This is a genomic window from Arthrobacter rhamnosi (assembly GCF_054510855.1).
In genome coordinates this window covers 1-55,021 of the sequence record NZ_JBTNDT010000004.1, presented here as the reverse complement: position 1 = coordinate 55,021, position 55,021 = coordinate 1, and the positions used below count along the sequence as shown (strand labels likewise).

Sequence of the window (55,021 nt, the reverse complement as noted above, 5' to 3'; positions counted from 1 at the left end):
GCAGGAGATCCAGGACTCCGGCGTCCTGACCGTGGGCACGGAGGGGACGTACAAGCCCTTCAGCTACCACGAGGAAGGCAGCGGGGAGCTCACCGGGTACGACGTCGAGGTGATCACCGCCGTCGCGGAGAAGATGGGCGTCGAGCCCGAGTTCCAGGAGACGCAGTGGGACGCGATCTTCGCGGGCCTGGAGGCCGGCCGGTTCGACGTGATCGCGAACCAGGTGTCCATCACGGACGAGCGCAAGCAGAGCTACGACTTCTCCGACCCGTACACCGTCAGCTCGGGCGTGATCGTCACGGCCGCCGACAACAACGACATCTCCTCCTTCGAGGACCTCGACGGCAAGACCACGGCCCAGTCGCTGACCAGCAACTGGTACGAGCTCGCGCAGGAAGCGGGCGCGAACGTCGAACCGGTGGAGGGCTGGGCACAATCCATCACCCTCCTCGAGCAGGGCCGCGTGGACGCGACGATCAACGACGAACTGACGTACCTCGACTACCAGAAGACGAACAACAACGAGGGCATCAAGATCGCGGCCACCACCGACGAGACCTCCGAGAGCGCCGTCGCCGTCGCCAAGGGCAGCACGGAGCTCGTGGACGCCATCAACAGCGCCCTCGGTGAGCTGCGCGCGGACGGTACTCTCGCAGAGATCTCCGAGAAGTACTTCGGCTCCGACGTCAGCGAGTGATGCGGCCGCTGGGGGTCGGACCGCGTCCCGGACCGCGGGAGGGCGCCCTGGCCGGAGGAGCTGAGTAGTGGACTGGGAGCTGCTCCGCACATCCTTCTGGCCCATGCTCCACGGCGGCCTGGTCGGCACCATCCCGCTGTCGATCACGTCGTTCGTGCTCGGCCTCGCGCTGGCCCTCGTCGTCGCGCTGATGCGCATCAGCGGGCAGCCGGTCCTCGCGGGCATCGCACGGTTCTACGTCTCGGTGATCCGCGGGACCCCGCTGCTCGTGCAGCTGTTCGTGATCTTCTACGGCCTGCCGTCCGTCGGCCTGACCATCGATCCGTGGCCCAGCGCGATCATCGCCTTCTCGCTGAACGTGGCAGGGTATGCGGCCGAGATCCTGCGTGCCGCCATCCTGTCCGTCCCGAAGGGCCAGTGGGAGGCAGGACACACCATCGGGATGTCCCGCACCCTGACCCTGCGCCGCGTCATCCTCCCCCAGGCGGCACGCGTCTCGGTGCCCCCGCTGTCCAACACCTTCATCAGCCTCGTCAAGGACACCTCCCTGGCGTCGCTGATCCTGGTGACGGAGCTGTTCCGCGAGGCCCAGCAGATCGCCGCGTTCTCGCAGCAGTTCATGCTGCTCTACCTCGAGGCCGCCGCGATCTACTGGGTGTTCTGCCTCGTCCTGTCCAGCGGCCAGTCCGCGCTCGAGAAGAGGTTGGACCGCTATGTCGCCCACTGATCCGCTGCATCCTCCCGTCACCTCCGGTCCCCTGATGACGGCCACGGCACTGCAGAAGTCCTTCGGCGACAACCAGGTGCTGAAGTCCATCGACCTGCACATCGACAGCGGGCAGGTGGTCGCGCTCGTGGGCCCGTCGGGCTCCGGCAAGACCACCGTGCTGCGCTGCCTGAACGGACTCGAGACGCCCGACGGCGGGACGGTCGCCTTCCGCGGCGGCCCCTCGGTGGACTTCGGCGCGAAGGTGACGAAGAAGGAGGCCCTGTCCCTGCGCGACCGCAGCGCCATGGTCTTCCAGAACTACAACCTGTTCCCGCACAGAACGGTCCTCGAGAACATCATCGAGGGTCCGGTGCAGGTGCAGAAGCGGCCCCGGAAGGAGGCCGTCGCGGACGCGGAGCGGCTCCTGGCCCGCGTGGGGCTCGCGGAGAAGCGGGACGACTACCCGTTCAACCTCTCCGGCGGCCAGCAGCAGCGCGTCGGGATCGTCCGCGCACTCGCGCTGCAGCCCGACCTCCTCCTCTTCGACGAGCCGACGTCGGCCCTCGATCCGGAACTGGTCGGCGAGGTCCTCACCGTCATCAAGGAGCTCGCCGAGGAGAAGTGGACCATGGTGATCGTCACCCATGAACTCGCCTTCGCCCGCGAGGTCGCCGACCAGGTGGTATTCATGGACGGCGGCGTCGTCGTCGAGCGCGGTCACCCCGACCAGGTGCTGCGCAATCCACGCGAGGAACGGACCCGCCGGTTCGTCCAGCGCCTGCTCAACCCGTTCTAACGGGCGGTCAGGCTCTGTCGCCTGCGGCTTCGCGCACGGCTTTCACAGCCATACCTCCCGGAACGTCGGGGCGTTGCGCTGCGACACGCCCTCTGGCGACGGACCGCGTGCACGACGCCGCATGCGCCCTGCGCCCCGATGACTCGGGTCCGAGGCCAGCGCCTGCTCAACCCGTTCCAGCGGGCGGTCAGGCCGTGATGCGGTCCGGGTGGGAGTAGCAGTTCAGGGAGGTCCCGCGGCTGAATCCGACGAGCGTGAGCCCGGCGTCGTCCGCGAGATCCGCGGCCAGTGACGACGGGGCGCTGACGGCGGCGAGCACGGGGATGCCGGCGAGCTGCGCCTTCTGCACGAGCTCGAAGGACGCCCTGCCGGAGACCTGCAGCACCGTTCCCCTCAGGGGGAGCATGCCTTCGCGCAGCGCCCAGCCCACCACCTTGTCCACGGCGTTGTGGCGCCCGACGTCCTCCCGGAGGCAGAGCAGCTCCCCCTCGGCGGTGAAGAGGCCCGCGGCGTGGACTCCTCCCGTGCGGTCGAAGAGCTTCTGGCTCTCGCGCAGCCGGTCCGGCAGGGATGCGAGCACGCCGAGGTCCACGGGAGAGGTGTCGGTGCGCAGGTCGAAGCGCGAGGACTTCCGGACCGCGTCGATCGAGGCCGTGCCGCAGATGCCGCACGAGCTCGACGTATAGACGTGGCGCTCCATCGCCGTCTCCGGCAGGACGGTGCCGGGCCGGAGCTGGGCCTCCACCACGTTGAAGGTCTGCTGCCCGTTCTCGTCGACGCCGGCGCAGTAGCGCAGGCTCGGCAACTGGCCCGGCTCCCAGACGACGCCCTCGGAGACGAGGAATCCCGCCACCAGGTCGAAATCGTCACCGGGGGTCCGCATGGTCACGGTGAAGGCGCTGCCTCCGAGCCGGATCTCCAGCGGTTCCTCGCCCGCCAGGACATCCTCCCGGCGCCCGGTCTGCGCTCCGATGCGGAACTTCGTGATGCGGCGTCGCTGTGTAACCCGGTTCATCCGGCACTCCTTAACCTCGGCCCTAGGACGAGGTTAGTTGACTCCAGCCACCTCCCGGCACTGTCGTCCCCCGCACGAGGAGGTGGACAGCGCGGGACCGGCGGGCGCCGGGGCGGAATTCCTCCGACGGAGGGAGCGCCCTGGCCCCGCATGGCTGCCCGGGTCAGCCGACCCAGGGCAGCGGGAGCGACGGGACGTCGTCGCCCGGCTCGCAGCCTGCTGCTGGAACGACCATCACGCCGTCGGCCCCGGCCAGTCCGCGCAGCATGCCCGAGCGCTGGTGGGTGCTCGGGACGGCCCGCCCGGACTCGAGCCGGTAGGGCACCAGCCGGCTCCTGCCGGGCAGGGGCTCGAACGCGTCGGCGCTGGTGACGGCGGCGGGTTCCTCGAGGGCGGTGCCCCTCAGTCCGGCGAGCAGCGGTGCGGTGACGGTGAGCATCGCCATCATGGCCGCCAGGGGGTTGCCGGGGAGTCCCACCAGGAAACGGCCGTCGGGCAGCCGTGCGAGGAGGGTCGGGTGTCCCGGCCGCATGGCGATGCCGTCGATGAGCAGCTCGGCCCCGAGTTCGGCGAGGGCGCGGCGGATGTGGTCGGCCGAGGAGCTCCCCGTACCGCCGGTCGTGATCAGGACGTCACCCGATGCCCGGGCCAGCGAGGACTCGTCGGTCGGCTCCGCGCTGATCGCGGCCACGACGTCGTCGAGGTCGTCCTTCGCCCGGCTGGCGACGTCGACGTGGCCGCCGAGCATCGCGACGAACCCCGGGAGCTGCGGCCCGAAGGTGTCACGGACCTGGCCGGGATGCGGCAGGCCGTGATCGATGACCTCGTCGCCGGTCATGAGCAGGGACACGCGCGGTGCCCGGAGGACAGCGAGCGTGTCGTGGCCGCACACCGCGGCCAGCGCGATCTGCGCCGGGTTGAGGACCACCCCGGCAGGAATGGCCATGGAGCCTTCCTCGGCTTCCTCGCCCGCCGGCCGGACGTGCTCGTGCAGCGAGGGCTCGCCGGGCCGGGCGGCCTCGTTCCGGTCCAGCAGGTCCCCGCGGACCGAGCCGTGCTCCGTACGGAGGATGCCGAGGGTATTCCGGGGAACCACGCCACCCGTGAGGATGAACGTCGCCTCCCCCGGGGCGAGCGAGACCCCGCCCGAGTCGGCGTGGGGTGAGGGCCTGCCCCGGCTCTGGTCCTCCTCGTGGCTCACGAGCTTCCACGGCGGCTCCCCGTTGACCGCCCAGCCGTCCATCGCCGAGGACGCATAGTGCGGGATGGCCTGCAGGGCGTGGACGGGCTCGGCGAGCGTCTGGCCCAGGGCATCCGCGAGGTTCACCGTCTGGAACGGCAGCGGGCGTCCGGCTCCGTGAGCCAGGGCGCGGGCGGTCCTCCAGTCGACATCGCGGGCATCGGTGTTCTCGCTCATTCGGGGCTCGCCTCTCCCGCAGCCCGGGCGCAGAGCGCCTCGGCCACGGCCATCGCCGATCGCATCGCCAGCTGCTCGTCCGCCTGGCCGCTGCCGACGGCGAGGCCGGCGGCGTAACCGACGACGAAGGTGGTCAGGGGGGCCGCCGGGCGGACGACGCCGTGCGCCGCCTTCCCCGCCAGGCCCAGGACGGCGTCGATGTCCACGTCCGTCCCGTCGATCTCGAAGGCGGCGAGCAGTTGCTCGGTCCAGTCGTGCAGCAGCTTGTTCCGATCGTCCATGGGCCCTCCGGGCGTTGCTAGGGGACGTCGACGCCGAGCGCTCGGGCATCGTTCCAGGTGTCGACGTCGTGCGTTGTGCCCGGCGGAACCGGGACTGGTCTTGTCTTCACACTAGCAAGGAGGCTGCGCATGGACAGGTTGTCGGCGGGTCCGCGCGCGAGGACGGCGTCGATGGCGGCCGCGAGGTCGCCGCTCCGGTACAGCGCCGCCAGCGGCTGGTCACGCCCGCCGTCGACCGCGACCAGGGAGACCGGCGCTCCTGCGGCAGCCTCGGCGAGCAGCACCTCGAGAAGGACGGCGACGCGGGGCATGTCACAGGCGACGACGGCGCACCACGGCGCTCTGGGTCCTGGTCCCGCCCGGAATCCGGCGACGACCGCGGACGCCGGTCCGGCGAAAGCGGGTTCCTCCCGCACGAACACGGCCGCCGGGGGAAGCCGCCCGGCGTCGCCGGGCTCCGGTCCCACGACTGTCAGGCGTTCCGCGCGGGCGAGGGCTGCGCAGGTGCGCTGGAGCAGGGTCGCACCCGCCAGGACCAGTCCGGCCTTCGGCACGCCGCCGAGCCGGGAGGACCTGCCACCCGCGAGGACGACGGCGTCGAACCTCGGTACGTCGGGTGTCACGCAGCTGTCTCGCTGAGGAACTCGTTCCACTGCGGCGCCGGCTTCTCGAGCTCGCGGATCTGCCACTGCGGTCCCCGCGGAGGCATCGGCACGGTGCGCAGCTTCCAGCCGAGGCTGCCGAGGGTCTTGTTCCCCTTGGCGTTGTTGCACTTCAGGCAGCAGGCCACGAGGTTCTCCCAGGTGTCCCCTCCGCCCCGGGACCGCGGCAGGACGTGGTCGATGGTCGAGGCGGTCTTGCCGCAGTAGGCGCACAGGTGGTTGTCGCGACGCAGCACCCCCCGCCGCGTGGCTGTCAGGTCGTGGCGGTACGGGATCTTCACGTAGCGGTTGAGCAGGATCACCGAGGGTCTGCCGAGGATCTCGGTGGGGCCGACCACCGGTTCGCCGTCCTCCGCCACGACGCTCGCCTTCCCCGTGAGCACAAGCACCAGTGCCCGGCGGAATGTGATGACCGCAAGTGGTTCATACCCAGCATTCAGAACAAGAGTGCGCATGCGTGGCCTCATTGCTGACCTGTTCCCCGCACCGGTTGCCATCCCGGGGTACGGGAGAAGAGCTTCGGATTGACACTGCAAGGGTAAGCCGGAGACCGGCCTGCGGAGAATCCCGGCCGGGCGGGCTTGACGTACCGCGCCCGGCTCCCTCCTGCGACCGGTTAAACGCAAGGAACCGGCACAGCGTGCCGGTTCCTTGATCCTGATGCGTGCGGTGATCAGCCGCCAACGCGGATGTACACGCCACCCGAGCCGAGCTCGGCCGGTGCGATCACCGTGGTGTTGCCGTTGAATCCACCGTGGACGGCCTGGCCGCCACCGATGTAGACCGCGATGTGGGCTGCACCCATGCCGCCGTCGGCGTAGTAGATGAGGTCACCCGGGATGGCCTGGCCGGCGCTCACGGTGCGGCCCAGGGAGAGGTAGCCTGCCGGCCAGCCGTGGAAGTTGATGCCGGCAGCGGCGAGGGAGTTGCTGACGAGGCGCGTGCAGTCCTGCATGACGCCGAGCTGGCCCTTGGCAGCGGCGGCGATGGTCGCGGCGACACCGGAGGAGACTGCAGGGGCGGGAGCAGGTGCGGGAGCAGGTGCCGGGGCAGCTGCGCGAACCGGGGCGGCTGCGGGAGCCGGCGCGGGAGCGGCGACGGCCTGGACAGCAGCCACGGCCTGGACGGCGGGAGCCGGAGCAGCGGGAGCCTTCACGACGGGAGCCGGAGCGGCCGGAGCCGGAGCAGCGGGAGCCGGAGCAACAGGAGCCGGAGCGACGGGAGCCGGAGCGGCGGGGGCCTCAGCGACAGGAGCCTCGACGACAGGAGCCGGAGCTGCGGGGGCCTTGACGGCCGGGGCCTTCTTGGCGACGACCGGCTTGGCGTGGACCTTCACCGCGGTCCTGTTGAAGGACACGACGGTCTTGGACGACGCCACGACGGCCTGACGGGCCGAGGTGACGGTGATGCTGGAGGATGCGACGTCGCGCTGTGGCTGGAGATCGGCGGCGTTGGCTGCAACTCCGCTGGTCAGCACGAGGCCGGAAGCCGCGGCGATGACGGCGGCCTGGCGGCCGACCGATCCGGCGTTCGACGCTACTGCGGCGGAAAGAGCGGTCAGCGGGTTGGCGTTCTGGGGCGCGCGGTGGCGGGACAGCGAAGAGCTGGTGGACACGTTGGATTACCTCTCCCAACGCCTGCGAGGTGAGCTGTCGGATTCGGATGGGAGTCACCCGGCCGCTGCGCTAACAGCGACTTCACCCCAAGGATTTCTCGAAAGAAACCCGAAACTTGGTTCCCCCGCCTCTGCCATGCGATGGTGCGGACGGACCTCGAGCAATGGCAGAGCTAGGCGATTTGCAGGAGGGTGCCGGATCTAGAGCGAATTTGGCACGAAATGAACCGTACAACACAAATGCAGGTTATGTCACATTCTGGTCACAGAATGGTGTGTTATTGGTGACGGCGATTACGCCGCGACGGATACGAACACGTGGGACGCCACCTCGGGAGGCAGTTCCAGTGCACCCTCGACGCCGGGTACGCGCACGGAGACGTACCCTCCGACGGACTCGAGGTTCAGCTGCGCTCCCGGGCGCAGGCCGCCCTCGTCGAGCTGCGTGAGGAGTTCCGGATCCACCTGGATCGGCTCCGCCAGCCGCACGAGCGTGACCTGCTTCTCCGGCGAGTACGTGCCCATCGCGGAGAGCAGCGTGACGACGCCGTCGGTGAACAGCTCGGACTGGACGCCGCCGATGGCCTCGAGTCCCGGGATCGGGTTGCCGTAGGGGGATTCGGAGGGCTTTCCGAGCAGTTCGTAGAGCCGGCGCTCCACGCGTTCGCTCATCACGTGCTCCCAGCGGCAGGCCTCGTCGTGGACGTAGGCCCAGTCGAGCCCGATCACGTCGCTCAGGAGCCGCTCCGCGAGGCGGTGCTTCCTCATGACGCCGGTGGCCCTGCGGCGACCCAGTTCAGTCAGTTCGAGGTGCCGGTCGCCGGAGACGACCACGAGTCCGTCGCGTTCCATGCGACCGATGGTCTGGGAGACGGTCGGCCCCGAGTGACGAAGCCGCTCGGCGATGCGGGCGCGGAGGGCGACGATGTTCTCTTCCTCGAGCTCAAGGATGGTCCGCAGGTACATCTCGGTGGTGTCGATGAGGTCCGTCATGCGGTTCAGCTCCTTGGTGCGGTGAGGTCGCGCGGCTGGAATGCCTCACGCCGGTGGGGGTGCCACGGCCGGCACAGCCAGCTCCGCCCCACGCCTCCCAAGGTTAACCCATGGCGCGACGCGCCCGGCAATCAACTCCGACGACGCCACCGGCAGGCGCAGGAGGTCTCCCGCTCCGGCGTTCACAAATGGAGGGCCGACCTCCGCTGGGGCAGAATGAGGGCGATACCCGCCGCCGACACAGCTGGAGCGACCATGAACGACCTGCCCCGCATCCCCGACCACCTGCTTCCCGCGGACGGGCGTTTCGGCGCAGGCCCTTCCAAGGTCCGAAGCGGGCAGATCGACGCACTGGTGTCCGCCGGGCAGTCGCTGCTGGGCACCTCGCACCGCCAGGCTCCCGTCCGCAACCTGGTCGGCCGAGTGCGTGAGGGGCTCAGTACCTTCTTCGACGCCCCCGAGGGGTACGAGGTGGTCCTCGGCGTCGGCGGGTCCACCGCGTTCTGGGAGGTGGCGGCGTTCGGGCTCGTCGACCGGAAGGCGCAGCACCTCTCCTTCGGGGAGTTCGGTTCGAAGTTCGCCTCCGCGACCGACAAGGCGCCGTTCCTCGGCGCATCGAGCATCATCACCGCCGAGCCGGGCACCCGCCCTGACCCCGTCGCGGAGGCCGGCGTCGACGCCTACGCGTGGCCGCAGAACGAGACCTCGACGGGCGTCGCGGCTCCCGTGCGGAGAGTCGAGGGGGCGGACGACGGCGCACTGGTCCTCGTCGACGCCACCTCCGCGGCCGGCGGCCTCGACGTCGACGTGTCGCAGGCCGACGTCTACTACTTCGCTCCGCAGAAGAACTTCGCGTCCGACGGCGGCCTATGGCTCGGGCTCTTCTCCCCCGCCGCGCTGGAGCGTGCCGCGCGGATCAGCGCCGGCGACCGGTGGATCCCGGACTTCCTCGACCTCCAGACGGCGATCGACAACTCGCGCCTGAACCAGACCTACAACACCCCGTCGCTGTCCACCCTGGTCACGCTCGACGCGCAGGTCGAATGGCTGAACGCCCAGGGCGGCCTGCCGTTCGCTGCGGCCCGCACCGCGGACTCCGCCGGCCGTATCTACTCGTGGGCGGAGGCCTCTGCGGTGGCGAGCCCCTACGTGGCCCGCACCGAGGATCGCTCCAACGTGATCGTGACGGTGGACTTCGACGACGCGGTGGACGCGGCACGCATCGCCGCCATCCTGCGCGCGAACGGCGTCGTCGACGTCGAGCCGTACCGCAAGCTCGGCCGCAACCAGCTGCGCATCGCGACCTTCGTGGCCATCGAGCCCGACGACGTCTCGGCGCTCATCGCCTGCATCGACCACGTGGTCGAGAACCTCCTCTAGGACGTTCCGTCCGTCGCCTCGTGGTCCAGCCGGAGGCGGCGGGGAGCGGAACGGTCGTAGCGCAACCGCACGTCGTGGTAGCGCCACGCCCAGAAGATGCCCGCCGCGGCCGCGATGAGCCCCGAGGCCGCGGCCACTCCGAGGCTCCACCTCGGACCGAAGGCGTCGGAGACCCAGCCCACGACGGGCGCGCCCAGCGGGGTCCCGCCGAGGAAGATCGCGAAGTAGAGGGCCATGACACGGCCGCGCATCACCGAGTCCGTGGTCGTCTGCACGTAGGCGTTGGCGCTGGTCATCAGCGTCAGCGCGAACAGGCCGACCGGGACCAGGGCCGCTCCGAACAGCCAGAGGTTCGGGGCCACGGAGGCGAGGATGCAGGCGACGCCGAACGCGGCCGATGCCCCGAAGACGAAGCGCAGGCGAGGCCGTTCCCGCCGTGCGGACAGCAGCGCTCCGGCGACCGACCCTACGGCCATCACCGAGGACAGGATGCCGAAGACGCCTGCATCCTGGCCGAACTCGGTGCGCGCCATCGCGGCGATGAAGACGGCGAAGTTGAGTCCGAAGGTGCCCACGATGAAGATCGCGAGCAGGACCATCAGGAGGTCCGGCCGCTGCCGCACGTAGCGGAACCCCTCCCGGATGCGGCCCTTGCCCGGGGCGGACCGCGGCTGCGGGTTCAATTCCGAGCCGCGCATGGCGAGCAGTACGTAGACCATCGCGCCGAAGGTGAGCGCATTGATGAGGAATACCCAGCCCGGACCCACGCCGGCCGTGAGCAGCCCGGCGATGGCGGGCCCCACCAGACGGGCGCCGTTGAACGAGGCACTGTTGAGCGCGACGGCATTGGGGAGGTAGTCGTCGCGCACCAGCTCGGAGACGAACGCCTGGCGGGCCGGTGCGTCGAAGGCCGACACGATCCCGAGCGCCAGGGCGAAGGCATAGACGTGCCACAGCACGGCGGCATCGACGAGGACCATCAGGCCGAGGCCCACTCCGAGCAGGGCCATGGCGACCTGCGTGGTGGCGAGGAGGCGCCGTCGGTCGACCGTGTCCGCGATCAGCCCGGCCCAGGGGGCGATGACGAGCTGCGGCCCGAGCTGGAGCGCCATCACGATCCCGAGGGCGGATGCGTTCTGCGGTGTGAGGATGTCGTAGACGAGCCAGTCCTGGGCAGTGCGCTGCATCCAGGTACCGATGTTGGAGATCAGCGCTCCGATGAACCAGAGCCTGTAGTTGTGGATCCCGAGCGATCGGAAGGTGCTCAAGCCCCTCCTCTTCGGTTCCGGCGCCACTGCTGCATCACCCGGCGTCGGGCTGTCCTTCGGCGTCGCGGCTCGTTCCGTCATCGGTGCGGTCCGCAGAGGTCCCTGCGGCGTCCTCCAGCGGGTCGACGTCGGGGACGACTGCTTCCTCGGGCGCCCCGGCGCCCGGTCCGGCGTTCTCTCCGGCGGATGCGTCCTCCGGCACCTGCTCCTGGTTCCCGTCCTCGCCCGGGTCGGCAGGAATCACGTCCGACGGCGCCTCCTCCGGCTCCGAGTCCGACGGCGCTTCGTCCGGCTCCGAGTCCGACGGCGCTTCGTCCGGCTCCGAGTCCTCGGGGCGGACCCGCTCCGACCACGGCAGCCACTCGGGCGCCAGCAGGGAAGCCGCAGAGGGCAGCAGTCCCACCTCGCAGACCGTCACGTCCTTACTGCGGGCGACACGGGCGACGCTCGCGTACCACTGCCAGCCCCCGTATCCGGGCACGAAGGCCTCGAACCGGTGCGTGACGAGGCGCTCGCCCTCGATCGTGGCGGACACGTGACGGCCCACCTGTGCTTCGGGGGCGACCTCGAGCACTCCGCGGCGAGCCCGTTCCACGGCCGCTTCGAGCACGGCATCGGACTTCGGGATGCGGCGCGACACTTTCCGCGGCGCCTCCGTGGGGGTGGCGTCGGCGGGTGCGGCTCCGGCGTCGGTCGGAGCGGCGCCGTCGGCGGTCTCCAGGTTGCTCGAGGTCATGGTGGAAGCCTACGCGTCGAGGTCGTCGGCAACCGCCCTCAGGACGGCGGCGACCTTCGAAGCGTGGGACTTCTCGGGGTAGCGCCCCTTGCGGAGTCCGTTGGACACGCCGTCGAGGAGTTTGATGAGGTCTTCCGTGATGACGGCCATGTCATCCGCGCTCTTCCGCGTCGCCTTGACCACGGACGGTGCCTGCTCGAGGATGCGCGCCGACAGGGCAGAGGGTCCGCGGCGGCCGTCGGCCACGCCGAACTCGAGCTTGGTGCCGACCTTGACCTCGCTCACGCCCGCGGGGAGCGCGGAGGCGTGCAGGAACACTTCCTTGCCGTCATCCGTGGCAAGGAATCCGAATCCCTTGTCCGCGTCGAACCACTTCACTTTGCCGATGGGCACGTCGTTACCTCTTCTTAGCTGTACCGGGCGGGATGCGCCTGCGGTTCCGGTCCCGGGTGCGGGGACACCGCCGGGTGCCCAGGCGCACTGCCACCGCCGGGGAAGTCTGTGTCTCCTAGGATATAGCTTTTCGGGCGGCCCCCCTGCCGTGGTTCTTGTAGTCTGGGACGGCTATGATCCCGAATGAACCGGCACCGCGCCCCTCCTTCGAGCACCTCCAGCAGGGCACCGGCGGGTCCGGGCGGTCCTCCCGCCTCCGTCGCGCGCTGATGGTGCTTGCGGTCGTGTTCGCCGTCATCGGCCTGGTGTCGCTCGCCGCGATCCTCCTCACCGCTTTCCTCCAGGGGTCGGTATGGCCCGGGTTCGTGCTCGCCACCTACTTCTGCCTGCCGATCGCCTTCCTGCTGATGGGCGCGGTCGTCGTCTCGTCGGCGATCTCCCGCCGGAGATCCTGACAGCTCCCGTCCTGACGGTCTCGCCGGCGGTAGCCCGGCCTCGCCGGCAGTAGCCCGGCTCCGCCGGCAGGACCCTGGCCGAGCAGGGACTCCCCGGTCTGTCGGAGGCGCCGGGTAACCTTGGAGGGATGTCCGCGATCCGAGCACTGGCCGAACAGCTGGCCCTCCGGAGCGATGACGAACTGCGGAGCCTGCTTGCCGTCCGGCCCGACCTCATCCTCCCCCCGGTGCCTGACTTCGCCGCGCTCGCGGCGAGGGCATCCACTCGCGTCAGCCTGCAGCGCGCCCTCGACAACGTATCGCGCCCCCAGCTTCAGGTCCTCGAGGCGATCGTGGTCCTCGGCGAGGACGACGGCACTGCCGTGACCCGGGCGCGCCTGGCGTCCGCCTTCACGACGGCGGAGGTCGAAGCTCTCGATGCGATCCTCGCCGACCTCGGTCAGAGGGCCCTCGTCGTCGGTTCCGCGGAGGAGGGCTTCCTGCCGGTCGGGGCGTTGGCCGATGCGCTGGGGCCCTACCCTGCAGGTCTCGGGCGGCCCTTCCGCACGCTGGCAAGGTCGATCCCGCGCTACGGGCCGGCGCTGGTCCACGCCGTGTCCCTCGTCGAGGCCGAGGCTGCCACCGATGCGATGACGGGCGCGTCCGCCGCGCAGGTGCTCGACGGCGTGGTGGCCGATCCGGAGGCATGGAGCCGCGTCCTGGCCGACGCCCCCGACGGCGCGGCTCCGCTGCTCTCGCGACTGCGCGATGCTCCGGTCGGCTCGACGGCGACGGGAGGAGGGGACGGGGCCTCGCCCGCCGTGCGCTGGCTGGTGGACCGCTGCCTGCTGGCACCGCTGGACGCCCTCCACGTCGAACTCCCGCGGGGAGTGGGCAGGGCGCTCCGCGGTCACGTGGTCTTCGCGGCCCTCGAGACGACCCCGCCCGCCGGAGCGGAACGGACCACGCGCGCGAGCCTGCGGGACAACGCCGCCTTCGGCGCGATCGCGGAGACGCTCCGCCTGGTGACCGCCCTCCTCGGATCCGTCGCCGCCACCCCGGTCTCCACGCTCCGCTCCGGAGGAGTCGGCGTGCGGGAGCTGCGACGCGTCCGTGAGGCGCTGCGCACGGACGACGGCGAGGCCGCCTGGCTGCTGGAACTCGCGGCCGCCGTCGGGCTCCTGACCCTCGACCCCGACGATTCGCGCTGGAAGACCTCCCGCCTCGACGCCTGGGAAGCGCTGGACCGCGAGGCCCAGTGGCTCCTCCTGGTCGAGGGATGGCTGGCCCTGGACCGCGCACCGGCCCTGGTCGGTTCCCGGCTGCCCGACGGGACGGCCGTCAACGCCCTCGCCGCCGAGGCCTCCCGTCCCGATGCACCGATGGTGCGCCAGCGGTTCCTGGCCGTGGCCTCCGATCTCTCCGGTGCCCGCCCCGAGGAGGACGGCGGGCCCGCGGCCGGCCCGGCCGCGGTGCCGGTCCTCACCGAGCAGTCGGTCATCTCGCTCGCCACCTGGCACCAGCCGCGGCTGCACCGGCGCTTCGCCCGCCTGCTGCCGGGCATGCTGACCGAGGCGGCGTTCCTCGGCCTGACGGGGAGCGGTGCGCTCACCGACGCGGGGCGCCTCGTGGCGGAGGGACGCTTCGAGGAGGCCGCCGACGGCATCCGCCGGGCCCTGCCGGCCGCGGTGTCCCACGTCGTCCTGCAGGCCGACCTCACCGCCGTCGCTCCCGGGTACCTGCAGCCCGAGGTGGCGCGGGGGCTGCTGCGCATGGCCACACCGGAAGGACAGGGACCGGCCACCACCTACCGTTTCTCGGCCGACTCCATCCGCTCGGCGCTCGACGGAGGCGAGGACGCGGAGTCGATCCTCGCCTTCCTGCGCACCTCCTCCGCCACGGAGATCCCCCAGCCCCTGACCTACCTCGTCGAGGACACCGCGTCGCGGTACGGCAGCCTCCGGGTCGGGCGCGCCGGGAGCTACCTGCGCACGGACGACGACGCGGTCGCCGCGGCCCTCCTGGCGGACCCGCGTGCGGCGGCGCTCGGGATCCTGCAGGTGGCGCCGACCGTGCTGGTGTCGGCCGTCTCTCCCCAGGAACTGACCGCGCTCCTGCGGGACCTCGGGTTCGCGCCGGCAGCGGACGCCGTGGCTGCCGTCGCGAAGACATCCGCCGAGCCGGCGCCGGCTGCCCGGGTCTCGCCGGATCAGCTACGGTCGCGGCTCAACCCCTGGTCGGTCGCCGAGGAGGAGATCGCGGCACAGGTCGCCGCACTGCGCTCGGCGCGGCCCCGGCCCGCCGACTCCGCGTCCGGTTCGGACAGCGAGATCCTCCTGGGACTGGAGACCCTGCGGGCAGCCATCCGGTCTCGGAGCCGCATCCGCCTCGGCACCGCCGACAGCGAAGGGAATCACGTGCGCCAGGTCCTCGTTCCACTCTCGGTATCGGGAGGCCGCCTGCGGGTGTTCGATCCCGAGAAGCAGGTGGAGAAAGTCGTGTCCGTACACCGCGTCATGGACGTGGAAATCCTCGAAGGGAGCCCCGCAGATGGCTGACGGGCCGCTGATCGTCCAGAGCGACAAGACCATCCTGCTCGAGGTGGACCACGAGCAGGCAACCGAGGCGCGCCACGCGATCGCCGCGTTCGCCGAGCTCGAGCGGGCCCCGGAGCACGTGCACAGCTACCGGCTCACGCCGCTCGGGCTGTGGAACGCACGGGCCGCCGGACTGGATGCCGAGCGGGTCCTCGACACGCTCCTGAAGTATTCGCGCTTCCCCGTGCCGCACGCCCTCCTCATCGACATCGAGGACACGATGTCGCGCTACGGCAGGCTCCGCCTCGAGAAGGACCCCCAGCACGGCCTCGTGCTACGGACCTCTGACTACCCGGTGCTCGAGGAGGTCCTGCACGCCAAGAAGATCCAGCCCCTGCTCGGGCCGAGGATCGACGGCGAGACCGTCGTCGTGCACTCGTCCCAGCGCGGACAGCTGAAGCAACTGCTGCTCAAGCTCGGGTGGCCCGCCGAGGACTTCGCAGGCTACGTCGACGGGACACCGCATCCCATCGCGCTGGACGAGGACGGCTGGACGCTGCGCCCGTACCAGCAGCTCGCCGTCGAGAACTTCTGGTCCGGTGGCTCCGGCGTCGTCGTCCTGCCGTGCGGGGCAGGGAAGACCCTCGTGGGGGCCGCAGCCATGGCCACGAGCCAGACCACGACGCTCATCCTCGTCACCAACACGGTGTCGGCCCGGCAGTGGAAGGACGAACTGCTCAAGCGCACCTCCCTGACCGAGGACGAGATCGGGGAGTACTCGGGGGCCGTGAAGGAGGTGCGGCCGGTGACGATCGCGACCTACCAGGTCCTCACCACGAAGCGCGGCGGGCTGTACCCGCACCTCGAGCTGCTGGACGCGAACGACTGGGGCCTGATCGTGTACGACGAGGTCCATCTCCTCCCGGCACCGATCTTCAAGATGACCGCCGACCTCCAGGCACGCCGGAGGCTCGGGCTCACGGCGACCCTCGTCCGCGAGGACGGCCGGGAGGGGGAGGTGTTCTCGCTCATCGGGCCGAAACGGTACGACGCGCCGTGGAAGGACATCGAGGCGCAGGGTTACATCGCACCTGCCGACTGCGTCGAGGTCCGGGTGGACCTGCCACGGGACGAGCGCGTCGCGTATGCCATGGCCGACGACGCCGACAAGTACCGCCTGTGCGCGACGTCGGACACGAAGTCGGACGTGGTGGAGAAGCTCGTCGCTGCCCACCGGGGCGAGCAGCTGCTCGTGATCGGACAGTACATCGACCAGCTGGACGACCTCGCCGCACGGCTCGCAGCCCCCGTCATCAAGGGCGAGACGACCGTGCGGGAACGCCAGCGGCTCTTCGACGCCTTCCGGGCGGGTGAGATCCACGTGCTCGTGGTCTCCAAGGTCGCCAACTTCTCGATCGACCTCCCCGAGGCATCGGTCGCGATCCAGGTCTCCGGGTCCTTCGGGTCGCGGCAGGAGGAGGCACAGCGCCTCGGCCGGCTCCTCCGGCCGAAGAGCGACGGCAGGGCCGCGCGCTTCTATACCGTCGTCGCCCGGGACACCCTCGACCAGGACTTCGCCGCCAAGCGCCAGCGGTTCCTCGCCGAGCAGGGGTACGCCTACCGCATCCTCGACGCAGCCGCGATCGGCGACAAGGAGCCCAGGGACTCCTGAGCAAGTCTTCAGCAGCGGCTCAGCCAATTCACAGACAACGTGCGGATACTGGTGCCGTGAAGAAAACAGTCCCCGAAGCGAAACTGCTGGTCGTCGACGACGAACCGAACATCCGCGAGCTCCTCTCGACCTCGCTGCGGTTCGCCGGCTTCGACGTCGTCGCCGCCGCGAACGGACGCGACGCCCTTGCGGCCGCCGAGACGCACAACCCCGATCTCGCCGTGCTCGACGTCATGCTCCCCGACATGGACGGATTCACCGTCACCCGGCGCCTGCGGGCCGCCGGCCGCCACTTCCCCGTCGTCTTCCTGACGGCGCGGGACGACACCGAGGACAAGGTCACCGGCCTGACGGTCGGCGGTGACGACTACGTCACCAAGCCGTTCAGCCTCGACGAGGTGGTGGCCCGCATCCGTGCGGTCCTGCGGCGCACGCACCCGCTCGAGGACGACGACGCCGTGATCCGCGTCGATGACCTCGAACTGGACGACGACGCACACGAGGTCCGGCGTGGAGGGGAGACGATCGACCTCTCCCCCACCGAGTTCAAGCTCCTGCGCTACCTCATGATGAATCCCAACCGCGTCCTCTCGAAGGCACAGATCCTCGACCACGTCTGGGAATACGACTTCAACGGGGATGCGTCCATCGTGGAGTCCTACATCTCGTACCTGCGCCGGAAGATCGACCGGAGCTCCGACACCGTCGCCCTGATCCAGACGAAGCGCGGCGTGGGATACCTGCTCCGCTCCGCCGACAAGCGGTAGCGCCCTTCCCTTGATCAAGCGTTGGAACGCGGCGTCCCTCCGCTCGCAGCTGGTCGCGATCATCATGCTCCTCATGATCGTGACCGTCGGCATCACGGGCCTGGCCACCGTGTCCCTGCTGCGGCAGGGACTCGTGGACAGGCTCGACGCCGACATCCTCACCAACGCGAAAGTGGTCTCGGAAACCATCTATTCCGAGGTTCCCGCCGATGACGGGACGGTCCTCCGCTACTACGCGGCGATCCTCGACCGGGGCGCCTCCATCGTCGCCGAGAACCAGTCCTCCGATGCCGCGGACGTGCCGGAGCTGGACGGCCTCACCCCGGAGAGGATCACGGACCTCGAGAGTTCCGGCTTCGACGTCCCGGGGACCGCGCCCTCGAGCCAGGGCTGGCGGGTGCGCGTCTTCCCGTTCGCCAACGGCGAGGGGTACCTCGCCATCGCGTCCCGCCTGAACACCGTCAACGAGTCGGTGCAGGAGTCGACGGAGATCATCTTCACCTCGGGCCTCGTCACGACCGTACTCGCCTCGATCATCGCCTTTCTCGCCGTGACGCGGCAGTTCGCGCCGCTCGCACGGGTGGAGCGGACCGCCGCCGCCATCGCCACCGGGGACCTCTCCCGCCGCGTCGCCATCGAGCGGCCCACCACGGAGATCGGGCGGCTGTCGCGGTCCCTCAATGCGATGCTCGCGCACATCGAGCGTGCCTTCGCCGCCAGGACCGCCTCCGAGACGAAGATGCGCCGCTTCATCGCGGATGCCTCCCATGAACTTCGGACCCCGCTCGTCACCATCCGGGGATACTCGGAGCTCTACCGGCACGGGGCCCTGCAGAAGGACGAGGACATCGCCACCGCGATGGGCAGGATCGAGAGCGAGGCGATCCGCATGGGCCAGCTCGTCGAGGACCTGCTCACGCTCGCCAGGATCGATGAGCAGCGGCCCCTCGAGATGAAACCCCTGGACCTCATGGTGCTCGGCCACGACGCCGCCTTCGACGCTCGCGCCACGGCGCCGGACCGGTCCATCACCATCATCGGCCTCGACGGCGGGAATCCGCGCTCCGCTCCCACACGCGGTGACGAGGCCCGCCTCCGCCAGGTGGTCGCCAACCTGATGACCAACGCGCTCCGCTACACCCCGGAGGGCTCTCCCATCGAGATCGCCGTCGGCGTCGCGCCGGTACTGCACGGCACCAGCGACTCCGTCCTCGAAGTCCGGGACCACGGTCCGGGCATCTCCGAGGACGACGCCGCCAAGGTCTTCGAGCGCTTCTACCGGGCGGACACGTCCCGCCATCGCGAGACGGGCGGCACGGGACTCGGACTCGCCATCGTGGCCGCACTCGTCGCGCAGCACGACGGCACGGTGCGGCTGGAGGAGACACCCGGGGGTGGGGCCACCCTGTCCATCCGGCTCCCCCACGTGCCGGCGGACGAGCAGGACGACGATGCTGCCGGGGAGGACAGCGCGGGCCCCGGCTCCGAGGCCGCATACTCGAGCGGGATCACCCCGCCGCAGGCACCATCGGCGAAGCCGGTTATCCACAAGGGCCGCGACGACCGCTGACCGTTCGCCGCCGTGCCCTACCGTCGGATGCGTCAAGGAAGCGCGAGCACCCGGGAGCACAGCATGGCATTCTTCAACGTAGACACCGACAGCCTGGCTGCCAAGAGCAGCCAGGTGCAGGGCACCATCACGAGGCTGCAGGCGGAGGTGAACTCCATGCAGGCCGGCCTCCGTGAACTGGAGGGGCTGTGGACCGGGCAGGCAGCCACCAATTTCCAGCAGCTGATCCTGCAGTGGCGGGCCACCCAGCAGCAGGTCGAGGAATCCCTCACCGGCATCAATGCCGCCCTCGACGTCGCCGCCCAGCAGTACGCCGACGCCGAGCAGAGCAACGCCCGCATGTTCCTGAGCTGATCCAGCGGAAGGGCGGGCAGTCCTGTCCTGCTGCGGACGACGAAAGGGCGGCACCCCCTTTCGGGAGTGCCGCCCTTCTCGTACTGTGCGCGGGTGGCGCGACCAGCAGGGGGGACTAGAAGCCGCCCATGCCGCCCATGCCGCCCATGTCGTCGCCGCCGCCGGCAGGAGCTGCCTTCTCCGGCTTGTCGGCCACGACGGCCTCAGTGGTGAGGAACAGGCCCGCGATGGACGCCGCGTTCTGCAGCGCCGAACGGGTGACCTTCACGGGGTCGTTGACGCCGGCAGCCAGCAGGTCCTCGTAGACACCGGTAGCGGCGTTCAGGCCGTGACCGGCGGGGAGACCGCGGACCTTGTCGACGACGACGCCCGGCTCGAGGCCGGCGTTGAAGGCGATCTGCTTGAGCGGCGCGTCGATGGCGACGCGGACGATGTTCGCGCCCGTTGCCTCGTCACCCTCGAGCTGCAGGTTGGCGAAGGCCTTGGCGCCGGCCTGGATGAGGGCGACACCGCCACCGGCGACGATGCCCTCTTCGACGGCAGCCTTGGCGTTGCGCACTGCGTCCTCGATGCGGTGCTTGCGCTCCTTGAGTTCGACCTCGGTAGCGGCACCGGCCTTGATGACTGCAACGCCGCCGGCCAGCTTGGCCAGGCGTTCCTGCAGCTTCTCGCGGTCGTAGTCGGAGTCGGAGTTCTCGATCTCGGCGCGGATCTGGGCCACGCGACCGGCGATGGCGTCGGCGTCGCCGGCTCCCTCGACGATGGTGGTCTCGTCCTTGGTCACGACGACCTTGCGGGCGGTGCCGAGCAGGTCGAGGGTGGCGGTCTCGAGCTTGAGGCCGACTTCCTCGGCGATGACCTGGCCGCCGGTGAGGATCGCGATGTCGGCGAGCTGCGCCTTGCGGCGGTCACCGAAGCCCGGGGCCTTGACGGCGACGGACTTGAAGGTGCCGCGGATCTTGTTGACCACGAGGGTTGCGAGGGCTTCGCCTTCGATGTCCTCCGCGATGATCAGCAGCGGCTTGCCGGACTGCATGACCTTCTCGAGGACGGCGACGAGGTCCTTCACGTTGCTGATCTTCGAGTTGACGATCAGGATGTAGGGATCCTCGAGGACCGTCTCCTGGCGCTCGGCGTCGGTGACGAAGTAGCCCGAGATGTAGCCCTTGTCGAAGCGCATGCCCTCGGTGAGTTCGAGCTCGAGGCCGAAGGTGTTCGACTCCTCGACGGTGATGACGCCTTCCTTGCCCACCTTGTCGAGGGCTTCGGCGATCAGGTCACCGATCTGCGTGTCACCCGCGGAGATGGAGGCCGTGGCCGCGATCTCCTCCTTGGTCTCGATTTCCTTCGCGGAGGCGAGCAGCTCGTCGGTGACGGCCTTGACGGCCTTCTCGATGCCGCGCTTCAGGCTCAGGGGGTCCGCTCCGGCCGCGACGTTGCGCAGGCCTTCCTTGACGAGGGCCTGGGCGAGCACGGTGGCGGTGGTGGTTCCGTCGCCGGCGACGTCGTCCGTCTTCTTGGCAACTTCCTTGACGAGTTCTGCGCCGATCTTCTCGAACGGGTCGTCGAGCTCGATCTCCTTGGCGATGGACACGCCGTCGTTCGTGATGGTGGGGGCGCCCCACTTCTTCTCGAGTACGACGTTGCGGCCACGGGGGCCGAGCGTTACCTTGACGGCGTCAGCGAGGATGTTCAGGCCTCGCTCGAGGCCGCGTCGGGCCTCTTCATCAAAAGAAATGATCTTGGCCATAACGGCTTAGGTCCTTTCGGGACGGTTGCATTTCAGCACATCAATGCTTGCCTGCGTGTGGTGCCCGCGACGGCCGGGCGACGCCGGAACGATCTCTTTCACGTTCCTGCTCCACCCTCACCACAGAGGTTTGCCTGCTTCACCCGTCACGCGCTTCTTAGCAGTCTGCGCGCGCGAGTGCTAACTCAATAATTAGCACTCCCACCCCGTGAGTGCAAGCCGATCGGGCGCGTCGGAGTACCCTTGCCGTGCTGTCACACGGTGACTCCGGGACGCCGTTCCGGCTCCCCCTCGACCTGCGGATCACTGGAACTCGGGTCCGAGCACGACCGAGATAGCCGGCGAGACATCCGCGCTGTCGACCAGGTTCGTGATGCCCAGATCTTCAGCCACCGCCTCGGCCCCGGCCCGCTGCGCCTCGCCGTTGTAGAAGACCACCGAGGCGTCCACGGGAGCGCCGGCCCAGTTCCCGGGAAGCGCCGAGGTCCAGCCGGCGGATGCCAGCCGGCCGGCTGCCACGGAGGCCAGACCGGGGGCACCCGTGCCGTTGAGGACGTTCACAGTCTGCGCGCGGTCGGCATCGTCCACCTCGTCCTGGGCCGTGCCGTCCGGGGACGGTTCCCCCGTCGCATCCGTGCCCGCGTCGTCGTTCGCCGTCGGGTCCGAGGCCGGGCCGGAGGCCGTGGACGATCCGGTTGCCGACGCCGCGGCGCCGCCTCCCGCGAGGCCCAGCCGGGGAAGGATGAAGTAGGAGCCCAGGCCGATCAGGAGCGCGAGGACCCCCACGGTGATCTTCAGGGCGAGGCCGCTCGATCCGGCCGGGATGAGCCGCTCCCGGTGGACGCCCTGACGCACGGGAGCCTCCGGGACCCTGTCGAACTCGTCCCGCGGGTGCTCGGTCATGGGTGAGGATGGTCCTTCGCTCGTCGGGCTGGCGGGCAGTTCTAGATGTCCGCGCCGAGACGGCGTGCCGAGCGTGCCTTCTGGCGGGTGGACCTCAACCGCCTCAGCCGCTTCACGAGCATGGGATCGTGCGCGAGCGCCGCCTCGGTGTCGATCAGCGCGTTGAGCACCTGGTAGTAGTGCGTGGCGGACATGTTGAACAGGTCCCGGATGGCCTGCTCCTTCGCACCGGAGTACTTCCACCACTCGCGTTCGAGGGCGAGCATGCGCTGCTCGCGGTCACCCAGGGCCGCCTTCTTGTCCTGTCCGGAGGGCGCATCGGCAGGCTGCCGCATCGGCTCAGCCATCTCCATTACCGCCTTCCTTCAATGGGCACAACTACTACTCAATGGTAGTGGGGAATTACAGGCATGTCATTCGAGCGGACGGCGCCCCGGCGCCGCGGAAGAATAGTGCCATGACCGACGACGGCGCCCTCTTCGACCTCCCTCCCTCCTCGACGACGGGCACGGCACGAAAGACCGGTGGCGGGAGGCCGCCGACCTCCGCCCCGCCCTCGCCCAACGAGTCGGTCTTCCCGTTCGCTGCTCCCGCGGGCATCGAGGAGCTGGTCTCCCAGGACTGGGCGGCCGCGCTCAAGCCCGTCGAACCGGTACTGCACCAGCTCGCAGCATCGCTCGCGGCGGATCTGGACAAGGGGCTGCGGATCCTTCCGGACGCGCCGCACATCCTGCGGGCGTTCACCACCCCGCTGGACAGGGTGCGCGTGGTCATCGTGGGGCAGGACCCGTACCCGACCGTGGGGCACGCCGTCGGGCTCAGCTTCGCCGTCGATCCCGCCACCCGGCCCCTTCCCCGCAGCCTCGCGAACATCTACCGGGAGCTGGCCGCAGACACGGGGGCGGCCCCGCCTGCCACGGGTGACCTGTCCGGCTGGACGGAGCAGGGGGTCCTGCTGCTCAACCGGGTGCTGACGGTCCGCGCCGGCGATCCGGCCTCGCACCGCGGGCTGGGCTGGGAGCTGGTGACCGACGCCGCCATCCGCGCGCTCGTGGCCCGGGGCGGTCCGCTCGTCGCCATCCTCTGGGGCAAGGACGCACTCCGCCTCAAACCCCTGCTCGGCGCGACGCCGACCGTGGAGTCCGCGCACCCCAGTCCCCTGTCGGCCTCCCGCGGATTCTTCGGCTCCCGGCCCTTCAGCCGCGTCAACGACCTGCTGGCACAGCAGGGCGCGGAGCCCATCGACTGGTCGCGGACCACCGCCGGCGGCAGGGAAGGCTAGTCAGGGCGGGCAGCACCGGCCGCGCCCCGGCTATCGCCGCCGGTTGCGCTGCCGCTCGTTCGAGCTGAGTTTGCGCGTGAACGGTCGTGCCAGGTTGTCGCCGAGAACGACTCCGGCGGCGATGGCCAGCACCACGGTCAGGGCGTTGAAGAGGCCGAGGGCGCCGTCGGACACCAATGCCGAGTCGAGGGTGAGCATGTACATCGAACGAAAGATGGTCAGCCCGGGATAGAGGAAGAGGACCGCGGGAACAGCGACGACGAGCTGGGGCGCACCGAGCCGGAGGGCGACGACGCGAGACAGCGCTCCGATCAGGATCGCGGCCAGCGCCGGCGCGAGGCGGTAGCCGACGCCTGCGGTCATCACGGTGATCAGGAAGAGGTACCCGGCCACCGCGACGAGCGACGTGGGGATCACCAGCTTCACGTCGGTCTGCTCGGCGATGCAGATCATCGCGACGGAGATGAAGACCAGCACCGCCACCACGGGCCACGGGTACTGGCTGCCTGAGGAGTCGAGGACCTCGAGTTCGGGTATGCCGAGCGCCGTTCCTGCGACGAGCGCGACGGCGATACCGGCGACCAGCGCCGCGAAGATGAGGATCGCCGAGAGGAACCGCCCCGCGGCCGTGACCGGGAAGCCGTTGATGGCGTCCTGCGTCGCGGAGACCAGCCTGCCGGTCGGCAGGAGCAGGAGGATGCCGCCCACCACGACGAGGGCCGGGGCGATCGGCACCTGCAGCCACCAGAACAGCATGGCGATCAAGGTGACGAGCGCCGACGAGGTCGCGACCGAGAAGAACTCGGGTACGCGCCACTCTCCGAGCTTCCGGCTCACCAGATCCACGAGGATGCAGCTGACGAAGCCGATGAGGGACGCCAGCACCGTGCCGCCGGTGAAGGCGACGATGGCCGCCGCGAAGATGCCGAACGCGGCCGTGACCATCCAGCGTGGGAAGGGCTTGGGCCGGTGGGTGATCTCGTCGAGCCGCTGGACCGCTTCGGTACGCGAGACGCCGCCGTCCGCGATATCGGAGACGAGGCGGTGGATGGCCGTGAGGCCCGCGTAGTTGTTCGTCCACGACCGGACCACCCGCAGCACCGTCGTCGGCGTCTGGTCCTTGGCCGAGTAGTTGAGCACCACCGACTGGTTGGTGATGTCCACCTCGATGTTGTCCAGGCCGAACGCCGCGGTCACGGCGATGATGCTCGTCTCGACCTCGAGCGCTCCCGCGCCGTACCGGAACATGGTCTCGGCGAGGCTGAGGGCGAAGTCCAGGGCCTTGCGGGCGCTGGCGTCGGGCCCGGCGACCTGGACCATCGGATTCGCGTAGGGACTGCCCGCCAGCCGCTCGACGATGCTCATGGCCTGGGTGGGGGGAGACTCCCCCTGCACCAGGCGGCGGAGCATGCTGCGGGCCGCGGCGTTGGGACGGCTCGACGACGGTACGCGCTCCGGTGTGGTGGGCAGGGCGTCCGCGGGCCGCGGAGCCGACTGGCGCTGGCGGCCCTGCCGAGGGGTCCTCGGCTCCGCTGCCGGGCGCTTCTTCGGTGGAACGGCAGCTCCCCGCGCCTTCCGCCCGCTCCCCCTGCCGGCGGCGAGCTTCTTCTTCTCGTCCTCACTCGGATCGAAGGGCCGCTGGATGACGGGGAGTGCCTCCGCCACCGGCGAAGGGTTGGTGGAAGGCGATCGACCGTCCTCCGGGGTGGAACCGTCTGTCACAGCGGCCTTTCATGCGTCACGCGCCGCGGCGTCCGCGGGCTCTTCCTCAGTAGAACGGCTGGTGCGTGCGTCGCCAGTACACCTGGCGCGCCACACGCTCCGCAATCGTGTTCCACACACGATACTTCCAGCCGCTGACCACGAAGTCGTAGCAGCCGACGAAGTCCGTGACGGTCTTGGTGAAGCTCGTCTTGAAGAGCCCCAGGCCGTGGTGCGGGTGGGCAGTGTCCTTGAGCCGATCACTCGGCGGAGTTCCACAGAAGTCGTACTCGACGATCCCGAACTCGTCCTTGAGGTCGTTGATGGCCCTCCACTGCACGAGGTGCGAATCCCCGTACTGTGAGCGCCCGGGCCGGGAACCGCCGTCCTTGTAGGTCCCCTTCGACCCGTAGTTGATGACGAACGCCCCCACCGACGGTTCGCCGTCCTCGTACACGAAGTAGAAACGTCCCTGTCCGGCGTCCACGAAGTTCTGCCAGAAACGGCTGTAGTACTCGAAGGAGCGCATGCGGGCCGCGGAACGGTCCTCGATGTGCGACATCAGGGAGTACATCGCCCGGAAGGTCTCCTGCGTCGGCTCCATGCGCCGGACCTCGACGCCCTCACGCATGGCCCGGCGAACGGCGTTGCGGCCCCGCGAGTGCAGGTTCCGCAGCAACTGGTTGGAGTCCGGTGTGGTGTCCAGGATGGCCGTGCTGTCGTTCGGCTGCAGATTGAACGTCTTGACGAGGCCCGCGGCACGGAATACCTCGCGCACCTCGGGACCGTCCACGAGGTCGGGCTCCACCTTGATGGCGAAGACGCGGTGCCCCTCGCGCCGGGCGAGGTCGGCCACGGCCCGCACGGCCGCCGGGACGTCACCCGCCTCGGTGACCGCCGGTCCCTTGATGAGGTACCAGAGGGCCCCGAGCAGGGGCACCCTCTTCTCGAGGATGAGGTTGTGGCTCGTCGAGTCCGGGCCCTCGAGGACCAGGAACCGGGGCCGCCACCCGTGGTGCGACTTGACCTCCGCGAACGCCGCGGACTGGAGCACGTTGCCGCCGCCCGGATTGGACGTCACCAGCGCATCCCAGTTCTGCTGCTCCGTCGTGGTGGCGAAACGGGCGCTGAAGTCGGCCAAGATTCCTCATTTACTGTGGGCGGCGAGCGAAGGACGCCCTCAAGTCTAGCGGCTGTGTACCTGCCTCCCGTGGATCCGGCACCGATGTTGCCTGGGGGAACTGTCTGTCCTGTACTCGCTTCCTAAGGGTGGTTAGCATCAGGAGCATGGACTTCAGATACCTCGGCAACAGCGGCTTCAAGATCTCGGAAATCACCTACGGCAACTGGCTCACCCACGGCTCGCAGATCGAGAACGACGTCGCGACGCAGTGCGTGCGTGCTGCGCTCGACGTGGGCATCACCACGTTCGACACCGCGGACGTCTACGCGAACACGGCAGCGGAGACCGTGCTCGGCGAAGCACTGAAGGGCGAGCGCCGCCAGTCGCTCGAGATCTTCACGAAGGTCTGGGGACCCACGGGCCCCAAAGGACACAACGACGTGGGGCTCTCCCGCAAGCACATTCTGGAGTCGATCGACGGCTCGCTGCAGCGCCTCCAGACCGACTACGTGGACCTCTACCAGGCGCACCGGTACGACCACGAGACGCCGCTCGAGGAGACGATGCAGGCCTTCGCCGACATCGTGCGCCAGGGCAAGGCCCTCTACATCGGCGTCAGCGAGTGGACGGCCCAGCAGATCCGCGACGGCGCCGCCCTTGCGAAGGACCTCGGTTTCCAGCTCATCTCCAACCAGCCCCAGTACTCGATGCTGTGGCGCGTCATCGAGGGAGAGGTCATCCCCACCTCCGAGGAACTCGGACTGTCCCAGATCGTTTGGTCCCCAGTGGCACAGGGCGTCCTGACCGGCAAGTACACGCCGGGCCGGCAGCCGGAGCAGGGAACCCGCGCCTCGGACGACAAGGGCGGCGCCGACATGATCAAGCGCTGGATGGACGACGACGTCCTTGCGGGCGTCCAGAAGCTCGCGCCCATCGCCGACGGCGTGGGGCTGACGATGGCGCAGCTGGCCATCGCGTGGGTCCTGCAGAACAGCAACGTGGCCTCGGCGATCATCGGGGCCTCACGCCCCGAGCAGGTGGAGTCGAATGCCGCCGCTGCCGGCGTGAAGCTGGAGGACGATGTCCTGAAGGCGATCGACGACGCGATCGGCGGCCTCGCCGAGACGGACGTCGCGAAGACGGTGTCCCCCGAGACGCGGCCGGTCTGATGGCGGGCCCTGCGACGCTCAACGTCGCGGTCACCGGTTCCAACGGCAAGCTCGGGCGGAGCGTCGTCCGCGGCCTGCGCGAGGCCGGTCACACCGTCCTGGAGCTCGATCAGCACGGCGAGCGCGGCCCCGGGTTCCTGCGGATCGACCTGCGCGACTACGGCCAGGTCCTCGACGCCCTCCTCGGCGTGGACGACCGGCACAGCGGGTTGGACGCCGTCGTGCACCTCGGGGCGATTCCGGCTCCGGGACTGCAGGCCGACGCAGCGATCTTCCACAACAACATGACGGCCACGTACAACGTCTTCCAGGCATGCCGGCGGGCCGGGATCAAGCGGATCGTCTACGCGTCGAGCGAGACCGTGCTCGGGCTCCCCTTCGAGACCCCTCCCCCGTACCTCCCTGTGGACGAGGAGTACCCTGCACGGCCCGAGAGCACCTATTCGCTGGTCAAGCACCTCGAGGAACAGCTGGCCATCGAGCTGGCACGGTGGGATCCGGACCTGAGCATCAGTGCCCTGCGGTTCTCGAACGTCATGGACCCCGAGGACTACGCCGAGTTCCCCTCCTTCGACGCCGACGCGACTGCACGCAAGTGGAACCTGTGGGGCTACATCGACGGCCGCGACGGCGCCCAGGCGGTGGAGAAGGCCCTGCAGAATGCGGCGCCCGGCTTCGACCGCTTCATCATCGCTGCCGCTGACACCGTGATGAGCCGCGCGAGCGCGGACCTCGCCGCGGAGGTGTACCCCGGCGTGCAGGTGGTCCGGGACGTGGGTGGGCACGAAACGCTCCTCTCCATCGACAAGGCGCGGCGCGTCCTCGGGTACGAACCCCGGCACAGCTGGCGCGACCGCGACTAGCAGGACCTGCGCCCGATCGGGGCGGCGGTGGGGAACTGTCGTCCGGGCCGATTCATCAGTAGGCTGATGATCGAAGGATGCACAGCACCGACGAAAGGCAGAGATGATGACCGAGAACCTTCCCGATGAGGAACTGACCATCGTGGGCGAAGAGCCCGACGTGCCGAACGACTCGCTTGCTCCCGAGGCCTTCGATCCGGTCCTCGAGGGCCGGCCCGACGACTACCCCGACGCCGCGGAGAACAATCCGGACCGGTGGCAGGATGACCCCCTCCTGCAGGACGAGCCCAGCGCGGCCGTGACCGGCGACGACGAGAACGACTTCGACGAGAACGGCGTCAGCGCGATCGGCGAGGAAGGGTACCTGAGCGACCAGACCCTCCGCGAGGAGACGGCCGAGGCCCGTTACCGGCACGGGGACGAGCAGTATCCGCCGGAGGAGCCGATGCTCGGTGAAGCCTCCGCGGACGTCGACTTCGGCATGATGGAGGACGACGAGGTCGACGCGAGCGACGACCCCGCGAACCGTGGCGGGTCGCCGCTGAGCGCGATGGACGAGCAGGACATCAAGTAACGCCCTCGAACGGAACGCTGCGAAGCCCCGGGAACTCCCCGGGGCTTCGTCATGTCCGGGGCTGCCCGCCGAAGTCCCCGCCGCGCGCCTCGCGCAGGGCGCCGGGAGCCGCCGGGGTACCGCCGACGGCGCAGTGCCTCGGGTGGTCGGCCTCCGGCACCCCGGGGTTCCGGATGCTGACGGCGGCCAGGAGTCCGCCCGCGATCAGTACTCCGGCACCGAGAAGGCACGCGGTACCGAATCCGGCTTCGAAGGTCCTCGGGTCGTCGTAGGCGTCTCCTGTCAGACCTGCGGCGGCCGGCAGGACGGCGATCGCGATGAGGCCCGCCGCCCGCGCGACGGCGTTGTTGACACCGGAGGCGAGCCCCGCCTGACGTTCCGGCACCGAGGACAGCGCCGTCGACGTCAGGGGCGCGACGAGCAGCGACAGCCCGAGGCCGAGCACGATCACCGGCGGGAGCACGTCCCGCAGATAGGACGCCTCCTCGCCGATCCGCAGCATGAGGACCAGTGACACGGCGCAGATGAGCGGACCGACCGCCATCGGGATGCGAGGGCCGATCCGGGAGCTGAGCGCGCCTGCCCGGGGTGACAGGACGAGCATCAGCGCCGTGATCGGCAGCATCGCAGTGCCGGACGCCACCGGGCTGAAGCCCGCCACGACCTGCAGATGGACGACGAGCAGGAAGAAGATGCCACCGAACACCGCGTAGATGAGGAACGTGACGGCGTTCGCCGCACGGAACTGCCGATTGCCGAAGATGCGCAGGGGCAGCATCGGATTCGCGGTGCGCCGCTCCACCGCGAGGAAGGCTACGGCCGCAGCGAGTCCCAGGACCCCGGACGCGAGGACTCCGGCGGACAACACGCCGTGGTCGGGCGCTTCGATCAGCGCGTAGGTCGTGCCGGCGAGCGCGAGCGCCCCGAGGGCTGCCCCGGCGATGTCGAGCCTGCCCGTCGCGCCGGAGTCACGGGTCTCCGGGACATGCCGCACGGCGATCCAGACGACGGCGGCCGCGACGGGGACATTGATGAGGAAGACCCAGCGCCAGGAGACGCTTTCGACGAGCCAGCCGCCGAGGAAGGGCCCGATGGCGGTGGCCACGCCCCCCAGTCCGGACCACGCTCCGATGGCCCGTGCACGATCCTCGCCCGAGAAGGCGGCCTGGAGGATCGCGAGGCTGCCCGGCGTGAGCAGGGCCCCTCCGACGCCCTGGAGGGCACGCGCCGCGATGAGCAGGCCGGCATCCGGAGCCAGCCCGCACAGCAGGGAGGCGACGGCGAACCAGATGACGCCGACCACGAAGACGCGCCGCCGCCCGAACCGGTCCCCCAGCGCCCCGCCGAGCAGGATGAAGGAGGCGAGCGTCAGGGTGTAGCCGGTGACCATCCACTGCAGGGCCGAGAAACCCGTGCCCAGGTCCCGCCCGATCGTCGGCAGGGCCACGTTGACGACGGTGGCATCGATACCGGCGATACCCGAACCCAGGACCGTCGCGACCAGGATCCATCGCCCGGAGGCCGTTCCCATCCGGATTCCACTCATGGCCCACCATCCGTCCACGCCCCGCGGTGCCGCGGGCGCACGCACAGTGTCGCACCGCCGTCGCCCATCCTCCAGTCCGCACGCCTCCGCGCCGGGCCGGTGACACGGGACACATCCGGAATAGCCCCCGGCCGGCGCCGGTTACCGACCAGTAGGAAACGACCCGGAAAGTAGGAACGCATGAAGCTGTTCTCCCCCCTGACCCTCGGCACGCTCGAACTCCCCAACCGCGTGGTGATGGCGCCGCTCACGCGCGTCCGCTCGGGCGAGGCCGGCATCCCCGGGGACATCGTCGTCGAGCACTACCGCCAGCGCGCCTCCCTCGGTCTCATCGTCAGCGAGGGAACCTACCCCAGCCATGCCGGGCAGGGCTTCCCCGGGCAGCCGGGACTGGTCGAGGACGAGCAGCTCGCAGGCTGGAAGCGCGTCACGGACGCCGTGCACGCGGACGGCGGTCGCATCGTCGCCCAGGTCATGCACGCGGGCCGCGTGACGCACCCCGACACGAACGGCGGCTACGAGGTCGTGGCCCCGAGCGCCGTCGCCATCGAGGGGACCACGCGGACCAGCACGGGCAAGCAGCCCTATCCGGTGCCGCATGCCCTCACCACCGAGGAACTGCCGGGCATCATCGAGGAGTTCGTGACGGCCTCGCGCAAGGCGATCGACATCGCCGGGTTCGACGGCGTCGAACTCCACGGCGCGAACGGGTACCTGCTGCACGAGTTCCTCTCCCCCGAGTCCAACCAGCGGAAGGACGCCTACGGCGGATCGCCCGAGAAGCGCGCGCAGTTCGTGATCGAACTCGTCACCGCGGTGGCAGCGGAAGTCGGAGCAGAGAAGGTCGGCCTCCGCATCTCGCCCGCCCACAACATCCAGGACGCCCTGGAGACCGACGCCGCCGATGTCCTGGCGACGTACGGGACGCTCGTCGACGCCCTCGCACCGCTGAACCTCGCCTACCTCAGCGTCCTGCACGCCGAGCCGACCGGGGCCCTGATCCAGGACCTCCGGAAGCGCTTCGGCGGACCTTTCCTGATCAACAGTGGCTTCGGACTCATCACCAACCGCGAGGAGGCCATCGCCATCCTCGAGGACGGTGTAGGAGACGCCGTCGTCGTCGGCCGCCCGGCCATCGCGAACCCCGACCTCGCCCGCCGCTGGCGCGAGAACCTTCCGGAGAACGAGCCGAACCCGGCCACGTTCTACTCCACCGGAGCCGAGGGCTACACGGACTACCCGTTCTACGACAGCTCGGCCAACAGCAACTAGGACACCACCTGGACAGGCCCGGACAGGGCCTGCCTGCATCGCAGGAAGGCGCTTCCGTCACGCGACGGGGGCGCCTTCTTCCGCTGGCACGCCGTGCCGGCGATGCCCCCGCCGGGCTGCCCATGTCGCGACGTGCGGGTACCGGGCCACCGCCCATCCGACCAGGAGCGCTGCCGCGAGGTGTGTGTGCAGCAGGAGCATCACCTCGGGTGAATGCCCTTTCGTGGTCCCGGTCCCCACCGGCACGTCGCCGCCGTGGTGGCCCTCAGTTCCGGGAACGCTCGACGACGGCGCCTCCGCCAGACCGCCGAGCAGCCAGTGCAGGACCTGCTGCGCCGCTCCGAGGAGGAGCAGGAGCGCCCAGACGGGGAACCTGCCCTGAGCCACGATCGCTGCAGCCAGCACCGCGAGCGCGGCCAGCCCGCCGAGGATCGGCGCGGTCGGCAGGATGCCACCGGAGACCGCATGTGCAGTGAGTCCCAGGGCCAGCGACGCGAGACCAGCCGCAGCCGCCCCCACGATCCGCGTACGGCGCAGCACGTCCGCTCCGCCCGTCTCCCCCTGTGTCTCCATCCCACGATGGTAAGCATGCTGATGACGCCGCGTCACGTGGGGCATCGCGCTTATGCGCCGGTCGGCGGATCCGTACACTGACGGCAAGGGAGCTTACTTTCCCCCGAACCGAGAGGACCAGTGCATGTCAGAGAAGCCGAGCGACGACGACCGCATCCACAACGAAGCACCCGCAGAGGGCGACCAGGAGGCCGCCACGGAGGACATCCGCGTGCACGCCGAGGATCCCGCCGAGGGAGCGGATCCCGACGACCAGGATGGTGCGGGCAGCTAGCACCACCTGCCCGAGGAGGACCTCGTGACAGAGGGAAGCGCCGGTCATCGACCGGCGCTTCCCTCTGTCACGCCCCCGTGCACGGATTGTGCGGGAACACCTCGGACCCTGGGGGATCCCGGGTGACGCGTCAGCGCGTCCCTTCGACGATCTCGCCGAACGGAACCTCCTTGGACGTCTCGGCGCCACGGTCGAGAGCCTGGTTGCTGATGAGGATGCCGTGCTTGCCCTCGGCCACCGACTGCTTCATGACCATCAGGACCGTCTCGGCGAAACCCTCGTCCTGGGCCTCGAGGTAACGGATGTACGCGGGCGGAAAATTCTCGGGAACTGTGAGCATGACCCCACGCTACCCGCCGCCACCCACGCGTGCCGAGTGATTTTCAAGCCCGGCAGCGCACCCGGAAATCCTTCTCAGCCGTGGGTCGAGGGTGATAGACCATGAGGGTACTTGGTATCTCCGGTAGGCCGCCCTCACCGGAGGCCACCACCTCTGACACGACAGGGGAGCCTCCTGACGCACCGACTCATAGATCACGCCCATCTGTTCGAACTGCCCGGCCCCTGGACCACCATCTATGCCGAGGGCAGCACCGGCACGGTGGACGGGCTGGCGAACGACGAGATCCTACCGCGCAGCATCGCCCCAATCTCCCCCTACCCGTCGGGGGCGCTCGAGCAGAAGCCCATCGCTGCCCTCCTGCGCTGGCCGACGGGCCCCGACGTGCCGGCAGCGGTCTAGTGCCGGAGGACACGGCCGACACCGTCGCCGACTTCGTCGTCCGCCACCTCACCGCCTGGCGCGTGGACCGGATCTTCGGTTACAGCGGAGACGGCATCAATCCCCTGCTCGGTGCGCTGCGCCGGGCAGGGGCACCGGCCTTCATCCAGGCGCGCCACGAGGAGGCCGCGGCCTTCATGGCCGTGGCGCACGCCAAGTACACCGGTGGAGTGGGCGTTGTCACGGCCACCCAGGGACCCGGGGCGGTCCACCTGCTCAACGGCCTGTACGACGCGCGCATGGACAGCGTGCCCGTCGTCGCCGTCATCGGGCAGCAGAGCCAGACCGTGCTCGGTTCCGCCTATCAGCAGGAGATCGATCTCCTCAGTCTGTTCAAGGATGTGGCGTCGGAGTTCCGCCAGCAGGTGGCGAGTCCGGAACAGTTGCCCATGGTCCTCGACCGGGCCTTCAAGGCCGCCCTGGCCACGCGGTCACCCGCCGTGGTCATCCTCCCGCACGACGTCCAGCAGGCACCCGCCCCCGAGACGCCGCACGAGCACGGGGTGGTGCCGTCGTCGCCCGTGTGGTCGTTGGGGTGCGTCTCTCCCCGGGAGACCGACCTGCACGACGCCGCCGCCGTCCTGAACGCGGGACGGAAGATCGCGCTGCTCGTCGGGCAGGGCGCGGCCCACGCCCAGCAGGAGGTGCTCGCTGTCGCGGACCGGCTGGGAGCCGGCATCACGACGAGCCTGCTCGGTAAGCCGTATGTCGACGAGTCGCGCCCCTTCGTGACCGGCACCATGGGTCACCTCGGCACGACGGCGAGCGCCCACCTCCTGGACAATTGCGACACCCTGCTGATCGTCGGCTCGAACGACCCGTGGACCGAGTACTACCCGGCACCGGGCCAGGCCCGCGCCGTCCAGATCGACATCGATCCCAAGGCCATCGGCAACCGGTATCCGGTGGAGGTGGCACTGCATGGCGACGCCGCGGAGACTCTCTCCTCACTGCTCGTCCTGCTGCACAGCCAGCAGGACCACGCGTGGCGCGAGGAGGTCGAGGAGCAGGTGCGCCGATGGGACCGGGTATCCACCGAGCGCGCCATGACTCCGGCCGAGCCCGTGAATCCCGAGCGCGTCGTCCATGAGCTCAACGCGATCCTGCCGGCGGATGCGCAGGTCGCGGTCGACGTCGGAAGCTGCGTGTACTGGTACGCGCGGCAGCTCCGGCTACCCCGCGGCGTTCCTGCCCACCTGTCGAGCACGCTCGGGTGCATGGGCGCGGGCGTCCCCTACGGCATCGCCGCGAAGCTCGCCCGCCCCGGCCGTCCCGTCGTCGTCCTCGCAGGGGACGGCGCGATGCAGATGGCAGGGCTCGCAGAACTCGTGACCGTCGCGAAGCTGTGGCGCGACTGGGCTGATCCCCGCTTCGTGGTGTGCGTCTTCTCCAACCGGGACCTCGCGGAGGTCTCCTGGGAGCAGCGGGAGATGGAGGGCGAGCCCCGCTTCGAGGCCAGCCAGGCCCTGCCCGACGTCGACTGCGCCGCCCATGCGCAGCTGCTCGGCCTCGATGGCGTCCGCGTGACGGACCCGGACGACCTCGCCGGTGCCTGGCAACGGGCCTTCTCGGCGGACCGGCCGTTCGTCCTCGACGTCGTCGCCGACCCGGACGTACCGCTGCTGCCCCCGTTCCCGGCAGGCGCGGCGAAACTCGATCCCATCCGCGGAGCACTGGAGGCGGAACCGGCGGGCAGCGCCGCGGGCCTCGTGCAGCGCTATGCGGACATCGAGGAGGGCACGGGTTCGTCATAGGACCTGCCCCTACCCTCCGCCGCCTCGCTCTTCCACCGATCGGCCACCCGATTCCTTCGATTGCTGTCCATCCGGCCCTTGGGTAGCGTCGGAACCCGGCGTGGGCCCCCGCGCCGCTCGAGAAGATCAGAGCCTGTGAGGAGAACTGCATGACCGATGTCGCCAGCCAGCCGCCCGCCGAAGGTGATGACCGCGCCGTCCTGACCAACCGGCAGGGCCACCAGGTCTACGACAACCAGAACTCCCGGACCGTGGGCGCCCGCGGCCCCGCCACGCTGGAGAACTACCAGTTCCTCGAGAAGATCAGCCATTTCGACCGGGAGCGGATCCCGGAGCGCGTCGTCCACGCCCGCGGGTTCGTCGCCTACGGCGAGTTCGAGGCGACCGGGATGTGGGGCGAGGAGCCGATCGCCGCTTACACCCGCGCGAAGCTGTTCTCCGAGCCCGGGAAGAAGACCGACGTCGCCATCCGCTTCTCGACCGTCATCGGCGGACGCGACTCCTCCGAGGCAGCCCGTGACCCGCGCGGCTTCGCCGTGAAGTTCTACACGGAGGACGGCAACTGGGACCTGGTGGGCAACAACCTCGCGGTGTTCTTCATCCGCGACGCCATCAAGTTCCCCGACGTCATCCACTCCCTCAAGCCGGATCCGGTCACGTTCCGGCAGGACCCGGCCCGCATCTTCGACTTCATGTCGCAGACACCGGAGTCGATGCACATGCTGGTGAACCTCTTCAGCCCCCGCGGCATCCCGGCGGACTACCGCTCCATGCAGGGCTTCGGGGTGAACACCTACAAGTGGATCAACGCCGACGGGAACTCGAAACTGGTCAAGTACACGTGGCAGCCGCACCAGGGCGTGAAGAGCCTGACCGAGGAGGACGCCGCCAACATCCAGGCGACCGACCTCGGGCATGCCTCCAGGAACCTCTACGAGGCCATCGAGCGCGGCGACTACCCGAGGTGGGACCTGTACGTGCAGCTGATGGACGACGGCGACCACCCCGAGCTGGACTTCGATCCGCTCGATGACACGAAGACCTGGCCGGAACAGGACTTCGAGCCGAAACTCGTCGGCACCATGACGCTCAATCGGAACGTCACGGACCACCACAACGAGAACGAGCAGATCTCCTTCGGTACGGGTGTTCTCGTCGACGGGCTCGACTTCTCGGACGACAAGATGCTCGTGGGCCGTACCTTCAGCTACAGCGACACGCAGCGCTACCGCGTGGGTCCGAACTACCTGCAGCTACCGGTGAACTCCGCGAAGAACGCCGCCGTGCACACCAACCAGCGCGGCGGGCAGATGTCCTTCGGGACGGACCTCGCGCCGGCGCAGAACCCGCACGTCAACTACGAGCCGTCCATCACGGGTGGGCTCCGCGAGGGACAGTACCCGACGCACGACGAGCAGGGGCCGGAGATCTCCGGGCGCCTGACGCGCAAGCGCATCCCGCTGACCAACGACTACCTGCAGGCGGGCCAGCGGTACCAGTTGCTCGAGCAGTGGGAGAAGGACGACCTCGTCGCCAACTTCGTGACCCTGATCGGGCAGGCGGCCCGCGCCGTGCAGGAACGCATGGTGTGGCACTTCTACCTCGTCGACGACGAACTCGGAGCCCGCGTCGGGGAAGGACTCGGCATCGGCCTCGCCGACGTCAAGGACCTGCCTCCGCTCGCCAGCCAGACGCTCTCCGAGGACGAACTGGCCCGCCTGAAGAACCTGGGCAACAATGGCCCCCGCAACGTCGAGGGCCTGACCATGACCCACTGCGTGCCCAACGAGCACGTCGTCGTGAGCCGCTAGGCGGGTCAGGCCCGGCTAAGCGCGGCGCACGGGTGTGCCCGGACCGGGGCGGGAAGGCTCAGCATCCCGCCCCGGTCCGGGTTCGGCCCCTAGGCGAAGGTGGCGGCGTCGATGACGAAGCGGTAGCGGACGTCCGAGGCGAGGACGCGCTCGTAGGCGTCGTTGATCTTCCCGGCAGGGATGACCTCGATCTCGGAACCGATGCCGTTCCGGGCGCAGAAGTCGAGCATCTCCTGCGTCTCGGCGATGCCGCCGATCATGGAGCCGGCGAACGAGCGGCGACCGCCGATGAGCGCCATCGCGTTCACCGGCAGCGGCTCGGCAGGCGCACCGACGTTGACCAGGGCGCCGCCGACCGTCAGGAGTCCCAGGAAGGCGCTGATGTCGATCTGCGCGCTGACCGTGTTGATGATGAGATCGAACGAGCCGGCCAGGTCGCTGAACGTGGTCTCGTCGCTGGTGGCATAGTAGTGGTCCGCGCCCAGCCGCAGGCCGTCCTCCTGCTTCTTGAGGGACTGCGAGAGGACGGTGACCTCGGCGCCCATGGCGTGCGCGATCTTGACGGCCATGTGGCCGAGACCGCCGAGGCCGACGACGGCGACCTTCTTGCCGGGGCCGGCGCCCCAGCGGTGCAGGGGCGAGTAGGTGGTGATGCCGGCGCAGAGCAGGGGTGCGGCGACGTCGAGCTCGATGCCCTCGGGGATCCCCAGCACGAAGTCCTCGGTGACGACGACGTGGGTGGAGTAGCCGCCCTGGGTGACGGTCCCGTCGCGGTCGGTGGCGCCGTAGGTGCCCACCATCCCGTTGACGCAGTACTGCTCGTCGCCCACGGTGCAGTTCTTGCACTCCCCGCAGGAGTTCACCATGCAGCCGACGCCGACCCGGTCGCCGACAGCGTGCCTGGTCACCTCGGAACCGACCTCCGCGACGATGCCCGCGATCTCGTGCCCGGGCACCAGGGGGTAGGGCTGCGGCCCCCAGTCCCCGCGCACGGTGTGGATGTCGGAGTGGCAGATGCCGGCGTACTTGATCTCGATCAGGACGTCGTGGGGACCGACGTCGCGGCGTTCGATGGTGGTGGGGACGAGCTCTTCGTCGGCGGAGGGTGAGGCGTAGGCGTGGACTGTGGTGGTCATGGGTTTTCTCCTTCGAGGGGCGTTCAGTTGGTGGATGCGGCCGGCCGGCCGTAGTCCTGGTCGGTGACGTGCTCGCCCCACGTCACGACCTGGCCCTGGTCGTCCGCTTCATGGATGGCGATGTGGGCCATGAAGCGGTCGGCGGTGGCGCCGTGCCAGTGCTCTTCGTGGGGTTCGATGTAGACGACGTCGCCCGGGCGGATCTCCTGCACGGCTCCGCCGCGGCGGGCGACGTAGCCGATGCCGTCGGTGACGTAGAGCGTCTGGCCCTTGGGGTGGGTGTGCCAGGCGGTGCGGGCGCCCGGGCTGAACCGGACATGGGCGCAGCCGACCGCCGACTGCTCGTCGGGGGTGCGCACGCCGTCGATGTGGACCGTGCCCGTGAACCAGGCCTCCGGTCCCACCGTGCTCTGGCCGCCGCTCTGGGTGTACTTCATCGTTCGTGCCTTCCTTCGTGGGGGCGCGCCCGACCTGCGGACCATGCGGTCCGCAGGGGGCGCGTGGTGTCTACCGCTTCTTGGTCTTCTTGAGGTCGTCCGCCAGGGAACGTGCCTCGTCCGACAGCTGTGCGGCCCTGGTCTCCTCGCCGGCCCGGACGGCCTGCCAGTAGTCGATCTTCAGAGCGACGTAGCGCCTCCGCAGGGCGATCGCCCTCGCTTCGACGGCCAGTTGTTCCTGCTGGGCCTTCAGCAGCTCGATCTGCTCCAGGGCGGCGGCCGCCCCGAGTGCCCCGTTCCCGATGTAGCGGCGCATGTCACTCACGGACATCCCCGTCGCACTCAGGCAGGAGACCCAGGTCAACAGATCCAGATCCTCCGTCGTGTAGACCCGGTGCTTGCTGCTTGCGCCGCGGCCGATCGGGGTGATCACCCCGATCGATTCGTAGTAGCGCAACGTACTGGCGGGCAGCCCCGTCAGCGCCGCCGCTTCCTTGATCGTGTACGTTTTCCGGATGCTCGGTGCGCTCACACCCTCAACGATAGGAACTTCAAGTACTTGAAGACAACCGCCTCTGCCGACAGCGGGGATGGACCTTCTAGCGCCGGCGCCTCTCCGCTGCGTGTCGCCCCAACTCCGCGACGGCGGCGGCGGCGATCACGAGGGAGAGCGCCACGATGGCGAGCATGACGTAGAGCAGCACGAGGATGGTCATCGGCGAGGCGGCGGTGTGCAGGATGCGCAGCCCGCCGAGCAGCCCCACGGCCCAGAAGATCCCTACTCCCGCGAGCGCATACGCTGCCCGCTTCCGACCGCGATCGAACCCCATTCCCCGGGCGCACTGTGCCAGGAGGCCCTGCCATTGATCCATACCTCCACTATGGAGGGGCCCCCACAGTGCGGCGCCAGCACGTTCTATCGTGTCGCTCACATTGACAGTGGCAGGAGTACATGCTTGAGGCGGAAGATGCTGGTGTTCCTTCGGATGTCTCCCGTCAGCGCCCAGGGGTGCGCCGAAGCCAGGGCAGGATCCGCCAGCCACCCGTGACACCGGTGACTTTCGGGTCCGCCTCGAACAGGTTGCCGGGTGCGGGCGGCAGGAATCCCTTCTTCAGCGCCAGTGCACGGTAGGCGACGGCCACCGCCGGTTCGTACACGGCGGGCGCCACTGCCCGTGCATACACGAAGATCGACTGGATCCGGCCCACCTGCGTGAGCCGGCGGGGCCGGCGGGAGACCCGGACGATCGCCCGGGCCACCCTGACCGGATCCACGACCGGCGGCAGAGGACGGACGGGGCGCCCGGTGTAGTTCGCGGCGTGCTGATGGATGGGGGTGTCGATCGTCGCAGGAAGGACCGCGCAGACATGGATGTCCGGCGCATCCCGCGTCTCCATGCGGAGTACTTCGAGGAACCCGAGGAGCCCGAACTTGCTGGTGACGTAGGGACTCACCAGGGGCGAGGTGATGCGGGAGTACATCGAGGCCACGGACACCAGCACTCCCCTGCCCTGCCGACGGAAGACACGCAGGGCAGCACGCGCTCCGTACACCTGGCCCAGCAGGTTGACCTCGATGATCCGGTCGAACACCTCCGACGGCGTCTGCTCGAAGGTCCCGAAGCTGTACAGGGAGGCATTGCCCACCCAGACATCGATCCTGCCGAAATGCCGGACGGCCGCGTCTGCGAGCCGATCGACGTCGCCCTCGGACCCAACGTCCGTGGGCACCGCCAGAACCGCCGCACCCCTGTCCCGGCATTCCGCCGCGACGGCCTCGAGCGTGTCGGCGTCCCGGCCGGCGAGGACGAGCCTCGCACCGTCCTCGGCGAAGAGGCGTGCCGTCGCCCGTCCGATTCCACTCGACGCGCCCGTGATGACCACGGTCACTGCTGCATTCATCCTGTCAGCCTCTCCTCGACCCGGCCGCCCGGCCTCTTCCCCGGTCCCCGCGCGCGAAGGGAGCCCCCGCGAGGAGAGCTCCCTGTGCACGTTCCGGTCGACGCCTGGTCACCGACCTCCGCGCGGATCCTTGTCCTGAGTGACATCGGGGTCCAGCTCGTCCGCAGCCTGGATGTGGTGCGTCACCTTCTCGCGCAGCCCCTGCGCGTCGGTCTGCCGCGCCTGGGCCTGCTGGCGGAGACGCTCGGCCTCGACCTCGGCCCGCTGCGCCTCGGCTTCGGCCATTGCGGCCTTCGCTTCGCGCTCGCGCGCCTCGAGTTCCGTGTTCTTGGCCTTCTCGCGCATCTCGGCGGCACGTTGCCGGTCCTGCTCCTGCTGTCGTCTGCGCTGCGCGTCGCCCCGCTTCCGGGCCAGGAATGCCACCACGGCAAGAATCGCCAGGAGGACGATGATCCCGACGATGATCCACACCACTTGACTCGTATCCATTGCTGACTCCTTCACTCATCGGCGCTTCTGCGCCGGATCCGCCTAGCCGCCGAAGCCGCCCAGGCCGGGGATCTTGCCCAGCAGGTCCTTCGGGTTGATGCCGAACTTGGCGAGGAGATCCGAGTGCTGCTCCGGATCCACCTGGTCGGGGAGCTCGGACTGCGCCTGGTCGGCGTCGCCGTCCTTGCCCTGGCTCTTCAGCAGGTCGATGATCTGCGACTTGTCAATCTGCATGCTGCCTCCTCGTGGAACCACGCCCATTAGTAAGCGTGCTTATGGAAGCATGGCATAGGGCCCCGGACTTGTCACGGGTGCCCCGGGACACCGGACAATGGCTCCATGTCCCTCACCCTGACGCTCCTGGCCGACACGCATCTGCCCAAGCGCGCGAAGGAACTCCCCGCCGAGGTGTGGGCCGCGGTCGAGTCGTCCGACGTCGTCGTGCACGCCGGGGACTGGACCGATGCCTCCCTGCTGGACGATCTGGAAGCCCGCGCCGGCCGCCTTCTCGCGTGCTACGGGAACAACGACGGCGCCGACCTGCGAGCGCGCCTTCCCCTCGTCGCCCGGGCGAAGCTCGACGGCGTGCGCCTCGCCGTGGTCCACGAGACAGGGCAGAAGCAGGGGAGGGAAGCCCGCATGGCCGCGCTCTATCCCGACGTCGACGTCCTGGTGTTCGGGCACAGCCACATACCGTGGGATACAGGCACCGGCACGGGATTGCGCCTGTTGAACCCGGGTTCCCCCACGGACCGGCGCCGCCAGCCTTTCTGCACCTACATGACGGCGGTCATCGACGGCAGTGGGCTCCAGGCCGAGCTGCACCGGCTACCTCCCCGGTAACTGCGGATCGTCTCCCTGTCCAGCAGTACCGGGGAACGAAATCACCGCCCTTCACATATGTTCGTCAGGTCAACAAATCGCCTAGGGTTTCAGGGTGAGTACCGCGAGGACAGACGGCAGGACCGACCGGCGATCGAGTATCAAATACATCCTGATGCTCGGTGCGCTCGCTGCGCTGCCGGCCGTCACCACCGACATGTACCTGCCATCGCTGCCGACGGTCGCCGAAGAGCTCGATGCGACGCAGGCGGCCGTGCAGTTCACCATGTCCGGGATGCTGATCGGCGCGGGCGTCGGCCAGTTGGTCATCGGGCCGTTCTCCGACCGGTTCGGGCGACGGCTACCGCTCCTCATCGGCATCTCACTCCATGTCGTGACCTCGATCCTCTGCTCCCTCACTCCGGACATCGGTACGCTGATCGCGCTCCGCGTCTGCCAGGGCTTCTTCAACGCAGCAGCGTCGGTCGTGGCGATCGCCGTCATCCGGGACCGCTTCGTGGGATCGGACGCCGCGAGACTGCTGTCCCGGTTGATGCTCGTCATCGGGGTGGCCCCGCTCTTCGCACCGACGGTCGGGCAGGCCATCGCCGGGGCCTGGCACTGGAGAGCCGTGTTCTACGCTCTCGCGCTCATCGGCCTGGCCCTCGTCCTGATCGTCTGGCGCTTCATGCCGGAGTCCCTCCCACCGGCACAGCGCCGCCCCGGCAATCCCCGGGAGGTTGCGCGCGGCTACCTGTCCCTGCTCCGCGACCGGCGCTTCATGGCGCTCGCGGTGGTGCCCGGTCTCGGGCTCGCCGTCATCATGAGCTACGTCGTCGGTTCGCCCTTCGTGTTCCAGAACGAGTACGGCCTCAGCCAGGGTCAGTTCGCGGTGGTGTTCGCGCTCAACGGCGTCGCCCTCGTCGGCTCGGCCCAACTGAACGCGGCCCTCGTGCGTCGTGCGGCCCCCATCCGGGTGCTGCGGATCGCGGTGCTGGTGCAGATGGGCTGCGCGCTCGCCCTCCTCGCGATCGTGCTTACCGGGCTCGGGGGCATCGCGGGGCTCATGGTGGGGCTCTGGCTCGTCCTCGGGATGCAGGGGCTGACCGCCGCGAACGCCTCGGTACTCGCGCTGCACAACTACGGGCACATGGCCGGTACGGCAGCGGCCGTCATCGGGTCCCTGCAGTCGGGCGTAGCCGGGCTCGTCAGCCCGTTCGTCGGCCTCCTCGGGGGTGATTCGGTGGCCATGGTGTGCGTGATGCTCGCAGCGGTGTTCCTCACCCTGCTGGTCCTGGTGACGGGAACACCGACGTACCGCAAGGGCGGGTGGCGCGAACTCGACAGCATGGAACCCGGGGCGACGACGTCGGACGCTGACACCGAGCAGCGCCAGGCCGAACAGGTGGAGGCGCAGGGCCCGGACCAGCGCAGCTGACGCGCAGGGCCAGCGCAGATCTGGCACATGATCAGCCCGAGTGCCGCTTTTTCCGCCGGCCCGCGGGGTTCCGGACGGTACACTGGCCGACGCAGGCAGAGGGCCTGTCGAAGACCCGGGAGTCCCTTGAGCAAGCATCTGAACCGGACCGTGTCCGCCGCCGCCATCGTTCTGCTCGGCGGCCTCACCTTCGGCGCGCTGCCCGCCCAGGCCGAGGACTGCACCGTCGGTGACGGTACGAAGAAGTGCCAGAACGAGGTTGCTAATCGTCCCACGCCGGGTCCTCAGCCCCCGGCTCCAGTTGCCACCCCGACACCTACGCCCACGGTGGCCCCGACGGTGGCCCCGACGGTGGCCCCGACGGTGGCCCCCACGTCCCCGCCCGCCACGACACCTGCACCTGCACCTGCACCGACGGAGGAGCCCACCCTGGCCCCCGTCCCGGTTCCACCTCCCGCTCCCGAGCCCTCCCCGGCACCGGTGCAGATTCTCCCGGCCCCTGCTCCCGTGCCGGTGCCGCCCGTGGAGCAGGCCGTGCCGGAAGTCCTCCTGCCGCCGGTTCCCGAGGTCCTGCCGGACATCGTGGAGGCGCCGATCGAAGAGGCCACCGCGACCCCGAAGGCTACGAGGACTCCTACCCCATCGCCGACGCCGTCGGCTGCGGCGACGACGCAGGCCCCCGCGTCAGCGTCAGCCGAAGCCAGCCCGGAGGCTGTGGCCCTCGAGCGCACCGAGACGCGCAGGGGACCGAACGTCCCGCTGCTCGCCCTGCTCTCCGTCGTCATCATCGGCTGCATCGCCGGACTCGTGCAGGTCATCGGGCTCCCGAGGAAGGCCGTCGTCCTCCCGAAGGGGAGGCATTAGGGGTCCGGGCATTCTTGCCCAGGCGGGCCTGTTCGCACCGCCTGCGCCGTGGGTACCATGGAAATCCATCGGCCCGTCGGGCCGGACGGAAGGTTCACGAGGAGGTGGAGTCATGAAGAAGGCCATCGTCGCCGCGTTCTGCGCCGCACACGCCCCCATGAATCCCGCCTCCCCTGCATCCACGCGCTAGCCGTGCCCTGCGGGAGGCTTCCGCAGAGGATCCCCCGTGAACACTCTTACGCAGTACGGCTTCACCGACCCCATCGACGCTCTCTTCACCGCCCACTTCCCGCCCCCGTCCGGTGCGCGGCCCGCACGGGTGATCCGCACGGACCGCGGACGCGTCCTGCTCGCATCCCAGGACGGGCTGCTCCACCTCGACAGTGACCGCCTCGACAGTGACCGCCTCGACGGTGACAGCGCGCTCGTCACCGGCGACTGGGTGGCCACCGCGGGCGGACACCCGGCCGCCGGCGGTGATACCGTCCTCGGTCTCCTGCCCCGCTTCTCCCTGCTCAGGCGCAAGCGGGCGCATGACCCGCTGTCCGAGGCGCAGCTGCTCGGCGCCAACATGGACCTCGTGGGCGTCGTCGTGCCCCTGGACAGGCCCCTGTCGACCAATCGACTCGAACGCACCCTCGTGGCGGCCCGGGGCTCCGGCGCCCTTCCGGTCGTGATCCTGACGAAGGCCGACCTGAGTACCCGCTTCGATGACGTCGTCGCCGAGACGATCGACCGGGCGCGCGGCGTCGAGGTGGTCACCACCTCCGCCGAAGCGTCCGACGGGCTCGACGAACTCCGGGGGCGGATCGGCCCCGGGCAGACGATGGCGCTGCTCGGGCCCTCGGGCGCGGGCAAGTCGAGCCTGGTCAACGCCCTCCTCTGCAGTTCCCGCCAGGGAACGGGCCCGGTCCGGGCGGGTGACGGAAAGGGCCGGCATACGACGACCGCCCGCGAACTGGTCCCGCTGGGAGACGGCGCCGTCGTCATGGACACACCAGGGCTGCGTGGCTTCGCGCTGTGGGACGCCGAGGACGGACTGACGGACGTCTTCACCGACGTCGAGGGGCTCTTCCCCGGCTGCCGTTTCAGGAACTGCGCCCATGACAGCGAGCCCGGCTGCGCGGTCCGGGCGGCCATCGAGACCGGCGCCCTGCCGGAGCGGCGCTGGCAGAGTTACCGCACGATGGAGCGGGAACTCGCGGCCCTTCACCGGCGGCAGGAAGCGGCGAACCGACGACACTCCACCAGATCCGTCCGGCCGGCCAGGGATGTGGCTCCGGCGAAGGACTACCGGCGCCTGGTCGGAGAAGGCGGGTGAGAACCGGGGCTTTCCCCTGCACGTTTCGGGAAGCACGTGCCGAAACCCCAAGTGACCACCCGGGCGGGACCCCGCGGCGGGGGCCCGCCGCGACATGAAATACCCCTCCTGACGGGTATTCACCGGTCGGGAGGGGTTTGGTGGAGCCCCCTGTCGGATTCGAACCGACGACCCCCGCTTTACAAGAGCGGTGCTCTGGCCAACTGAGCTAAGGAGGCGTGCTGGCCGGGCCAGCGGCGCCGTCGTACCCGCCGCTCCAGGAGGCAGCAGGAATCGACGCTGAGCGCTCAATAAGGGTAGCCCAGCCGCGGCAGCGCGGGAAATCAGGCACGCCGCCTCCCGTTCGGCCGGCAGCCGGGCGATCCCGCGTCGTCCCCGTCCTCCGGCGTGCCGGTTCCGGGCCACCATGTCCACCGGGCGATCGGGCTGTGGCCCCGCCTTCGAGTGCTGGAGCGCCGGACCCGCGGAGGCACGAACCGATAGAGTCAGGTCAGAGACCACCTACTGCCATGGAGCCCGTTTTGAGCGCAGCACAACCTTCGACCACAACCGGCGTCAAACCCACCTTCTCGGCGGACGGCCAGTTCGGGGATTTCGACTTCATCGTCGTCTCCAACCGGCTTGCTGTGGACCGCGTCGTCGACGAGCACGGCGAAAGCTCCTGGCGGCGATCGCCCGGGGGCCTCGTCACCGCGCTCGCGCCGGTCATGGCGAAGGCCGACGGCGCCTGGGTCGGCTGGCACGGCGCCCCCGACGAGACGCTCGAGCCCTTCGACGAGGCGAACATGCGCCTGGTCCCCGTGCCGCTCAGCGAGGAGGAGGTGGAGCTGTACTACGAGGGCTTCTCCAACGCCACGCTGTGGCCGCTCTACCACGACGTGATCGCATCGCCGGAGTTCCACCGCACCTGGTGGGACTCGTATCGGAAGGTCAACGAGCGCTTCGCGGAGGCTACGGCGTCCGTGGCTGCAGAGGGCGCCACGGTGTGGGTGCAGGACTACCAGCTGCAACTCGTGCCCCGGATGCTGCGGCAGGCCCGCCCCGACCTGAAGATCGGCTTCTTCAACCACATCCCGTTCCCGCCGCTGGAGATCTACGCGCAACTCCCGTGGCGCCGGCAGGTCATCGAGGGACTCCTCGGCGCCGACCTCATCGGGTTCCAGCGCCCGAGTGACGCCAGCAACTTCCTCCGCTGCGTGCGACGCTTCAAGGGCTACACCATCAAGGCCCAGCAGGTGCAGATCCCCGAGGACGACGACGGCACTCCCGCCTACGTCTCACGCGCAGAAGCGTTCCCCATCTCCATCGACACGGCGTCGATCACAGAGCTGGCGCAGCGCCCCGACGTCATCGAGCGATCGAGGGAGATCCGGCGCGAGCTGGGCGACCCCCAGCACATCCTGCTCGGCGTGGACCGCCTCGACTACACGAAGGGAATCGGCCATCGGCTCAAGGCCTACGGCGAACTGCTCGAGGACGGCGCCATCACGGTGGAGGACGCCGCCCTCATCCAGGTCGCCAGCCCGAGCCGCGAGCGCGTGGAGCAGTACCGGCTCCTGCGCGAGGACATCGAGGGCGCGGTCGGCCGCATCAACGGCACGCACGACACCATGAAGAACACGGCCATCCGCTACCTGCACCACAGCTACCCGGTCGAGGAGATGGTGGCTCTGTACCTGGCGGCCGACGTCATGCTCGTCACGGCGCTGCGCGACGGCATGAACCTCGTGGCCAAGGAATACGTGGCGGCCCGCACCGGCAATACGGGCATGCTCGTCCTCAGCGAGTTCGCGGGCGCGGCGGACACCCTCCGCCAGGCGATCCTCGTCAATCCGCACGACATCGACGGCCTGAAGAGCGCGATCGTCTCGGCGATCACCATGCCGAAGACGGAGGCCATGCGGCGGATGCGGCTCATGCGCCGCCAGGTCGTCCACAACGACGTCGAACGCTGGTCGCAGGCATTCCTCAATGCCCTCCACTCCGGAGGCCCCGGTCATGGCGCTTGACGCGGACCTCCAGAACGCGCTGCGTGCCCTGGCCGCGACACCGCGACTGCTGGTCGCGCTCGATTTCGACGGCACGCTCGCCCCGCTGGTGGAGCGGGCCGAAGATGCGCGGGCCCTTCCGGCGTCCGCGGAGGCCGTCCGCGCCCTGGCCGGTCTTCCCGATACGACGACGGCGCTGATCTCCGGGCGTGCCCTCGGCAGCCTGCGGACGGTCGCGGACCCGCCGGCGGACACCCTGCTGATCGGGAGCCATGGCGCCGAGACCTGGACCGGGCCAGACGGCGCGCCCCTTGCGCTGACACCGGAGCAGGAGGACCTCCGGGCACGGGCAGTCGACGTCATCGAACGGGTCGTCGCCACTCACGAGGGGACACGTATCGAGTTCAAGCCGGCCGGCGTCGTCCTCCACACGCGGACGGCGGCCGACGACGTCGCCGACTCCGCCGTCTCCGCAGCCCGGGCGGAACTCTCGCGGATAGAGGGTCTCAGCGTGACCGACGGCAAGCGCGTCCTCGAGATCTCGGTGATCACAGCGGACAAGGGACAGGGGCTCGCGCTGCTGAGGGAGGCCGCCGGGGCGACGGCGGTCCTCTTCGCAGGTGACGATGTCACGGACGAACACGCCCAGCGGACACTCGGTCCGAACGACGTCGGCATCCGGATCGGCCCCGGAGACACTGCCGCGTCCTTCACCGTCGCGACACCGGAAGACTTCACCGAGGTCCTCCAGGAACTCGTGGCGTTACGGTCATCAGGTGCGCGCAGCTAGGGAACGTGTCATACTACGGGGGCGTGACCAAGGCCACCGGTACTGGTGGCTGGGCGCGCGCCACAACTGAATACTCTTCCATTCACTACGGATCGTCGGGCACGTACCTGCCCGTGAAAAGGAACCAAAACCATGGCAACGGTAACGTTTGACCAGGCCACGCGCCTGTACCCGGGCACCGAGAAGCCCGCTGTCGACAAGCTGAACATCGACATCGCCGACGGCGAATTCCTCGTCCTCGTTGGACCCTCCGGTTGCGGAAAGTCCACCTCCCTGCGGATGCTCGCAGGCCTCGAAGACGTCAACTCAGGACGCATCCTCATCGGTGACCGTGACGTCACGGATGTCCCCCCGAAGGATCGCGACATCGCGATGGTCTTCCAGAACTACGCGCTCTACCCGCACATGTCGGTCGCCGACAACATGGGCTTCGCGCTCAAGATCGCCGGCGTCTCGAAGGAAGAGCGTGCCGAGCGCGTCCGCGAGGCCGCAAAGCTCCTCGACCTCGAGAACTACCTGGACCGCAAGCCGAAGGCACTCTCCGGTGGCCAGCGCCAGCGTGTCGCCATGGGTCGTGCGATCGTCCGTAACCCGCAGGTCTTCCTCATGGACGAGCCGCTGTCCAACCTGGATGCCAAGCTCCGTGTGCAGACCCGCACCCAGATAGCCTCGCTGACACGGCGCCTCGGCGTCACGACGGTCTACGTGACACACGACCAGGTCGAGGCAATGACCATGGGTGACCGCGTCGCGGTCCTCAAGGACGGCATCCTCCAGCAGGTCGACACTCCCCGGAACCTCTACGAGCGCCCCAGGAACGTCTTCGTCGCAGGATTCATCGGCAGCCCCGCGATGAACCTCCTGGAACTGCCGGTAGCTGACGGCGGCGTCCTCTTCGGCGGTATCACCTACCCCGTCCGCAGCGACATCCTGAACGCCGCTGCAGGCAACACCGTCACGCTCGGTGTCCGCCCCGAGGACCTCGTCCTCAGCAGCCCGGGTGAGGGCCTGCAGGTCGAGGTCGACGTCGTCGAGGAGCTCGGCGCCGACGCCTACATCTACGGCCACACCACGCTCGACGGCAAGAACCACGACATGGTGGCTCGCGTCGACGGCCGCCGCCCACCCATGAAGGGTGACACGGTCTTCGTCCGTCCCGAGCAGGGCCACGTGCACCTGTTCGACACCTCCACGGGTGAGCGCCTGGCCGAGACGGTCTAGCGTCCCCGCGCACTACGTACGACGACGGCGGTGGCTCCGCCGGACATCCCTGGATGTCCGGCGGACGCCACCGCTTCGTTTAACGGCAACTACGCTTGATCCAGGATCCATCTCCCGCCCTGATACGAAGGCAGCACCATGACAGAGACCTCGAACGCCCAGTGGCATGACGAGCCCACCGACTACGACCAGGCGGGCAAGCTGCCGAGACTGCGGCCCGCTTCCTCGGAGGCCCCGAGTCTCGGGTCCCTGAACATCACCGCAGCAGCGACCGACTCCGAGCTGCTCGACCTCCCCTGGCACATCGCCCTCGAGCAGTGGCCCGCCAGCGCCCTCGCGGCACTTCCCCGCGGCATCTCCCGGCACATCGTGCGCTTCGCTCACCTCGGCGGCTCCGTCATCGCGGTCAAGGAGACCAGCGAGCATATCGCCCGCCACGAGTACCACATGCTCCGGAAACTCCAGCGGCTGGACGTGCCCTGCGTCGAGCCCGTCGCCGTGATCTCCGGCCGCACCACGCCCGAAGGCGAGGAGCTCGATCCTGTCCTGGTCACGCGGCACCTCAAGTTCTCGCTCCCCTACCGGGCACTGTTCTCGCAGACGCTTCGGCGCGACACCCTGACCCGGCTCATCGACGCCCAGGCACTGCTCCTTGTCCGTCTCCACCTCATCGGCTTCTACTGGGGCGATGTCTCGCTGTCGAACACTCTGTTCCGCCGTGACGCAGGATCCTTCGCCGCCTATCTCGTCGACGCCGAGACCGGCGAGCTGTACCCGGAGCTGTCGACCGGGCAGCGAGAATACGACCTCGAGATCGCCCGCGTGAACATCGCCGGCGAGCTGATGGACCTCGCCGAGGGCGGACTCATCGAGGAGAAGGTCGATCCGCTCGCGACGAGCGAGCTGATCATGGACAGCTACCGCCGGCTCTGGACCGAGCTCACCGAGAAGGAGTCGTTCGAACTCGGCGAGCGGTGGCGTGTCGGCGCACGCATCCGCCGGCTCAACGAGCTCGGATTCGACGTCGAGGAGTACGCGATCAAGACGGCGGCGAACGGCACCCAGATCCAGCTGCAGCCCAAGGTCGTCGACGCCGGACACCATAGTCGCCGGCTCCTCCGCCTGACCGGACTGGACGCACAGGAGAACCAGGCGCGGCGCCTCCTGAACGACATGGACGCCTACCGCGCGGACAACAACCCCACCCTCGATGAGGAGTTCAGTGCCCACCTCTGGGTGAACGAGGTCTTCGAACCCATCGTCCGCGCCGTCCCGCGCGAGCTGGGCGGAAAGCTCGAGCCTGCGGAGGTCGTGCACGAGGTGCTGGAGCACCGCTGGTACATGTCGGAGCGTGAGGACCGGAACGTACCCATGGCGGAAGCCGTGCAGTCATATCTCGACGACGAATTGCGGCACCGTCGCGACGAGGCGGCGATCATGCTGACGGCCGACGCCAAGACCATCGGGATCGACGAGGACTCGGAGTACGGCGACAACTAGGGGGCAAAAGGAAGGACCGGCGGTCCTGAGGCCGCCGGTCCTTCCGCTTGCTGTGCGCCGATCGCTACGGGCAGGTGACGGTCTGGCCCTGCACGGTGACCTGTGTGCCCGAAGGAACCCCCTGGCATGCTTCCGCCGCTTCCTGGATGAGTGGGGCGGCCGCGGCGATGAGCCCGATGATCAGGATCAGACTGATGGTGAAAAGCGCACCGACGATGATGCCGGCCAGCGCGAACCCGTTGCCCATCCTGGCACGCCGGGATTTCACGAAGGCCACGATGCTGATGATCAGGCCCACCGGGGCGATCAGGATGGCCAGGATGAATCCGATGATACCCAGCGTCCTGCCCGGATTCTCCGCGGGCTGGCCCTGATAGCCCTGCTGGCCGGGATAGTTCCCCGCGCCTGAGCCGTACTGCCCCTGCTGGCCGTAGGGCGAGGGGCTCTGGCCGTACTGCGGCTGGTTCTGACCGTACTGCGGCGGATTCTGGCCGTACTGGGGCTGGTTCTGACCGTACTGCGGCGGATTCTGGCCGTACTGGGGCTGGTTCTGCCCGTACTGCGGCGGATTCTGGCCGTAGGGCGAGTTGCCCTGCGATTCCGGATTGTTGTCAGACATGGCGCCCCCAAGGGAAGAAATGGAAAAGTGACGGAATTCCGGCAATTTCCTGAACATTATCACTGGGCTGATGCACCTACCCGGAGCTGGAGGGCAACGATCGTGGGACGATTGCCTTGCCTGGATTCAGGATGCCGTGGGGGTCGAAGACCTGCTTGACACGCGCCTGCAGTTCCAGGATCTCAGGCGACTGCTCCCATGAGAGCCACCGGCGCTTGTACTGACCCACGCCGTGCTCTCCCGTGATCGTCCCGCCGAGGTCGAGGGCACACCGGACCGATTCATCCAGCGCTTCCTCCAGCCACTCCTGCGCCCGCTCGCCTTCACCGCGGTCCACCCAGAAGGTGGGATGGAGGTTGCCATCCCCTGCATGCGCAACGACTTTCAGCCGAACGTCGTGCCGGGCAGCCATGGCCTCCAACTCCGCGACATAGCGCACCAGCTGCGATTTCGGTACGGCGACGTCCTCCCCCACCCTGTAGAGATCGTCGACCTCGTCGCCGCGGCTGTGCCGCCTCAGATCGACGAGCCGGTCGGCTTCCTCGGATCCCTCGTCGCTGACGCTCGCCCCCAACCCGACGAGCGCCGCGCGGATCGCTTCCGCTTCGGCCGCAGCTCCGTATCCATCGGTCCGGATGAGGAGGAGCGAACCGCCGCGCCGGCGGAGGTCGGACCCGTGGGCCCCGTCCAGTGCCTCGAGCGTCCTGCCGTCGAGCAGTTCGAGGATAGCGGGCTGTACCCGGGCACGACCGATGGCGAGCACACCCGCGGCGGCCGCCGGGAAACTGTCGAAGAATGCCGCCAGGGTACGCACGGTGCGCGGCAGGTAGCGAAGGCGCACCGTGATGCCGACGATGACGCCGAGCGTTCCCTCGGACCCGGTCATCAGTGCGGTCAGGTCATAGCCGGCCACACCCTTGAACGTCCGGTGCCCGGTGGACACGAGGGTCCCGTCCGCGAGCACGACGTCGAGTGCGAGGACCGAGTCACGCGTCACGCCGTACTTCGCGCAGCGGAGGCCACCGGCGTTCGTCGCAACGTTTCCGCCGATCGTGGACCAGCGGTAGCTTGCGGGATCCGGGGCGTACATCAGTCCGTGCTCCGCGACAGCGGCGTTGAGGTCGGCGTTGATGACACCGGGCTCGACGACGGCGGTCTCGTCGTCGGGGTTGACCTCCACGATCCTGTTCATGAGTTCCAATGACAGGATCACGCTGCCCTCGGTCGCGTGAGCACCGCCCGAGAGACCGGACCCAGCGCCTCGGCTGACGACGGGGACACCATGCCGTGTTGCCCATCCGAGGACTGCCTGGACGTCCTCGACGGACTGCGCCCGGATCACCGCGCGCGGAAGGATCGTCTGCACAACGGGGCCCTGGTCACGCGAGTAGTCGGTCAGGTCGGCCGGTGACGTCGACACCCGTCCCGGCAGTCCTGCTGCCAGTTCATCGATAGCTGCCTCGCTGATCATGATCCCCCCATGAAGCGCCGATAACGGGCGAGTGCCTCGGGCCAGAACTCCTGGTAGAAGTCGTAGATGGCTTGCGGGTCGGCCGTGGTCCACCCGGTATGAGTCAGTCTCAGTGTGGTGGCGTCCTGCCCGCCCGTTATCTCCAGCCGCACCACCGTTGTCGAAGCCGACCCTGCATGCTTCCACCTCAGTTCGAGCCACTCCCCCGGCCGGCCCCCGGTCACTTCGCCCCACACGTTCTCGTCATCCTGCGCGGAAGTCTCGACCAGGGCGTTGTCCTCCAGGTCGAAGAAACTGTTGTCTCCCCAGCGGCTCAACTCCCCGGCCGGCCACCACAGGTGGAGGTGTTCCGTCAGGCCCGCCCAGGCATGATCAGCCGGGGTGGGCACGGACACCGTCGTCCGTAGGTCCGGCCTCTCGCCGGGGACGTCGGGAGCGGCGGAAGGATGCGAGAACAATCCAGTCATGATCCGACACTACCGCTGCCGATGGCCAGTACGGTCCCGGTCGGCCGGGCTGGACCCGGCCGGCTACCATCCGATCCCGTGCGGCCGCCCCGAGGCACGACCGGCCGCACTCCGGCATACCGACCGCCGGAGTATTCGGTGCCTCGTGCCGGGGCGGGTGTCCCAGCCGAGGCCTTCCGATCGCAGGGATCAGCGTTGTAGTGTGATGGCGTGATCGTCCCGGATGTCCCTCAGGACGCCGTGGCGGTCGCGGATCACTACGACGATCTGGATCCGATCTATCGTCGGGTGTGGGGCGAGCACGTCCATCACGGGCTATGGGCGACGGGTCGCGAGACGCCGGCCGACGCCGTCGAGGCATTGGTCGATACCGTCGGTGATCGGCTGCACCTCAAGCCGGGCGAGGCGTGCGCCGACATCGGCTGCGGCTACGGCTCCACCGCGCGGCAACTCGCGGTGACACGCGGCGTCGGCGTGACCGGCATGACGCTGTCCGCCGAGCAGGCCGAGTATGCCGCTGCGCACCCCGTACCCGACGTGGACATCCATCTCCGCGACTGGCTCTCCAACGGGCTTCCCGATGCCTCGGTCGATGCCGCGTGGGCGATCGAATCGAGCGAGCACATGGTCGACAAGCTCCAGTTCTTCGCCGAAGCGCACCGCGTGTTGTCGCCCGGCGGCCGTTTCGTCGTCTGCGCGTGGCTCGCCGAGACCGATGCCGGCCGTTGGAAGATTCGCCACCTGCTCGAGCCGATCTGCCGCGAAGGGCGCCTGCCTTCGATGGGCACTCGCGAGGAATACGAGGCGATGGCGCTGGCGGCGGGCTTTACGATCGCCGACTACGAAGATGTCAGCCACCGCGTCGCGCGCACCTGGACAATCTGCGGACGTCGACTCGTGAAGGCCTTGCTCGTCGATCGTGAAATCCGTCGCCTCGCCTTCCGCTCACGCAATCGCATCTCCGTCCTGATCTTCCCCCGCCTGATCCTGGCCTACCGCACCGGCGCGATGCGTTACGGAATCTTCACGCTGTCGAAGGCGAGGGAGGACGGGGCCCGTCGCGAACCCGGCGACCCGACGCAGCAGGAGAGCGCCTGATCCTCAGCACTTTGATGGCGGGCCCCTCGCAGGCCCGGCCTTGCCCGGACGCGTCACGCAGGGCCTGGGCTGATGCCAGCCGGATTCCGGGCCTGTGCGGCCCGGCATCCGCGTGCCGGCGGGTGCTGGTGGTGTGCCGGCCGGGGTGGTGTGGTTTAAGTGGGGAAGGCCCCGCACCTGGTGGTGCGGGGCCTTCCCGTTGAATGGTTGTCCGGCGGTGTCCTACTCTCCCACACTCTCTCGGGTGCAGTACCATCGGCGCTGTGGGTCTTAGCTTCCGGGTTCGGAATGGGACCGGGCGTTTCCCCCACGCTATGACCGCCGTAACCCTTGCTACCTGACGCACCGTGTGTGCCCCGCGTGTTCGCGGGGGTGGTGGTGCCGGTAAATCTGTGGGTTACATCCGTCGTGCTGGATGTAAATGTGGGCTCTGTTCAGCCCGGTATTGAGTTATGCCACCGGTCGCCCCGGTCCGTCCTGTGCCGGTCCTGGTGGGGACTGGCGCGGGTGGTTCGGTGCTGGTGGTGGTGGTTCCTGTTGTTGGTTGGGAACCGCATAGTGGACGCGTAGCATGTGTGATCTTCACCCTCCCTGGTTCCGCCTGGGGTGTCCGGGAACTGTCACGAGGGTGCCCGTTGCCGGGTGTCTTCGTGGGTTCCTGTCCGCCCGTGGGTGGGGGTGGGTGTGTGGTGTAAGTTATCGGCTTATTAGTACCGGTCAGCTTCACAGGTCTTTCGTCCCTGCTTCCACATCCGGCCTATCAACCCAGTGGTCTGGCTGGGGGCC

Annotated in this window: 56 protein-coding genes, 1 tRNA gene, 1 rRNA gene and 1 riboswitch (1 of these 59 cut by a window edge); of the genes, 28 read left to right on the top strand and 30 right to left on the bottom strand. The window is 69.2% G+C overall.

From position 1 onward, the window contains the following. From ACX80I_RS09150 to ACX80I_RS09140, 3 genes are all read left to right on the top strand, one after another. A protein-coding gene (locus ACX80I_RS09150; RefSeq protein ID WP_459344803.1) for an amino acid ABC transporter substrate-binding protein crosses the window boundary here: on the top strand, positions 1-697 show its 3' portion. It extends 131 nt beyond the left edge of the window; only the last 697 of its 828 coding nucleotides appear in the window; its start codon lies beyond the left edge, outside the window; the stop codon is at positions 695-697. A gap of 103 nt (positions 698-800) precedes the next feature. Further along, positions 801-1,424: an amino acid ABC transporter permease gene (locus ACX80I_RS09145; protein WP_459345152.1), complete on the top strand. Its 624-nt coding sequence runs from the start codon at positions 801-803 to the stop codon at positions 1,422-1,424. Further along, positions 1,411-2,202 (top strand): amino acid ABC transporter ATP-binding protein, encoded by a 792-nt coding sequence (locus ACX80I_RS09140; RefSeq protein WP_459344802.1) that lies wholly within the window; start codon positions 1,411-1,413, stop codon positions 2,200-2,202. Before ACX80I_RS09145 ends, ACX80I_RS09140 begins: the two co-directional genes overlap by 14 nt. A gap of 187 nt (positions 2,203-2,389) precedes the next feature. Here the strand turns inward: ACX80I_RS09140 and fdhD are convergent, their stop codons facing one another. The 7 genes from fdhD to ACX80I_RS09105 form a co-directional block, all read right to left on the bottom strand. Further along, on the bottom strand, positions 2,390-3,217 hold the full coding sequence (gene fdhD / locus ACX80I_RS09135) for a formate dehydrogenase accessory sulfurtransferase FdhD (protein WP_459344801.1): 828 nt from the start codon (positions 3,215-3,217) through the stop codon (positions 2,390-2,392). Positions 3,218-3,380: 163 nt separating this feature from the next. Next, positions 3,381-4,634 (bottom strand): molybdopterin molybdotransferase MoeA, encoded by a 1,254-nt coding sequence (locus ACX80I_RS09130; protein ID WP_459344800.1) that lies wholly within the window; start codon positions 4,632-4,634, stop codon positions 3,381-3,383. Then, entirely contained in the window at positions 4,631-4,915 is a 285-nt protein-coding gene (locus tag ACX80I_RS09125; RefSeq protein ID WP_459344799.1) for a DUF6457 domain-containing protein, read from the bottom strand. The genes ACX80I_RS09130 and ACX80I_RS09125 overlap by 4 nt, the downstream gene beginning before the upstream one ends. A 17-nt stretch (positions 4,916-4,932) precedes the next feature. Continuing rightward, complete coding sequence (mobA, locus tag ACX80I_RS09120) at positions 4,933-5,538, bottom strand: molybdenum cofactor guanylyltransferase (RefSeq protein ID WP_459344798.1); 606 nt, start codon at positions 5,536-5,538, stop codon at positions 4,933-4,935. After that, positions 5,535-6,032: an HNH endonuclease gene (locus tag ACX80I_RS09115; protein WP_459344797.1), complete on the bottom strand. Its 498-nt coding sequence runs from the start codon at positions 6,030-6,032 to the stop codon at positions 5,535-5,537. The genes mobA and ACX80I_RS09115 overlap by 4 nt, the downstream gene beginning before the upstream one ends. Positions 6,033-6,250: 218 nt before the next feature. Then, complete coding sequence (locus ACX80I_RS09110) at positions 6,251-7,192, bottom strand: NlpC/P60 family protein (protein ID WP_459344796.1); 942 nt, start codon at positions 7,190-7,192, stop codon at positions 6,251-6,253. A 5-nt stretch (positions 7,193-7,197) separates the two neighbouring features. Further along, positions 7,198-7,375: riboswitch (cyclic di-AMP (ydaO/yuaA leader) on the bottom strand. Between the two features lie 111 nt (positions 7,376-7,486). Then, on the bottom strand, positions 7,487-8,185 hold the full coding sequence (locus ACX80I_RS09105; RefSeq protein ID WP_087075470.1) for an iron-dependent transcriptional repressor DtxR: 699 nt from the start codon (positions 8,183-8,185) through the stop codon (positions 7,487-7,489). Between the two features lie 255 nt (positions 8,186-8,440). Here ACX80I_RS09105 and serC point away from each other — a divergent pair, with 255 nt between their 5' ends. Beyond that, complete coding sequence (gene serC, locus ACX80I_RS09100; RefSeq protein WP_459344795.1) at positions 8,441-9,565, top strand: phosphoserine transaminase; 1,125 nt, start codon at positions 8,441-8,443, stop codon at positions 9,563-9,565. Here serC and ACX80I_RS09095 read toward each other — a convergent pair. Genes ACX80I_RS09095 through ACX80I_RS09085 form a run of 3 tightly spaced genes read right to left on the bottom strand, consistent with a single transcriptional unit; the run spans position 9,562 to position 11,962 of the window. After that, positions 9,562-10,833 (bottom strand): MFS transporter, encoded by a 1,272-nt coding sequence (locus tag ACX80I_RS09095; protein ID WP_459344794.1) that lies wholly within the window; start codon positions 10,831-10,833, stop codon positions 9,562-9,564. The two genes, serC and ACX80I_RS09095, sit on opposite strands and share 4 nt — an antisense overlap. A gap of 34 nt (positions 10,834-10,867) precedes the next feature. Then, a complete protein-coding gene (locus tag ACX80I_RS09090) occupies positions 10,868-11,569 on the bottom strand; it encodes a DUF3027 domain-containing protein (RefSeq protein ID WP_459344793.1) in 702 nt (233 codons plus the stop codon). Positions 11,570-11,578: 9 nt separating this feature from the next. After that, positions 11,579-11,962 carry a cold-shock protein gene (locus ACX80I_RS09085; protein ID WP_087075479.1) on the bottom strand — a complete coding sequence of 128 codons (384 nt, stop codon included), beginning with the start codon at positions 11,960-11,962 and terminating at the stop codon, positions 11,579-11,581. A gap of 173 nt (positions 11,963-12,135) precedes the next feature. On the opposite strand from ACX80I_RS09085, the gene ACX80I_RS09080 reads away from it, so the two are divergent. The 6 genes from ACX80I_RS09080 to ACX80I_RS09055 all read left to right on the top strand — a co-directional run bounded on the left by ACX80I_RS09080 (position 12,136) and on the right by ACX80I_RS09055 (position 19,296). Continuing rightward, positions 12,136-12,417, top strand: a complete 282-nt coding sequence (locus ACX80I_RS09080) for a hypothetical protein (protein WP_459344792.1) — start codon at positions 12,136-12,138, stop codon at positions 12,415-12,417. A 128-nt stretch (positions 12,418-12,545) separates the two neighbouring features. After that, complete coding sequence (locus ACX80I_RS09075; RefSeq protein WP_459344791.1) at positions 12,546-14,954, top strand: helicase-associated domain-containing protein; 2,409 nt, start codon at positions 12,546-12,548, stop codon at positions 14,952-14,954. Next, complete coding sequence (locus tag ACX80I_RS09070) at positions 14,947-16,605, top strand: DNA repair helicase XPB (protein WP_459344790.1); 1,659 nt, start codon at positions 14,947-14,949, stop codon at positions 16,603-16,605. The genes ACX80I_RS09075 and ACX80I_RS09070 overlap by 8 nt, the downstream gene beginning before the upstream one ends. A 56-nt stretch (positions 16,606-16,661) precedes the next feature. Next, positions 16,662-17,372, top strand: a complete 711-nt coding sequence (locus ACX80I_RS09065; RefSeq protein WP_459344789.1) for a response regulator transcription factor — start codon at positions 16,662-16,664, stop codon at positions 17,370-17,372. 10 nt (positions 17,373-17,382) lie between these two features. Continuing rightward, positions 17,383-18,942 (top strand): sensor histidine kinase, encoded by a 1,560-nt coding sequence (locus ACX80I_RS09060; protein ID WP_459344788.1) that lies wholly within the window; start codon positions 17,383-17,385, stop codon positions 18,940-18,942. A 63-nt stretch (positions 18,943-19,005) separates the two neighbouring features. Continuing rightward, positions 19,006-19,296, top strand: coding sequence for a WXG100 family type VII secretion target (locus tag ACX80I_RS09055; protein WP_459344787.1), 291 nt, complete (start codon positions 19,006-19,008; stop codon positions 19,294-19,296). A gap of 115 nt (positions 19,297-19,411) precedes the next feature. On the opposite strand, the gene groL is transcribed toward ACX80I_RS09055, so the two are convergent. The 3 genes from groL to ACX80I_RS09040 form a co-directional block, all read right to left on the bottom strand. Beyond that, positions 19,412-21,046, bottom strand: coding sequence for a chaperonin GroEL (gene groL / locus ACX80I_RS09050; RefSeq protein ID WP_301228926.1), 1,635 nt, complete (start codon positions 21,044-21,046; stop codon positions 19,412-19,414). 303 nt (positions 21,047-21,349) lie between these two features. Continuing rightward, complete coding sequence (locus ACX80I_RS09045) at positions 21,350-21,949, bottom strand: LytR C-terminal domain-containing protein (protein ID WP_459344786.1); 600 nt, start codon at positions 21,947-21,949, stop codon at positions 21,350-21,352. Positions 21,950-21,990: 41 nt separating this feature from the next. Then, on the bottom strand, positions 21,991-22,296 hold the full coding sequence (locus ACX80I_RS09040; protein WP_459345151.1) for a DUF3263 domain-containing protein: 306 nt from the start codon (positions 22,294-22,296) through the stop codon (positions 21,991-21,993). Positions 22,297-22,406: 110 nt separating this feature from the next. On the opposite strand from ACX80I_RS09040, the gene ACX80I_RS09035 reads away from it, so the two are divergent. Continuing rightward, complete coding sequence (locus ACX80I_RS09035) at positions 22,407-23,231, top strand: uracil-DNA glycosylase (protein ID WP_459344785.1); 825 nt, start codon at positions 22,407-22,409, stop codon at positions 23,229-23,231. 30 nt (positions 23,232-23,261) lie between these two features. On the opposite strand, the gene ACX80I_RS09030 is transcribed toward ACX80I_RS09035, so the two are convergent. Both ACX80I_RS09030 and ACX80I_RS09025 read right to left on the bottom strand, forming a co-directional pair. After that, positions 23,262-24,641, bottom strand: a complete 1,380-nt coding sequence (locus ACX80I_RS09030; RefSeq protein WP_459345150.1) for a threonine/serine exporter family protein — start codon at positions 24,639-24,641, stop codon at positions 23,262-23,264. A 358-nt stretch (positions 24,642-24,999) separates the two neighbouring features. After that, entirely contained in the window at positions 25,000-26,073 is a 1,074-nt protein-coding gene (locus tag ACX80I_RS09025) for a lipid II:glycine glycyltransferase FemX (RefSeq protein ID WP_459344784.1), read from the bottom strand. Positions 26,074-26,219: 146 nt separating this feature from the next. Here ACX80I_RS09025 and ACX80I_RS09020 point away from each other — a divergent pair, with 146 nt between their 5' ends. The 3 genes from ACX80I_RS09020 to ACX80I_RS09010 all read left to right on the top strand — a co-directional run bounded on the left by ACX80I_RS09020 (position 26,220) and on the right by ACX80I_RS09010 (position 28,661). Next, positions 26,220-27,224 carry an aldo/keto reductase family protein gene (locus ACX80I_RS09020; RefSeq protein WP_459344783.1) on the top strand — a complete coding sequence of 335 codons (1,005 nt, stop codon included), beginning with the start codon at positions 26,220-26,222 and terminating at the stop codon, positions 27,222-27,224. Next, entirely contained in the window at positions 27,224-28,087 is an 864-nt protein-coding gene (locus ACX80I_RS09015) for an NAD-dependent epimerase/dehydratase family protein (protein WP_459344782.1), read from the top strand. Before ACX80I_RS09020 ends, ACX80I_RS09015 begins: the two co-directional genes overlap by 1 nt. A 106-nt stretch (positions 28,088-28,193) precedes the next feature. Next, entirely contained in the window at positions 28,194-28,661 is a 468-nt protein-coding gene (locus ACX80I_RS09010; protein WP_459344781.1) for a hypothetical protein, read from the top strand. Positions 28,662-28,710: 49 nt separating this feature from the next. Here ACX80I_RS09010 and ACX80I_RS09005 read toward each other — a convergent pair whose 3' ends face one another. After that, a complete protein-coding gene (locus ACX80I_RS09005) occupies positions 28,711-30,207 on the bottom strand; it encodes an MFS transporter (RefSeq protein WP_459344780.1) in 1,497 nt (498 codons plus the stop codon). Positions 30,208-30,387: 180 nt separating this feature from the next. On the opposite strand from ACX80I_RS09005, the gene ACX80I_RS09000 reads away from it, so the two are divergent. Continuing rightward, positions 30,388-31,479, top strand: coding sequence for an alkene reductase (locus ACX80I_RS09000; RefSeq protein ID WP_459344779.1), 1,092 nt, complete (start codon positions 30,388-30,390; stop codon positions 31,477-31,479). A gap of 57 nt (positions 31,480-31,536) precedes the next feature. Here the strand turns inward: ACX80I_RS09000 and ACX80I_RS08995 are convergent, their stop codons facing one another. Beyond that, complete coding sequence (locus ACX80I_RS08995) at positions 31,537-32,052, bottom strand: hypothetical protein (protein WP_459344778.1); 516 nt, start codon at positions 32,050-32,052, stop codon at positions 31,537-31,539. Between the two features lie 124 nt (positions 32,053-32,176). Here ACX80I_RS08995 and ACX80I_RS08990 point away from each other — a divergent pair, with 124 nt between their 5' ends. Beyond that, positions 32,177-32,326 carry a hypothetical protein gene (locus tag ACX80I_RS08990; protein ID WP_459344777.1) on the top strand — a complete coding sequence of 50 codons (150 nt, stop codon included), beginning with the start codon at positions 32,177-32,179 and terminating at the stop codon, positions 32,324-32,326. A gap of 130 nt (positions 32,327-32,456) precedes the next feature. Here ACX80I_RS08990 and ACX80I_RS08985 read toward each other — a convergent pair whose 3' ends face one another. Then, complete coding sequence (locus tag ACX80I_RS08985; protein ID WP_459313803.1) at positions 32,457-32,666, bottom strand: hypothetical protein; 210 nt, start codon at positions 32,664-32,666, stop codon at positions 32,457-32,459. A 111-nt stretch (positions 32,667-32,777) separates the two neighbouring features. On the opposite strand from ACX80I_RS08985, the gene ACX80I_RS08980 reads away from it, so the two are divergent. From ACX80I_RS08980 to ACX80I_RS08970, 3 genes are all read left to right on the top strand, one after another. After that, positions 32,778-33,068: a hypothetical protein gene (locus ACX80I_RS08980; RefSeq protein ID WP_459344776.1), complete on the top strand. Its 291-nt coding sequence runs from the start codon at positions 32,778-32,780 to the stop codon at positions 33,066-33,068. Beyond that, positions 33,068-34,861, top strand: a complete 1,794-nt coding sequence (locus ACX80I_RS08975; protein WP_459344775.1) for a thiamine pyrophosphate-requiring protein — start codon at positions 33,068-33,070, stop codon at positions 34,859-34,861. Before ACX80I_RS08980 ends, ACX80I_RS08975 begins: the two co-directional genes overlap by 1 nt. A gap of 149 nt (positions 34,862-35,010) precedes the next feature. After that, positions 35,011-36,672: a catalase gene (locus ACX80I_RS08970; protein ID WP_459344774.1), complete on the top strand. Its 1,662-nt coding sequence runs from the start codon at positions 35,011-35,013 to the stop codon at positions 36,670-36,672. A gap of 89 nt (positions 36,673-36,761) precedes the next feature. Here the strand turns inward: ACX80I_RS08970 and ACX80I_RS08965 are convergent, their stop codons facing one another. The 7 genes from ACX80I_RS08965 to ACX80I_RS08935 all read right to left on the bottom strand — a co-directional run bounded on the left by ACX80I_RS08965 (position 36,762) and on the right by ACX80I_RS08935 (position 40,870). After that, on the bottom strand, positions 36,762-37,808 hold the full coding sequence (locus ACX80I_RS08965) for an NAD(P)-dependent alcohol dehydrogenase (RefSeq protein ID WP_459344773.1): 1,047 nt from the start codon (positions 37,806-37,808) through the stop codon (positions 36,762-36,764). 23 nt (positions 37,809-37,831) lie between these two features. Beyond that, on the bottom strand, positions 37,832-38,245 hold the full coding sequence (locus ACX80I_RS08960) for a (R)-mandelonitrile lyase (protein WP_459344772.1): 414 nt from the start codon (positions 38,243-38,245) through the stop codon (positions 37,832-37,834). Between the two features lie 70 nt (positions 38,246-38,315). Beyond that, the gene (locus tag ACX80I_RS08955; protein ID WP_459344771.1) at positions 38,316-38,777 is read right to left on the bottom strand and encodes a MerR family transcriptional regulator; all 462 of its coding nucleotides are present in this window, start codon (positions 38,775-38,777) and stop codon (positions 38,316-38,318) included. A gap of 67 nt (positions 38,778-38,844) precedes the next feature. Next, positions 38,845-39,117: a hypothetical protein gene (locus ACX80I_RS08950; RefSeq protein WP_459344770.1), complete on the bottom strand. Its 273-nt coding sequence runs from the start codon at positions 39,115-39,117 to the stop codon at positions 38,845-38,847. A gap of 124 nt (positions 39,118-39,241) precedes the next feature. Beyond that, positions 39,242-40,147 (bottom strand): SDR family NAD(P)-dependent oxidoreductase, encoded by a 906-nt coding sequence (locus tag ACX80I_RS08945; RefSeq protein WP_459344769.1) that lies wholly within the window; start codon positions 40,145-40,147, stop codon positions 39,242-39,244. Positions 40,148-40,255: 108 nt separating this feature from the next. Next, a complete protein-coding gene (locus tag ACX80I_RS08940) occupies positions 40,256-40,636 on the bottom strand; it encodes a hypothetical protein (protein WP_459344768.1) in 381 nt (126 codons plus the stop codon). Positions 40,637-40,678: 42 nt separating this feature from the next. Beyond that, entirely contained in the window at positions 40,679-40,870 is a 192-nt protein-coding gene (locus ACX80I_RS08935) for a hypothetical protein (RefSeq protein ID WP_087071546.1), read from the bottom strand. 105 nt (positions 40,871-40,975) lie between these two features. Here ACX80I_RS08935 and ACX80I_RS08930 point away from each other — a divergent pair, with 105 nt between their 5' ends. The 4 genes from ACX80I_RS08930 to rsgA all read left to right on the top strand — a co-directional run bounded on the left by ACX80I_RS08930 (position 40,976) and on the right by rsgA (position 45,081). Continuing rightward, positions 40,976-41,479 (top strand): metallophosphoesterase family protein, encoded by a 504-nt coding sequence (locus tag ACX80I_RS08930; RefSeq protein ID WP_459344767.1) that lies wholly within the window; start codon positions 40,976-40,978, stop codon positions 41,477-41,479. 94 nt (positions 41,480-41,573) lie between these two features. Beyond that, entirely contained in the window at positions 41,574-42,896 is a 1,323-nt protein-coding gene (locus ACX80I_RS08925) for a multidrug effflux MFS transporter (protein ID WP_459344766.1), read from the top strand. Positions 42,897-43,022: 126 nt separating this feature from the next. Next, entirely contained in the window at positions 43,023-43,760 is a 738-nt protein-coding gene (locus tag ACX80I_RS08920) for a hypothetical protein (protein ID WP_459344765.1), read from the top strand. A 226-nt stretch (positions 43,761-43,986) separates the two neighbouring features. Next, on the top strand, positions 43,987-45,081 hold the full coding sequence (rsgA, locus tag ACX80I_RS08915) for a ribosome small subunit-dependent GTPase A (protein ID WP_459344764.1): 1,095 nt from the start codon (positions 43,987-43,989) through the stop codon (positions 45,079-45,081). 141 nt (positions 45,082-45,222) lie between these two features. Here the strand turns inward: rsgA and ACX80I_RS08910 are convergent. Further along, a tRNA-Thr gene (locus tag ACX80I_RS08910) sits at positions 45,223-45,299 on the bottom strand. A gap of 291 nt (positions 45,300-45,590) precedes the next feature. Between ACX80I_RS08910 and ACX80I_RS08905 the strand changes: the two genes are divergently transcribed. The 4 genes from ACX80I_RS08905 to ACX80I_RS08890 all read left to right on the top strand — a co-directional run bounded on the left by ACX80I_RS08905 (position 45,591) and on the right by ACX80I_RS08890 (position 50,580). After that, on the top strand, positions 45,591-47,090 hold the full coding sequence (locus ACX80I_RS08905; protein WP_459344763.1) for an alpha,alpha-trehalose-phosphate synthase (UDP-forming): 1,500 nt from the start codon (positions 45,591-45,593) through the stop codon (positions 47,088-47,090). Further along, the gene (gene otsB / locus ACX80I_RS08900; RefSeq protein ID WP_459344762.1) at positions 47,080-47,859 is read left to right on the top strand and encodes a trehalose-phosphatase; all 780 of its coding nucleotides are present in this window, start codon (positions 47,080-47,082) and stop codon (positions 47,857-47,859) included. The genes ACX80I_RS08905 and otsB overlap by 11 nt, the downstream gene beginning before the upstream one ends. A 132-nt stretch (positions 47,860-47,991) precedes the next feature. Beyond that, positions 47,992-49,080, top strand: coding sequence for an ABC transporter ATP-binding protein (locus ACX80I_RS08895; RefSeq protein ID WP_459344761.1), 1,089 nt, complete (start codon positions 47,992-47,994; stop codon positions 49,078-49,080). A 138-nt stretch (positions 49,081-49,218) separates the two neighbouring features. After that, positions 49,219-50,580: a DUF4032 domain-containing protein gene (locus ACX80I_RS08890; RefSeq protein ID WP_459344760.1), complete on the top strand. Its 1,362-nt coding sequence runs from the start codon at positions 49,219-49,221 to the stop codon at positions 50,578-50,580. 64 nt (positions 50,581-50,644) lie between these two features. Here ACX80I_RS08890 and ACX80I_RS08885 read toward each other — a convergent pair whose 3' ends face one another. The 3 genes from ACX80I_RS08885 to ACX80I_RS08875 form a co-directional block, all read right to left on the bottom strand. Then, a complete protein-coding gene (locus tag ACX80I_RS08885; RefSeq protein WP_459344759.1) occupies positions 50,645-51,199 on the bottom strand; it encodes a DUF4190 domain-containing protein in 555 nt (184 codons plus the stop codon). Between the two features lie 76 nt (positions 51,200-51,275). After that, a complete protein-coding gene (locus ACX80I_RS08880) occupies positions 51,276-52,670 on the bottom strand; it encodes an FAD-binding oxidoreductase (RefSeq protein WP_459344758.1) in 1,395 nt (464 codons plus the stop codon). Further along, positions 52,667-53,137: an SRPBCC family protein gene (locus ACX80I_RS08875; RefSeq protein WP_459344757.1), complete on the bottom strand. Its 471-nt coding sequence runs from the start codon at positions 53,135-53,137 to the stop codon at positions 52,667-52,669. Before ACX80I_RS08875 ends, ACX80I_RS08880 begins: the two co-directional genes overlap by 4 nt. 210 nt (positions 53,138-53,347) lie before the next feature. Between ACX80I_RS08875 and ACX80I_RS08870 the strand changes: the two genes are divergently transcribed. Continuing rightward, on the top strand, positions 53,348-54,235 hold the full coding sequence (locus ACX80I_RS08870) for a class I SAM-dependent methyltransferase (RefSeq protein ID WP_459344756.1): 888 nt from the start codon (positions 53,348-53,350) through the stop codon (positions 54,233-54,235). Positions 54,236-54,444: 209 nt separating this feature from the next. Here the strand turns inward: ACX80I_RS08870 and rrf are convergent. Next, positions 54,445-54,561 (bottom strand): 5S ribosomal RNA (rrf, locus tag ACX80I_RS08865). Between the last annotated feature and the right edge of the window lie 460 nt (positions 54,562-55,021).

What these genes read in the sequence shown, in the direction of transcription:
- ACX80I_RS08995 (WP_459344778.1), bottom strand. Translation starts at nt 32,052, where the DNA reads ATGGAGACACAGGGGGAGACGGGCGGAGCGGACGTGCTGCGCCGTACG.
- ACX80I_RS09000 (WP_459344779.1), top strand. Translation starts at nt 30,388, where the DNA reads ATGAAGCTGTTCTCCCCCCTGACCCTCGGCACGCTCGAACTCCCCAAC.
- ACX80I_RS08875 (WP_459344757.1), bottom strand. Translation starts at nt 53,137, where the DNA reads ATGACTGGATTGTTCTCGCATCCTTCCGCCGCTCCCGACGTCCCCGGC.
- ACX80I_RS08945 (WP_459344769.1), bottom strand. Translation starts at nt 40,147, where the DNA reads ATGAATGCAGCAGTGACCGTGGTCATCACGGGCGCGTCGAGTGGAATC.
- ACX80I_RS09105 (WP_087075470.1), bottom strand. Translation starts at nt 8,185, where the DNA reads ATGACGGACCTCATCGACACCACCGAGATGTACCTGCGGACCATCCTT.
- ACX80I_RS08940 (WP_459344768.1), bottom strand. Translation starts at nt 40,636, where the DNA reads ATGGATACGAGTCAAGTGGTGTGGATCATCGTCGGGATCATCGTCCTC.
- ACX80I_RS08935 (WP_087071546.1), bottom strand. Translation starts at nt 40,870, where the DNA reads ATGCAGATTGACAAGTCGCAGATCATCGACCTGCTGAAGAGCCAGGGC.
- ACX80I_RS08965 (WP_459344773.1), bottom strand. Translation starts at nt 37,808, where the DNA reads ATGACCACCACAGTCCACGCCTACGCCTCACCCTCCGCCGACGAAGAG.
- ACX80I_RS09030 (WP_459345150.1), bottom strand. Translation starts at nt 24,641, where the DNA reads ATGCTCCGCCGCCTGGTGCAGGGGGAGTCTCCCCCCACCCAGGCCATG.
- ACX80I_RS09055 (WP_459344787.1), top strand. Translation starts at nt 19,006, where the DNA reads ATGGCATTCTTCAACGTAGACACCGACAGCCTGGCTGCCAAGAGCAGC.
- ACX80I_RS09145 (WP_459345152.1), top strand. Translation starts at nt 801, where the DNA reads ATGCTCCACGGCGGCCTGGTCGGCACCATCCCGCTGTCGATCACGTCG.
- ACX80I_RS09115 (WP_459344797.1), bottom strand. Translation starts at nt 6,032, where the DNA reads ATGCGCACTCTTGTTCTGAATGCTGGGTATGAACCACTTGCGGTCATC.
- ACX80I_RS09090 (WP_459344793.1), bottom strand. Translation starts at nt 11,569, where the DNA reads ATGACCTCGAGCAACCTGGAGACCGCCGACGGCGCCGCTCCGACCGAC.
- ACX80I_RS09005 (WP_459344780.1), bottom strand. Translation starts at nt 30,207, where the DNA reads ATGAGTGGAATCCGGATGGGAACGGCCTCCGGGCGATGGATCCTGGTC.
- ACX80I_RS08880 (WP_459344758.1), bottom strand. Translation starts at nt 52,670, where the DNA reads ATGATCAGCGAGGCAGCTATCGATGAACTGGCAGCAGGACTGCCGGGA.
- ACX80I_RS08985 (WP_459313803.1), bottom strand. Translation starts at nt 32,666, where the DNA reads ATGCTCACAGTTCCCGAGAATTTTCCGCCCGCGTACATCCGTTACCTC.
- ACX80I_RS09045 (WP_459344786.1), bottom strand. Translation starts at nt 21,949, where the DNA reads ATGACCGAGCACCCGCGGGACGAGTTCGACAGGGTCCCGGAGGCTCCC.
- ACX80I_RS09125 (WP_459344799.1), bottom strand. Translation starts at nt 4,915, where the DNA reads ATGGACGATCGGAACAAGCTGCTGCACGACTGGACCGAGCAACTGCTC.
- ACX80I_RS08890 (WP_459344760.1), top strand. Translation starts at nt 49,219, where the DNA reads ATGACAGAGACCTCGAACGCCCAGTGGCATGACGAGCCCACCGACTAC.
- ACX80I_RS09140 (WP_459344802.1), top strand. Translation starts at nt 1,411, where the DNA reads ATGTCGCCCACTGATCCGCTGCATCCTCCCGTCACCTCCGGTCCCCTG.
- ACX80I_RS09020 (WP_459344783.1), top strand. Translation starts at nt 26,220, where the DNA reads ATGGACTTCAGATACCTCGGCAACAGCGGCTTCAAGATCTCGGAAATC.
- groL (WP_301228926.1), bottom strand. Translation starts at nt 21,046, where the DNA reads ATGGCCAAGATCATTTCTTTTGATGAAGAGGCCCGACGCGGCCTCGAG.
- ACX80I_RS08950 (WP_459344770.1), bottom strand. Translation starts at nt 39,117, where the DNA reads ATGGATCAATGGCAGGGCCTCCTGGCACAGTGCGCCCGGGGAATGGGG.
- ACX80I_RS09040 (WP_459345151.1), bottom strand. Translation starts at nt 22,296, where the DNA reads ATGGCTGAGCCGATGCGGCAGCCTGCCGATGCGCCCTCCGGACAGGAC.
- ACX80I_RS08930 (WP_459344767.1), top strand. Translation starts at nt 40,976, where the DNA reads ATGTCCCTCACCCTGACGCTCCTGGCCGACACGCATCTGCCCAAGCGC.
- ACX80I_RS09070 (WP_459344790.1), top strand. Translation starts at nt 14,947, where the DNA reads ATGGCTGACGGGCCGCTGATCGTCCAGAGCGACAAGACCATCCTGCTC.
- ACX80I_RS08970 (WP_459344774.1), top strand. Translation starts at nt 35,011, where the DNA reads ATGACCGATGTCGCCAGCCAGCCGCCCGCCGAAGGTGATGACCGCGCC.
- ACX80I_RS08895 (WP_459344761.1), top strand. Translation starts at nt 47,992, where the DNA reads ATGGCAACGGTAACGTTTGACCAGGCCACGCGCCTGTACCCGGGCACC.
- ACX80I_RS09075 (WP_459344791.1), top strand. Translation starts at nt 12,546, where the DNA reads ATGTCCGCGATCCGAGCACTGGCCGAACAGCTGGCCCTCCGGAGCGAT.
- ACX80I_RS09130 (WP_459344800.1), bottom strand. Translation starts at nt 4,634, where the DNA reads ATGAGCGAGAACACCGATGCCCGCGATGTCGACTGGAGGACCGCCCGC.
- serC (WP_459344795.1), top strand. Translation starts at nt 8,441, where the DNA reads ATGAACGACCTGCCCCGCATCCCCGACCACCTGCTTCCCGCGGACGGG.
- ACX80I_RS09080 (WP_459344792.1), top strand. Translation starts at nt 12,136, where the DNA reads ATGATCCCGAATGAACCGGCACCGCGCCCCTCCTTCGAGCACCTCCAG.
- ACX80I_RS08990 (WP_459344777.1), top strand. Translation starts at nt 32,177, where the DNA reads ATGTCAGAGAAGCCGAGCGACGACGACCGCATCCACAACGAAGCACCC.
- fdhD (WP_459344801.1), bottom strand. Translation starts at nt 3,217, where the DNA reads ATGAACCGGGTTACACAGCGACGCCGCATCACGAAGTTCCGCATCGGA.
- ACX80I_RS09035 (WP_459344785.1), top strand. Translation starts at nt 22,407, where the DNA reads ATGACCGACGACGGCGCCCTCTTCGACCTCCCTCCCTCCTCGACGACG.
- otsB (WP_459344762.1), top strand. Translation starts at nt 47,080, where the DNA reads ATGGCGCTTGACGCGGACCTCCAGAACGCGCTGCGTGCCCTGGCCGCG.
- ACX80I_RS08885 (WP_459344759.1), bottom strand. Translation starts at nt 51,199, where the DNA reads ATGTCTGACAACAATCCGGAATCGCAGGGCAACTCGCCCTACGGCCAG.
- ACX80I_RS08960 (WP_459344772.1), bottom strand. Translation starts at nt 38,245, where the DNA reads ATGAAGTACACCCAGAGCGGCGGCCAGAGCACGGTGGGACCGGAGGCC.
- ACX80I_RS09015 (WP_459344782.1), top strand. Translation starts at nt 27,224, where the DNA reads ATGGCGGGCCCTGCGACGCTCAACGTCGCGGTCACCGGTTCCAACGGC.
- ACX80I_RS09010 (WP_459344781.1), top strand. Translation starts at nt 28,194, where the DNA reads ATGACCGAGAACCTTCCCGATGAGGAACTGACCATCGTGGGCGAAGAG.
- ACX80I_RS08905 (WP_459344763.1), top strand. Translation starts at nt 45,591, where the DNA reads ATGGAGCCCGTTTTGAGCGCAGCACAACCTTCGACCACAACCGGCGTC.